General features: G+C 59.7%; 59 protein-coding genes and 1 tRNA gene (2 of these 60 cut by a window edge). 35 read left to right on the top strand and 25 right to left on the bottom strand.

The window, feature by feature from the left end; translation table 11 throughout:
- The 5 genes from AC061P_RS09875 to AC061P_RS09855 all read right to left on the bottom strand — a co-directional run.
- Window positions 1-686 carry the 5' end (the start) of a DUF5671 domain-containing protein gene (locus AC061P_RS09875; protein ID WP_480391095.1) on the bottom strand. 958 nt of this gene lie to the left of the window's left edge, so only the first 686 of its 1,644 coding nucleotides appear in the window; the start codon lies at window positions 684-686; the stop codon falls past the left edge of the window.
- Window positions 683-1,141, bottom strand: coding sequence for an LpqB family beta-propeller domain-containing protein (locus AC061P_RS09870; RefSeq protein ID WP_480391094.1), 459 nt, complete (start codon window positions 1,139-1,141; stop codon window positions 683-685). Before AC061P_RS09870 ends, AC061P_RS09875 begins: the two co-directional genes overlap by 4 nt.
- A gap of 398 nt (window positions 1,142-1,539) precedes the next feature.
- The gene (locus AC061P_RS09865) at window positions 1,540-3,222 is read right to left on the bottom strand and encodes an MDR family MFS transporter (RefSeq protein WP_449647143.1); all 1,683 of its coding nucleotides are present in this window, start codon (window positions 3,220-3,222) and stop codon (window positions 1,540-1,542) included.
- On the bottom strand, window positions 3,222-3,845 hold the full coding sequence (locus AC061P_RS09860; RefSeq protein ID WP_480391093.1) for a TetR/AcrR family transcriptional regulator: 624 nt from the start codon (window positions 3,843-3,845) through the stop codon (window positions 3,222-3,224). The genes AC061P_RS09865 and AC061P_RS09860 overlap by 1 nt, the downstream gene beginning before the upstream one ends.
- A gap of 122 nt (window positions 3,846-3,967) precedes the next feature.
- On the bottom strand, window positions 3,968-4,603 hold the full coding sequence (locus tag AC061P_RS09855) for an MBL fold metallo-hydrolase (RefSeq protein WP_480391092.1): 636 nt from the start codon (window positions 4,601-4,603) through the stop codon (window positions 3,968-3,970).
- Between the two features lie 66 nt (window positions 4,604-4,669).
- Between AC061P_RS09855 and AC061P_RS09850 the strand changes: the two genes are divergently transcribed.
- Window positions 4,670-5,602, top strand: coding sequence for a diacylglycerol kinase family protein (locus tag AC061P_RS09850; protein WP_480391091.1), 933 nt, complete (start codon window positions 4,670-4,672; stop codon window positions 5,600-5,602).
- Window positions 5,603-5,628: 26 nt separating this feature from the next.
- On the opposite strand, the gene AC061P_RS09845 is transcribed toward AC061P_RS09850, so the two are convergent.
- Window positions 5,629-6,093 carry a hypothetical protein gene (locus AC061P_RS09845; protein ID WP_480391090.1) on the bottom strand — a complete coding sequence of 155 codons (465 nt, stop codon included), beginning with the start codon at window positions 6,091-6,093 and terminating at the stop codon, window positions 5,629-5,631.
- Window positions 6,094-6,173: 80 nt separating this feature from the next.
- On the opposite strand from AC061P_RS09845, the gene AC061P_RS09840 reads away from it, so the two are divergent.
- Window positions 6,174-6,246 (top strand) — tRNA-Glu (locus tag AC061P_RS09840).
- A gap of 152 nt (window positions 6,247-6,398) precedes the next feature.
- Here AC061P_RS09840 and AC061P_RS09835 read toward each other — a convergent pair.
- Entirely contained in the window at window positions 6,399-7,076 is a 678-nt protein-coding gene (locus AC061P_RS09835) for a DsbA family protein (protein WP_480391089.1), read from the bottom strand.
- A gap of 349 nt (window positions 7,077-7,425) precedes the next feature.
- On the opposite strand from AC061P_RS09835, the gene AC061P_RS09830 reads away from it, so the two are divergent.
- On the top strand, window positions 7,426-8,670 hold the full coding sequence (locus AC061P_RS09830; RefSeq protein ID WP_480391088.1) for an acyl-CoA dehydrogenase family protein: 1,245 nt from the start codon (window positions 7,426-7,428) through the stop codon (window positions 8,668-8,670).
- Here the strand turns inward: AC061P_RS09830 and AC061P_RS09825 are convergent.
- Window positions 8,667-10,607 carry a heavy metal translocating P-type ATPase gene (locus AC061P_RS09825; RefSeq protein ID WP_449647136.1) on the bottom strand — a complete coding sequence of 647 codons (1,941 nt, stop codon included), beginning with the start codon at window positions 10,605-10,607 and terminating at the stop codon, window positions 8,667-8,669. The two genes, AC061P_RS09830 and AC061P_RS09825, sit on opposite strands and share 4 nt — an antisense overlap.
- Window positions 10,608-10,863: 256 nt before the next feature.
- Between AC061P_RS09825 and AC061P_RS09820 the strand changes: the two genes are divergently transcribed.
- Complete coding sequence (locus AC061P_RS09820) at window positions 10,864-11,868, top strand: TerC family protein (protein ID WP_480392174.1); 1,005 nt, start codon at window positions 10,864-10,866, stop codon at window positions 11,866-11,868.
- 57 nt (window positions 11,869-11,925) lie between these two features.
- On the opposite strand, the gene AC061P_RS09815 is transcribed toward AC061P_RS09820, so the two are convergent.
- Entirely contained in the window at window positions 11,926-13,014 is a 1,089-nt protein-coding gene (locus AC061P_RS09815) for a Glu/Leu/Phe/Val dehydrogenase family protein (RefSeq protein WP_449647135.1), read from the bottom strand.
- Window positions 13,015-13,182: 168 nt separating this feature from the next.
- Here AC061P_RS09815 and leuC point away from each other — a divergent pair, with 168 nt between their 5' ends.
- From leuC to AC061P_RS09785, 6 genes are read left to right on the top strand one after another with little or no spacing between them, the layout of a single operon-like run.
- A complete protein-coding gene (gene leuC / locus AC061P_RS09810) occupies window positions 13,183-14,643 on the top strand; it encodes a 3-isopropylmalate dehydratase large subunit (RefSeq protein WP_480391087.1) in 1,461 nt (486 codons plus the stop codon).
- Window positions 14,643-15,239, top strand: coding sequence for a 3-isopropylmalate dehydratase small subunit (gene leuD / locus AC061P_RS09805; protein ID WP_449647133.1), 597 nt, complete (start codon window positions 14,643-14,645; stop codon window positions 15,237-15,239). Before leuC ends, leuD begins: the two co-directional genes overlap by 1 nt.
- A gap of 8 nt (window positions 15,240-15,247) precedes the next feature.
- The gene (murA, locus tag AC061P_RS09800) at window positions 15,248-16,615 is read left to right on the top strand and encodes a UDP-N-acetylglucosamine 1-carboxyvinyltransferase (RefSeq protein WP_480391086.1); all 1,368 of its coding nucleotides are present in this window, start codon (window positions 15,248-15,250) and stop codon (window positions 16,613-16,615) included.
- Between the two features lie 36 nt (window positions 16,616-16,651).
- On the top strand, window positions 16,652-17,392 hold the full coding sequence (locus AC061P_RS09795; RefSeq protein WP_449647131.1) for a lysophospholipid acyltransferase family protein: 741 nt from the start codon (window positions 16,652-16,654) through the stop codon (window positions 17,390-17,392).
- Window positions 17,379-18,413 (top strand): NAD(P)H-dependent glycerol-3-phosphate dehydrogenase, encoded by a 1,035-nt coding sequence (locus AC061P_RS09790; protein WP_449647130.1) that lies wholly within the window; start codon window positions 17,379-17,381, stop codon window positions 18,411-18,413. The genes AC061P_RS09795 and AC061P_RS09790 overlap by 14 nt, the downstream gene beginning before the upstream one ends.
- Window positions 18,414-18,416: 3 nt before the next feature.
- Window positions 18,417-19,535 carry a D-alanine--D-alanine ligase family protein gene (locus AC061P_RS09785; protein WP_449647129.1) on the top strand — a complete coding sequence of 373 codons (1,119 nt, stop codon included), beginning with the start codon at window positions 18,417-18,419 and terminating at the stop codon, window positions 19,533-19,535.
- Here AC061P_RS09785 and AC061P_RS09780 read toward each other — a convergent pair.
- Window positions 19,532-20,044: a DUF3515 family protein gene (locus tag AC061P_RS09780; protein ID WP_449647128.1), complete on the bottom strand. Its 513-nt coding sequence runs from the start codon at window positions 20,042-20,044 to the stop codon at window positions 19,532-19,534. The genes AC061P_RS09785 and AC061P_RS09780 overlap by 4 nt on opposite strands.
- A 23-nt stretch (window positions 20,045-20,067) precedes the next feature.
- On the opposite strand from AC061P_RS09780, the gene thiL reads away from it, so the two are divergent.
- The gene (thiL, locus tag AC061P_RS09775; RefSeq protein WP_480391085.1) at window positions 20,068-21,060 is read left to right on the top strand and encodes a thiamine-phosphate kinase; all 993 of its coding nucleotides are present in this window, start codon (window positions 20,068-20,070) and stop codon (window positions 21,058-21,060) included.
- On the opposite strand, the gene rsmD is transcribed toward thiL, so the two are convergent.
- Window positions 21,030-21,614: a 16S rRNA (guanine(966)-N(2))-methyltransferase RsmD gene (gene rsmD / locus AC061P_RS09770; RefSeq protein WP_449647126.1), complete on the bottom strand. Its 585-nt coding sequence runs from the start codon at window positions 21,612-21,614 to the stop codon at window positions 21,030-21,032. The genes thiL and rsmD overlap by 31 nt on opposite strands.
- Window positions 21,615-21,763: 149 nt before the next feature.
- Here rsmD and AC061P_RS09765 point away from each other — a divergent pair, with 149 nt between their 5' ends.
- From AC061P_RS09765 to fgd, 3 genes are all read left to right on the top strand, one after another.
- Window positions 21,764-23,878, top strand: a complete 2,115-nt coding sequence (locus AC061P_RS09765; protein WP_449648188.1) for an ATP-dependent DNA helicase RecG — start codon at window positions 21,764-21,766, stop codon at window positions 23,876-23,878.
- Window positions 23,879-23,959: 81 nt separating this feature from the next.
- A complete protein-coding gene (coaD, locus tag AC061P_RS09760) occupies window positions 23,960-24,448 on the top strand; it encodes a pantetheine-phosphate adenylyltransferase (protein ID WP_449647125.1) in 489 nt (162 codons plus the stop codon).
- Window positions 24,449-24,466: 18 nt separating this feature from the next.
- Window positions 24,467-25,483: a glucose-6-phosphate dehydrogenase (coenzyme-F420) gene (gene fgd, locus AC061P_RS09755; protein WP_449647124.1), complete on the top strand. Its 1,017-nt coding sequence runs from the start codon at window positions 24,467-24,469 to the stop codon at window positions 25,481-25,483.
- Window positions 25,484-25,582: 99 nt separating this feature from the next.
- On the opposite strand, the gene AC061P_RS09750 is transcribed toward fgd, so the two are convergent.
- Together AC061P_RS09750 and AC061P_RS09745 are read right to left on the bottom strand one after the other, a co-directional pair.
- The gene (locus tag AC061P_RS09750) at window positions 25,583-26,023 is read right to left on the bottom strand and encodes an Hsp20/alpha crystallin family protein (protein ID WP_449647123.1); all 441 of its coding nucleotides are present in this window, start codon (window positions 26,021-26,023) and stop codon (window positions 25,583-25,585) included.
- Between the two features lie 152 nt (window positions 26,024-26,175).
- A complete protein-coding gene (locus tag AC061P_RS09745) occupies window positions 26,176-26,454 on the bottom strand; it encodes a hypothetical protein (protein ID WP_449647122.1) in 279 nt (92 codons plus the stop codon).
- Between the two features lie 13 nt (window positions 26,455-26,467).
- Here AC061P_RS09745 and AC061P_RS09740 point away from each other — a divergent pair, with 13 nt between their 5' ends.
- From AC061P_RS09740 to AC061P_RS09710, 7 genes are all read left to right on the top strand, one after another.
- On the top strand, window positions 26,468-26,761 hold the full coding sequence (locus AC061P_RS09740) for a hypothetical protein (RefSeq protein WP_480391084.1): 294 nt from the start codon (window positions 26,468-26,470) through the stop codon (window positions 26,759-26,761).
- A gap of 329 nt (window positions 26,762-27,090) precedes the next feature.
- Window positions 27,091-28,104 carry a TIGR03557 family F420-dependent LLM class oxidoreductase gene (locus tag AC061P_RS09735; protein WP_449647120.1) on the top strand — a complete coding sequence of 338 codons (1,014 nt, stop codon included), beginning with the start codon at window positions 27,091-27,093 and terminating at the stop codon, window positions 28,102-28,104.
- Window positions 28,105-28,142: 38 nt separating this feature from the next.
- Entirely contained in the window at window positions 28,143-28,979 is an 837-nt protein-coding gene (gene cofE / locus AC061P_RS09730) for a coenzyme F420-0:L-glutamate ligase (protein WP_480391083.1), read from the top strand.
- 38 nt (window positions 28,980-29,017) lie between these two features.
- Window positions 29,018-29,374, top strand: a complete 357-nt coding sequence (locus AC061P_RS09725; RefSeq protein WP_480391082.1) for a PLD nuclease N-terminal domain-containing protein — start codon at window positions 29,018-29,020, stop codon at window positions 29,372-29,374.
- 26 nt (window positions 29,375-29,400) lie between these two features.
- A complete protein-coding gene (locus AC061P_RS09720) occupies window positions 29,401-30,396 on the top strand; it encodes an AAA family ATPase (RefSeq protein ID WP_449647117.1) in 996 nt (331 codons plus the stop codon).
- Between the two features lie 10 nt (window positions 30,397-30,406).
- A complete protein-coding gene (locus tag AC061P_RS09715; RefSeq protein ID WP_480391081.1) occupies window positions 30,407-31,777 on the top strand; it encodes a DUF58 domain-containing protein in 1,371 nt (456 codons plus the stop codon).
- A complete protein-coding gene (locus tag AC061P_RS09710) occupies window positions 31,764-33,986 on the top strand; it encodes a transglutaminase TgpA family protein (RefSeq protein ID WP_480391080.1) in 2,223 nt (740 codons plus the stop codon). Before AC061P_RS09715 ends, AC061P_RS09710 begins: the two co-directional genes overlap by 14 nt.
- Here AC061P_RS09710 and AC061P_RS09705 read toward each other — a convergent pair.
- The 3 genes from AC061P_RS09705 to AC061P_RS09695 are packed head-to-tail and all read right to left on the bottom strand — an operon-like array spanning window position 33,983 to window position 36,742.
- Complete coding sequence (locus AC061P_RS09705; protein WP_480391079.1) at window positions 33,983-34,768, bottom strand: ABC transporter ATP-binding protein; 786 nt, start codon at window positions 34,766-34,768, stop codon at window positions 33,983-33,985. The two genes, AC061P_RS09710 and AC061P_RS09705, sit on opposite strands and share 4 nt — an antisense overlap.
- Window positions 34,765-35,775 (bottom strand): putative F420-0 ABC transporter permease subunit, encoded by a 1,011-nt coding sequence (locus AC061P_RS09700; RefSeq protein ID WP_449647113.1) that lies wholly within the window; start codon window positions 35,773-35,775, stop codon window positions 34,765-34,767. Before AC061P_RS09700 ends, AC061P_RS09705 begins: the two co-directional genes overlap by 4 nt.
- On the bottom strand, window positions 35,768-36,742 hold the full coding sequence (locus AC061P_RS09695; protein WP_480391078.1) for a putative F420-0 ABC transporter substrate-binding protein: 975 nt from the start codon (window positions 36,740-36,742) through the stop codon (window positions 35,768-35,770). The genes AC061P_RS09700 and AC061P_RS09695 overlap by 8 nt, the downstream gene beginning before the upstream one ends.
- A 244-nt stretch (window positions 36,743-36,986) precedes the next feature.
- Here AC061P_RS09695 and AC061P_RS09690 point away from each other — a divergent pair, with 244 nt between their 5' ends.
- From AC061P_RS09690 to AC061P_RS09630, 13 genes are all read left to right on the top strand, one after another.
- Complete coding sequence (locus tag AC061P_RS09690; protein WP_480391077.1) at window positions 36,987-37,574, top strand: YceD family protein; 588 nt, start codon at window positions 36,987-36,989, stop codon at window positions 37,572-37,574.
- Window positions 37,575-37,576: 2 nt separating this feature from the next.
- Window positions 37,577-37,780: a 50S ribosomal protein L32 gene (gene rpmF / locus AC061P_RS09685; protein ID WP_009772721.1), complete on the top strand. Its 204-nt coding sequence runs from the start codon at window positions 37,577-37,579 to the stop codon at window positions 37,778-37,780.
- A gap of 26 nt (window positions 37,781-37,806) precedes the next feature.
- Window positions 37,807-38,508 (top strand): ribonuclease III, encoded by a 702-nt coding sequence (gene rnc, locus AC061P_RS09680; RefSeq protein WP_449647110.1) that lies wholly within the window; start codon window positions 37,807-37,809, stop codon window positions 38,506-38,508.
- A 5-nt stretch (window positions 38,509-38,513) separates the two neighbouring features.
- A complete protein-coding gene (mutM, locus tag AC061P_RS09675) occupies window positions 38,514-39,395 on the top strand; it encodes a bifunctional DNA-formamidopyrimidine glycosylase/DNA-(apurinic or apyrimidinic site) lyase (protein WP_480391076.1) in 882 nt (293 codons plus the stop codon).
- A 127-nt stretch (window positions 39,396-39,522) separates the two neighbouring features.
- On the top strand, window positions 39,523-40,662 hold the full coding sequence (locus AC061P_RS09670; RefSeq protein ID WP_480391075.1) for an RHS repeat-associated core domain-containing protein: 1,140 nt from the start codon (window positions 39,523-39,525) through the stop codon (window positions 40,660-40,662).
- Window positions 40,663-41,024: 362 nt separating this feature from the next.
- A complete protein-coding gene (locus AC061P_RS09665) occupies window positions 41,025-41,231 on the top strand; it encodes a hypothetical protein (protein WP_449647107.1) in 207 nt (68 codons plus the stop codon).
- Between the two features lie 214 nt (window positions 41,232-41,445).
- Window positions 41,446-41,829, top strand: coding sequence for an AHH domain-containing protein (locus tag AC061P_RS09660; protein WP_449647106.1), 384 nt, complete (start codon window positions 41,446-41,448; stop codon window positions 41,827-41,829).
- A gap of 91 nt (window positions 41,830-41,920) precedes the next feature.
- Entirely contained in the window at window positions 41,921-42,490 is a 570-nt protein-coding gene (locus AC061P_RS09655; RefSeq protein ID WP_449647105.1) for a hypothetical protein, read from the top strand.
- A gap of 67 nt (window positions 42,491-42,557) precedes the next feature.
- Window positions 42,558-42,983: a hypothetical protein gene (locus AC061P_RS09650; RefSeq protein ID WP_449647104.1), complete on the top strand. Its 426-nt coding sequence runs from the start codon at window positions 42,558-42,560 to the stop codon at window positions 42,981-42,983.
- Between the two features lie 219 nt (window positions 42,984-43,202).
- Window positions 43,203-43,754: a hypothetical protein gene (locus AC061P_RS09645; RefSeq protein ID WP_449647103.1), complete on the top strand. Its 552-nt coding sequence runs from the start codon at window positions 43,203-43,205 to the stop codon at window positions 43,752-43,754.
- A 56-nt stretch (window positions 43,755-43,810) separates the two neighbouring features.
- Entirely contained in the window at window positions 43,811-44,200 is a 390-nt protein-coding gene (locus AC061P_RS09640) for an RHS repeat-associated core domain-containing protein (RefSeq protein ID WP_449647102.1), read from the top strand.
- Window positions 44,139-44,279, top strand: a complete 141-nt coding sequence (locus tag AC061P_RS09635) for a hypothetical protein (RefSeq protein WP_449648221.1) — start codon at window positions 44,139-44,141, stop codon at window positions 44,277-44,279. The genes AC061P_RS09640 and AC061P_RS09635 overlap by 62 nt, the downstream gene beginning before the upstream one ends.
- Before the next feature lie 62 nt (window positions 44,280-44,341).
- Window positions 44,342-44,791, top strand: a complete 450-nt coding sequence (locus tag AC061P_RS09630) for an immunoglobulin domain-containing protein (protein ID WP_449647101.1) — start codon at window positions 44,342-44,344, stop codon at window positions 44,789-44,791.
- Between the two features lie 185 nt (window positions 44,792-44,976).
- On the opposite strand, the gene AC061P_RS09625 is transcribed toward AC061P_RS09630, so the two are convergent.
- From AC061P_RS09625 to AC061P_RS09595, 7 genes are all read right to left on the bottom strand, one after another.
- On the bottom strand, window positions 44,977-46,551 hold the full coding sequence (locus AC061P_RS09625) for a zinc-binding metallopeptidase family protein (RefSeq protein ID WP_449647100.1): 1,575 nt from the start codon (window positions 46,549-46,551) through the stop codon (window positions 44,977-44,979).
- Between the two features lie 71 nt (window positions 46,552-46,622).
- Entirely contained in the window at window positions 46,623-48,305 is a 1,683-nt protein-coding gene (locus tag AC061P_RS09620) for a thiamine pyrophosphate-binding protein (RefSeq protein WP_480391074.1), read from the bottom strand.
- An 8-nt stretch (window positions 48,306-48,313) separates the two neighbouring features.
- Window positions 48,314-49,996, bottom strand: a complete 1,683-nt coding sequence (locus tag AC061P_RS09615; RefSeq protein ID WP_449647098.1) for an amidohydrolase — start codon at window positions 49,994-49,996, stop codon at window positions 48,314-48,316.
- A gap of 19 nt (window positions 49,997-50,015) precedes the next feature.
- Window positions 50,016-51,032, bottom strand: a complete 1,017-nt coding sequence (locus AC061P_RS09610) for a C-terminal binding protein (RefSeq protein WP_480391073.1) — start codon at window positions 51,030-51,032, stop codon at window positions 50,016-50,018.
- Entirely contained in the window at window positions 51,022-51,804 is a 783-nt protein-coding gene (locus AC061P_RS09605; protein ID WP_449647096.1) for an amino acid ABC transporter ATP-binding protein, read from the bottom strand. The genes AC061P_RS09610 and AC061P_RS09605 overlap by 11 nt, the downstream gene beginning before the upstream one ends.
- 2 nt (window positions 51,805-51,806) lie before the next feature.
- Complete coding sequence (locus tag AC061P_RS09600) at window positions 51,807-52,556, bottom strand: amino acid ABC transporter permease (RefSeq protein ID WP_010203270.1); 750 nt, start codon at window positions 52,554-52,556, stop codon at window positions 51,807-51,809.
- A gap of 60 nt (window positions 52,557-52,616) precedes the next feature.
- The gene (locus AC061P_RS09595; protein ID WP_449647095.1) at window positions 52,617-53,471 is read right to left on the bottom strand and encodes a transporter substrate-binding domain-containing protein; all 855 of its coding nucleotides are present in this window, start codon (window positions 53,469-53,471) and stop codon (window positions 52,617-52,619) included.
- A gap of 234 nt (window positions 53,472-53,705) precedes the next feature.
- Between AC061P_RS09595 and AC061P_RS09590 the strand changes: the two genes are divergently transcribed.
- Window positions 53,706-54,650 (top strand): Lrp/AsnC family transcriptional regulator, encoded by a 945-nt coding sequence (locus AC061P_RS09590; RefSeq protein WP_480391072.1) that lies wholly within the window; start codon window positions 53,706-53,708, stop codon window positions 54,648-54,650.
- Here AC061P_RS09590 and AC061P_RS09585 read toward each other — a convergent pair.
- Complete coding sequence (locus AC061P_RS09585) at window positions 54,647-55,726, bottom strand: N-acetyltransferase family protein (RefSeq protein WP_480391071.1); 1,080 nt, start codon at window positions 55,724-55,726, stop codon at window positions 54,647-54,649. The genes AC061P_RS09590 and AC061P_RS09585 overlap by 4 nt on opposite strands.
- Before the next feature lie 71 nt (window positions 55,727-55,797).
- Window positions 55,798-56,042, bottom strand: the end of a protein-coding gene (locus AC061P_RS09580) for a PLP-dependent cysteine synthase family protein (protein ID WP_480391070.1). 709 nt of this gene lie beyond the right edge of the window; the window shows 245 of its 954 coding nt (coding positions 710-954); its start codon lies off the right edge, out of view; its stop codon occupies window positions 55,798-55,800.

Raw genomic sequence — 56,042 nt, 5'->3', positions numbered from 1 at the left:
TGCCACCACCACAACAGCGCACCACCAACAGCCCACACCAGCCCCTGCAAGACCAGCTGCCACACCGGATCGCTAATCACTACCGAGCCGAGTACCGCATCCACCGCAGAATCAATGAGTTGACCGAGAGCCCACACCACACCACCGGCAGCGTACGTGAGGCCAATAAGAGAAGCGATTGCGGGTGCCGCGCCTGGCAACCGGGTCGGAGCCTTGCTGGGGTGGCGCCACATCCAGTAATGCCACAGCCACACCAGCGCCCACACAATGCCCGCCGCGAGCCCATACGGTTGCCAACCATTGACAATGGCTTCTGCAGCCCACGTAAAGAGTGAAATTGTCGACACCAGCAAAGCCACCGTCGACATCAGCATGAGGTAAACAGGCCAGACAACGGATGCTCGGTCGCGGGCCATTGCCGCATCCCGCCACGTCAACCACCACAACAGAGCAGCTAGGGGCCCAGCGATCAGAGCAGAAGCCAACGATGTCGCCAGACCGTAATTATCGAAACTGACCTCGACACGGCTCGCCGAGAACAAGCGATCGAGGAGCCCGCTGACACCACTCGCGGCAATAATCACCGTCGTCGCGAGCAACAGGTACGTGATAACGCGGCGCACCGTTTGCACGCCCCCGACCGCCGGAGTCGGAATGCGCGGAGAAGCTGAACTGGTCGAGGTCATTCGCCTATTCCTTGGTTGTAGCAGAGGGTCAGATCCCACGGAGTTGTCTCAATCCGCCATGATCTGTCCTCGAGAACGAGGGTGAACACTTCTTCTGACACATAGCCTGATCCGCCGAAATCGCCACTGCCGCGCTCCATCGAGACCCGCACCACGGCAGTGTCATCGTTGATGATTGACGAAATGACGGTCATCCGCAGCCCCTGAATCGTGTTCAGGTCAGCTTTGTCGCAATTCTCACGCAGCTCGGTCGACAAAAAATCGCGCGCCGCCGCATAGTCGCTATCAACAACTGCCAGCGAATACGACTGCACAACCCCCTCCGGCGTTGTGGGGTCAACCTCCACGGCCCCGCCCCGGGTGAACACCACCACGAGAGCAATCACCACAATGGCGGCAATGATGGAAAGGATCGCGATGAGCGTCCTATCTGGTCGAACGGATTGCTGCGTCATGAGGACATCATCTACCCTCAGCGCCACTTAAACCACTGTCTTCGTGCCCCGTTCGGATCGTGTCCTGAAGCGTCGACGTGCCGCGCATCCCCGCCTACACCACCGTGGTGCCCTCACTCCAACCAAGAGGTTCGCGCAAAAATAATCGATATCGGCCAGCGAGCGAGTCACCAGTGACGTGACCCGATTAACGTAGCGAGCCGACTTGGTGGGGGTGAGGCCACTGGGGTGTTCTGGGGCATCTAGAATCTCCTGCGGGGTCGTCAGACGCTTCTGAATCACTTCCATTCGGGGCTTCATTATCGAGAAGCTGGGGGAGCTCGAAAAGAGAACTCGTGTTGGGTCCAGACGGGCCCCTCAACCGGTGGCGGTGACCTTGTGGTCACCGCCACCAACAGTTAAGGCTGGCTGCGAATTATGGAAATCGCGCCGGACTGATCACTCACTGTCGTCAGTTCGTGAGATTCGGCATCCGAGTCCACATCCGATTCGGCGTGGGATTCTGCATCACTTTCGCCGGCCACAATGAGGGTGTCGGTTGGTTCGTCACGCTTGATGGTGGTCGCCAGCGGAACCTCTTTCACGAAGGCCAGCAGCACAGCCGAGAGAAGCACGAGCGGCACCATGTAGAGGAACACCGGGGTCAGCGAGTCGTTGTACGAACCCACGATGATCTCGCGCACCGCATCCGGCAGGTCGCGCACTGCGGCAGGGGTTAACGAGTTGGTGTCGCCAGTGGCCCCAGCGGCAGCGGCCGGAAGGCGAGTGCCCAAAAGTTCCGTGAGGCGAGCAACGAAGAGACTGCCCACAACTGCGGTACCAATAGAGGCACCAATCTGACGGAAGTAGTTGTTCGATGCCGTCGCGGTACCCACTTGGGAGTTCGGGAAAGTGTTCTGCACAATGAGCACCAGAATTTGCATGCTCATACCTAGCCCCAGCCCCATCACCGCAAGGTAAGAGCAGAGAATCCAAATAGGCAGATCAGGGGTCATCGTCGAGAGCAGTGCCAAACCGATCGCCACAATTATTGACCCCGTCAACGGCAACCACTTGTAGCGACCCGTCCGGCTCACCAGTTGACCAGCCGTCACCGAACTCACGAGCAGAGCACCCATCATCGGGATCATCAACAATCCGGCCTGGGTAGCATTCACGCCCGTCACCATCTGCAGGTAGGTGGGCATGTAGGCGAGGGCACCAAACATGGCGATACCCGTGATGAGGCCGGATGCCGTGGTCAGAACAAAGTTGCGTTCCTTGAACATGTGCAACGGCATGATCGGCTCAGCCGCAGCGCGCTCCACCATGACGAAGGAGAATCCGGCAACGACGGCGAGAGCAATCAGGCCGATGATGATGAGCGAATCCCAGTCATACTGCGTTCCGCCCCACGTGGTGACGAGAACGATCGCGGTAGAGGTGAGAGCGAGCAGGATCATGCCGGCAACATCGATCGTCGGCTTGCGCTTCGAGGTCTTCGGAAGCTTCAACAGGGTCACAGCAGCGAAAATTGCGAGTGCACCAAGCGGGATATTCATCCAGAATGCCCAACGCCATCCGATGGACTCAGTGAACCAACCGCCCAATAGGGGGCCCGCGACGCTAGCGAGCGCAAAAACGCCACCGATCGCACCCATGTAGCGGCCGCGCTCTCGAGCGGGAACCACATCGGCGATGATCGCCTGCGAAAGAATCATGAGGCCACCGCCACCGAGCCCCTGAACGGCGCGACCGATAATCAGCCACGTCATATCGGGAGCAAGGCCACCAACGACGGAACCAATCATGAAGATCGAGATTGCCCCGATAAAGAGGCCCTTGCGACCAACGAGGTCGCCGAGCTTTCCGTAGACCGGCATCATGATTGTGGATGCCAAAATGTAAGCGGTCGTGACCCACAGCATGTGGTTGACGCCGTCGAGTTCGCCGACGATGGTGGGCAGAGCGGTGCTGAAAATGGTCTGGTCGAGTGCCGAAAGCAGCATCGTGACCATGAGGCCCGCAAACAAGAGCAAGATGCTGCGCTTTGTTGCCGGATCACTCGTGGTCATGACTTCGGGTTCATTGGTAGTTGTCATTAAAATGTGTTCAGTGTTTCTCGTGTAAGTCCGACCGCGCGAAGGTACATGGAGTCGATGTCGGCGGTAGCGCCATCAGCGATCCATTCCTTTACTGCGATTCGAACGGATGCGACGCAAGTGGCTACGGCAATTTCAGCGACCTGTTCGGGGTCGCGGGGAAGCGTTGCTTCTCGCTTGGTGAGGAATTCGACAACGGCGACAGCCATTGTGCTGTTCAGTTGCGTGAATTGGTGAATCTGTCGGCTCAACAAACGCGGGTGTTCTTGAACAAGAGCCATCCGCTGAGTTTTGAGCTGAGTTCGGGCGGCCATAGGGCCAAAGATGTGGAACATGGTGGAGACGATGGCAGCAACCAAGTCGTCGGTTTCTGCGCCGGCTACTCCGGCGTCGATCGCGCGCTGAACTTCGCCCATGTCTTGGATGCCGAGGATGGCATCCTCTTTACTCTCGAAATAGTTGAAGAAGGTGCGCGGCGAGATGTCGGCGCGGTCGCTGATCATGTCGACCGTGGCGCCATCAAGCCCTTCAGTCGTGACGATCTCGACCGCAGCGGTCTCAATTCGCAGTCGCGTTTCGAGTCGCTTGCGGTCGCGAAGACCGAGGGGAGGAGTATCAGGCACTCAGCAATAATTGCAGGGACTGCAAAAATGCACAACTGCAAAAAGCTGGGAGGATGCTCAGAAGATTTGCGGAATCGTCTCTGGGGCGAGTTGAACGGTCACCCACGAGCCGCGAAAGTTACCTAGAGCGCAAGCGATTCGCCGGGCTGCAGCACAGTGAAATCGCCGCCGTAGCCTGCCATGACATCCGTTATTCGGGCGGCCGACAGCGAGAGTCCTTTGTCAGACAGCACGGCGTCGTGCGTCTGAAATGCGCGCTTCGGTGCCAACTCAGCCACGTAATCCATGACCTCACTGATTTTCAACCACGGTGCACCAGCGGGGATTGCGGCGCTCACAACAGGCTTGGGTGGCACGGTAAATGAATCTCCGCCATACCAAAATTCACCATTGACGAGCACACCCAGGTTGTCGATCACCGGGATTGATTCGTGGATGACAGCGTGTTCGCCGCCGAAAAATTCGAGTGTCCAGACACCAATCCTTTCGGTCGCGCCGTCGACAACTGTCGTTACATTCCAGTCGCTGGCAGCGGCCGCGACACCGGCAGGGCCGAAGATGCGCACGTCGGGATTGTTTTCCCGAATGCGCGCAAGTTGCTCACTCGTCCAGTGGTCGGGGTGCTGGTGGGTGATCATGATCGCGGTCACGTTGTCGAGTTCCGGTAGTGGTTCCGTGAACCCACCGGGGTCGATGACGAGTCGTTGGTTTTCGTGCTCAAGAACGAGGCACGCGTGCTCATACTTGGTGACATTCATGTCCTGAGCCTAGACCGGTGATGTCAGTGGTGCATCCGATGTGAATCAGTGCGACATACTGATCAGGTGGAGTCGATCAAACCCCTGCGTCTTATTGTCGCGATCAACCCGACAGCGTCTTTTGGTAAAGGCAGACATGTTGGCCCCCAGGCTGTTGAGGCACTGCGTGCCCTCGGTCATGAGGTCACCGCTCTTGAGGAGCCGAACTTTGCGTTGCTACTGAAGCGCGGCCGCAAAGCTGTCGCTAAGAAGCCGGATGCTCTTCTGGTCGTTGGCGGCGATGGCATGGTCAATCTCGGCACCAATTTGGTGGCGAAGACGAAGGTTCCGTTGGGAATCATCCCGTCGGGAACCGGCAACGATATGGCCAGAGGTTTGGGCATCCCCTTTACGAACACGGATGCCGCTATCGCGAGCATCGTGCGCGGCCTCGGCCGGCCGTCGCGTGCGATCGATGCTGGCAGCGTTGCCTATGTTGATGAAGCTACGGGCACCCCGGCAACACGCTGGTTCGCGTGTGTGCTGTCTGCCGGGTTTGACGCCATTGTCAACGAACGCGCCAACCTAATGTCGTGGCCGAAGGGTGCGAGCCGTTATACGGTCGCTCTCATCATCGAGTTGTTGCGGTTGCGCGCCATCACCTACAAACTCACGATCGATGACATGGTGATCGAGACCACCGGTGCGCTCATTAGCGTCGGCAATAACGTGTCGCTGGGTGGTGGCATGAAAGTGACGCCGAATGCCCTCGTGGATGACGGTCTCGCTGACGTTCTTGTCGTCGAGGCTCTTTCGCGGTTGGCTTTCTTGCGCGTGTTCCCGCGCGTGTTTTCGGGCACGCATCTCAGTGATCCTCGGGTGACGGTCTATCGCGGAAAACGCATTCGCATTGAGTCTGAGGATGTCACGGCCTATGCCGATGGTGAGCGGTTTGCTGCGCTACCGATCGACATCACTATGGTTCCTGGCGTGCTTCGCATCCTCGACCAGCGGGAATAATCCGCCGAGGTTTCGGCCGCTGATAGTTACGCTGCAGGCACGGCTGCATCGGTCGCGATGCAGGCGTAGTCGGTCATCAGTACGTCGTCTTCTGTCGTACGTTCTGAGACGATGAACTCTTGATCGGGGCGAACGCCGTCAGCGACGGTCTCTTTGAATTCGCTAAATGTCTCGGCACAGGATGACGACACAGCGTTCTGCAGGCCACCAGCTTCACTGATTTCTGCTTTCGCTAGCTCGCCCTTGCCGATCACGATGTGGGTGTGAGCGGTGGCGCATGGAGCAACTTCAGCTTCGCTGAGATTGCTGCCGTCAACGAAGCTGAAGCAGTCTCCGACGAGCAAATCGGTGGAGCCGATAATAGAGGGCTCAAGAACCTGACCGTTATCGTCGCGCGCAAGTTCGGGATAAAGCAGCGAGCACCCCGCGAGGGCGGCGAGCACTGCGGTCGCAACGATGGTGGCAGTGGTGGCGCGCGTGATAGCAGTCAAGAATGGTCCTGTGGTTCGGAATTGGCAGTGGTGGAAAATATTGCCCCAAATTTGTGGCATACTTTTCTAGTTGTTGTGACGGCCCCATCGTACAGAGGCCTAGTACGCCGCCCTCTCACGGCGGTAACGCGGGTTCGAATCCCGCTGGGGTCACAGTAGCAAAGTTCCGGTCATGTTCGTTTGAACAGGGCCGGGACTTTCGTCGTTAAGCGGTCGAGCTTCGCGAACCCGCGCTGGCGGTCGTCGGTGGCAACTCTGTGCGCCAACGGCCGCCTGCACGGCCTTCTGCCCACCCTTAGCGCGCCCTACTGCGCTGTCTTGAGCGCCTCGTTGATCGCCTCGGGCAGATCCTCAACGCGTTGGGTATTGACGAGCTCATCGTTCACGAAAAACGAGGGGGTGCTGTTGACGCCAAGCGCCTGTCCGCCCTCGAAGTCTGCTTCTACGCGAGCTTGAGTCGCTGGATCGTCAATAGCTGCGTCGTAAGCATCGAGGTCAAGCCCTAGCTCGGCGGCATAGTCACGAAATACGCTCGCTTGCGAACCATCGGCAAAGCCCCACTCCGCCTGGGTTTCGAAAAGCTGCTGATACATCGCTTCGAATTCACCCTGCTGTGCCGCAGCCTCGGCGGCAATGGCCGCTTCCATCGAGTGCGGATGATTCGGCAGGGGAAAATAGCGCACAACATAGTTGATCTTGCCGTCGTAGTACTCGCGCATTGCCTCGACGTAGGGATAAAACTGGCCACAGGCGCTGCACTCGAAATCGAGAAATTCAACTACGGTCACCGCATCCGAATCCGCTGTGTCCAGATAGTGGGAGTCGCTTGCTACCGCCGAGCTTGGTGATTGCGCAGTGCCGCCGCTCGCGTCATTGGTGGGGCTGGTGTCTGCCGCGTTCACGGAAACGTAGATAAACACGCCTACGGCGAGAGCGACGAGCACACCAAGCGCAACCAGGGTAGGGACAAGGGCCTTTTTCATGGAGTCTCCGACTGAGATTTGACAGTGAGTTCCGCTCAAGGGTAGCCGGGAAGTCGCTCCGCAGCCTGTCCTTTGCCTGCAAGTCGCGCGACGCCGAACGGCACGCGGCAGCCCGAGCTCGATCGCGAGCGCGAGCGTTCTGGAGTAGGGCCCGACGTCGGGTGCGGTCGCTGTGGCAGCGGGTTCGCGCCAAAAAAAGCGATCGAGATTAGTCACGAAAGCACACGATGCGTAACAAGCGGTAGCGCAACGACATGAAGTCGACACAAACTCGACGGTCACTGAAATCAGGCACAGGATGTAGCCAACACCACCCAGAAAAGGGGGTCTACAACTGAGGAGAGCGACCATGTCAGACAGCACCATCACCAGCCACGCGATCGGCAATCGTTGGGCATCCATACCCCGACCGACCACGCCAGAGAGCTGGCTGCAACGCGCAGTTGAGGTGTCTGACATCCTCGCCGCCGACGCTAGTGATCGCGACGCCGCTAACCAGCCACCGCACGCAGAAGTGAAACTACTCAAGGACTCGGGACTTGTGACCGTGCTCGGGCCGATCGCGCATGGCGGCGGAGGGCAGTCATGGGAGACGACCTACAAGATCATCCGCACGATAGCTCGGGGCGATGGTTCAATAGGCCAGCTTCTTGGTTACCACTACCTGTGGGCGTGGGCAGCACGTCTTGTCGCCACGGATGAGCAGATCGCTGACATCGAGCAGCTGTACACCGAAAAGAACTTCCTCTTTGGTGGTGCCGTCAATCCCCGCGACTCCGATTTGACGGTCACGGAGGCCGGAGACGACATCGTCTTCACCGGTAATAAGTCATTCTCCACCGGCGGTGTCGTTTCGGATCTCACGGTGCTTGAGGGCATCCTCGAAGGCACCAACACCCACGTGTTCGCGATCGTTCCGACCGATCAGTCAGCTATCGTGTTCAATGGTGATTGGGACAATCTCGGCCAGCGCCTTACCGAGTCAGGTTCAGTGCAGATCAACGGCGTGCGCACGAGTTGGGCTTCGGCTTTGGGTTTCGTTAACAAAGAGTTCCAGCCGCTCACTTACGGCACCCTCAACGTTCCCGCCATCCAACTGGTCTTCGCAAATTTCTATCTCGGTATCGCCCAGGGGGCAATCGAGAACGCTTCGGCGTATACACGTACGAAGAGTCGCGCCTGGCCTTATGGCGGAGACAACAAAGCGCACGCATCAGAGGAGTGGTACATCCTTGAGGGCTACGGCCAATTGCAATCAAAGCTGTGGGCGGATGAGGCGCTGCTTGACGCGGTCGGGAGCGAAATCAGCGCGGTTTTGCATGCGCCTCGCGCGGATCTCACCGCACGACGTCGCGGAGAAATCGCTGTACGCATCGCTGCGGGAAAACTCCGCATCAGCGAAGACGGGCTTGAGACGGCGACGAAGGTATTTGAGCTGACGGGCGCGCGAGCATCCGCTAATTCGGTCGGCTTGGATATTTATTGGCGCAACTTGCGAACCCACAGCTTGCACGACCCAGCGCCCTATAAGAAGCGCGAGGTCGGTCAGTACGTGCTACTCAACGAGGTGCCGGAGCCTAGCTGGTATACCTAAGACCGGATGTCGATGCGTGCGCGTGGTTTGTCGACACTGAGCGGAACCTCCGCAAAGCTTGGCGAGAGTCGCGCCGCGCGGATTCCGTTGACGATAACGATGAGCTCGGCAAGCTCGTGCACCAGAACGACTCCTGCGAGACCAAGCGTTCCGGTGAGGGCGAGCGGAAACAGCACAACAATGATCGCTAGTGAAAGTGCGATGTTGCTGGTCATGATTCGTCGTCCGCGGCGGGCATGAGCCAAAGCAACGGGGATGAGGCGCAGGTCGTTGCCGGTGAAGGCCACATCGGCAGATTCAATGGCAGCCGCTGAGCCTGCCACTCCCATCGCAATGCCGACATCGGCGGTGGCGAGTGCTGGCGCATCATTGATACCGTCGCCAATCATCGCGGTTGGTGATTCTGTGGCGAGCGCTGCGATGGCGTTCGACTTTTCTGCCGGCAGCAACTCGGCGCGAATATCGGTGATTCCTGCCTGGCGAGCGAGTGTCTCGGCGGTGCGAGCGTTATCTCCCGTGAGCATGAGGGTGCGGATGCCCGCCTGCGCAAGTTGCTCGACTGCTTCGGCAGCCTCTGGCCGAAGTTCGTCGCGCACACCCATGAGCCCAATTGCTTGACCGTCTCGTTCCACGGCTATCACAGTCATGCCTTCATTCGCGAGGCGCTGCGCGACGGGGGAGAGTCCTGCGACATCGAGGAAGCGCACGCTTCCGGCTCGCACGGGCACGCCGTTGAGTGTTCCCGAGATCCCTCGCCCGGCGTCTTCGCGCACCTCGGTCGCCTCGGAATACTCGGGTCGTTCTGCGAGCACTGCATTCGCGAGTGGGTGTGTGCTGTGACTCTCTAGTGCAGCCGCGATGCTGAGCACTTCGGTGCTTGTCACTCCGTCAATGGTTTCCACGACGACAACGGTTGGACGGTTTTGCGTTAACGTTCCGGTCTTGTCGAAAGCAACGGTGCGGATGCTGCCCATCCGTTCGAAGGCTGCACCAGACTTGACGATTATCCCGAGCTTGCTTGCTGCGCCAATTGCTGAGATCACGGTGACGGGTACAGCGATTGCGAGAGCACACGGAGAAGCGGCTACGAGCACCACGAGGGCACGTTCCGTCCATAGTGCGGGTTCGCCAACGAGGAAACCGTAGCCGACGATCGCGGCGGCGACTCCCAAAACTAGGGGCACAAGCGGCCGGGCAATTCTGTCGGCGAGGCGAGCGCGCTCACCCTTGCGGTTATTTGCTTCTTCGACAAGTCGCACGATCGTGGTGAGGGAGTTGTCGGTGCCTTCAGCGGTTGCCCGGATGCGCAGAGTGCCGATTCCATTGATGGACCCCGCGAGCACGACGCTGTGAGCATCGACAGCGATGGGCATCGATTCTCCGGTTATTGCCGAGGTGTCGACACTGCTGCGCCCGCTTGTGACAATTCCGTCGGTGGCTACCCGCTCGCCAGCACGCACGATGAGGATGTCGTCGATGAGAATGTCGGCTACTGCAATCTGCGAAATACTCCCCTCGCGTTCCACGATTGCAGTCTCTGGCACAAGAGACAGGAGCGCTCGCAGTCCGTGGCGAGCACGGTCCATTGCACGATCTTCGAGGGCCTCGGCGATCGAGAAGAGGAAGGCGAGTGCGGCTGCTTCGGCAACGTGGTCGAGCGCGACGGCTCCCACGGCCGCAATCGTCATGAGCAAGCCAACACCAAGGGACCCGCGCACCAAGCGGCGGAGAGCGCCCGGCACGAAAGTGATTGCACCGGCAATCAAGCCGAGACTATAAAGGAGCGTCGTTGGCCAGCCGGTTACTCCCCACAGCTGCACGGTAAATGCCGCCACGAGCAAAAGCCCAGAGGCGGCAGGCAGTGCAAGAGCACGATCCGTCCACCACGGTGGCAGTGCATCTGCGCGCGACGGCGGCGGAGAGGCAATCGTCAGCATGGGAAGACTGTACAGCAGGCGTCCACCGCGATTGTTTCGGCTCGACGCGAAAGTCCTCTGCGCAACCTGTGAATTCGCAGGCAGCGCAGAAGTGTCGGTCAGCTATCATTGTGAACGCGAAGGGGAGTATCCCACCTCGTTGTACTCGTCAATACGAACCACTCAGTAGTGGCTCCGGGGCAACGGCATCCACCATTCAGCTGGATGCGGGAGAGACTTTCGAGACTTGCGGCACCTCGAAACCCCCGAATGGAAAATCTTGACCACTCTGCCTATCTGGTTCGAAGCAACTTCCCTGACGGTGCTGCTGATTATCCTCGCAGCCGACCTCGTCATGGCCTACAAGCGCCCGCACATTCCGAGCACGCGCGAATCTGCGCTCTGGGTTGGCTTCTATGTGAGCCTCGCGCTTATCTTCGCCCTCATGATGTTCCTCCTCGGCGATGTCGAGCAGGCCGGGCAATTCATTGCCGGTTGGGTCACCGAATACAGTCTCTCGATCGACAACCTGTTCGTGTTTGTGATCATCATGGGGCGCTTCTCGGTGCCGCGAAAGTACCAACAAGAGGTACTGATGGTCGGCATCCTGATCGCCCTCGTCTTGCGTGGCATCTTCATCCTGCTGGGCGCGCAACTGATCGAAAACTTCAGCTTCATCTTCTACGTCTTCGGTGCGTTCCTGCTTTACACGGCCATTCGCCAAGTGTTCGAAGATCACGAGGACATGGAACAAACTGAGAGCGGAATCATCCGTTTCTTGCGGAAGCACATCAACATTTCACCGGTATTCGATGGCGGAAAAGTGCGCACCGTGATCGACGGCAAGAAGGTCTTCACCCCGATCCTCGTCGTGTTTGTCGCCCTCGGTATCACCGACCTCGTGTTCGCGATCGACTCGATTCCCGCGATCTTCGGAATCACGACAGATCCCTTCATCGTGTTCACCGCCAACATCTTCGCGCTCATGGGGCTACGTCAGCTGTACTTCTTGCTCGGCGACCTCATCGACAAACTCGTATACCTGCACTACGGCATTGCCTTCGTGCTCGGCTTCATCGGCGTGAAACTGTTCCTCCACGCACTGCACGTGAACGAACTCCCGTTCATCAACGGGGGAGAGCCAGCACTGTGGGCGCCAGAAATTGGCACATGGACTTCGCTCATCGTCATCCTGGTCGCGATGGCGATTGCGGTCATCGCGAGCCTGGTAAAGATGAACCATGACAAGAAGCGGGAACTCGTCAGCGTCGACAACGACTAACGAGCGGCAAACTCGTTGTGGTGCGCGCCCGGCTCCAGCCAGACGCGCACTCTCTGCCTAGACGGTAGTGGCTAGTCGTGACTGCGCGAGTCGTTCTGCGGCGTCCAAGGTTGTGATTCCCTGGTCGGCTGCATCGCGGAAGATCGTGGCAACGGTCTCACCGATAGCCTCGACGCGCTTGGCGATTTCGTCAGCATCGGCATCCGGTTCTGATGCCATATCGAGGTAAATCACACCACCGCCGTTAACGACGAAGTCTGGTGCCCAGAGAATGCCGCGCTCGGCAAGTGCCTCAGCGCCATCATGCTGGGCGAGTTGGTTGTTGGCGGCTCCGACGACACCGCTGACGTTGAGTTCGCGGATAACGCGGGGGCTCAGAGCGCCACCCATTCCACAGGGAACGTAAATGTCTGCGACAACACTGTGGGCTTCATCCGCATCGACCCAGTTGGCGTCGAGTTCGGCAGCGAGTAGCTTGCGGTCGAGGTTGACGTCGGTGACCGTCAGCACAGCACCGGCAGCGGTCAGTGAGCGAGCGAGACGTCCGCCTACCTGGCCGAGACCCGAAATTACGAGGTGACGTCCGGCAAGGTCGCGAGTGCCGAAGAGGGCCTCGCAGGTGGCAAGAATGCTGGCGTGAACGCCGGCTGCAGTGGCATCTGCCGGTTCCCCTGCTCCACCCTGATCGGCGGGAAGGCCGCACACGTGTTCGGTGCGTTCGGCGACGATGGACATGAGCTCGGCGCTCGTACCAACATCTTCCGCCGTCATGTAAGCACCATTGAGGCTTTCGATGGCATCGCCGAGGTCAAGCATTGCGTCACGCTTCTGCGCGGGAGTAAGAACAATGCCCATCGGAACGTGGATGACCGACTTGCCGCCTCCGCGGTTGAGCCCGGCGGCAGAGTTCTTGAGAGTCATCGCGGCCGAGAGGCGCAGGGAGTCGGCTACGGCATCCGTCCAGTGCGGGTAGTTCCACATTCGTGCTCCACCCAGGGCTTGCCCGAGGACGGTGGAGTGGACGGCGACGCTAATAACGAGGCCGGAACGTTTGCCCGTAGAGACGAGGACATTCTCGTGTGAGAACTCCGCATTTTCGATAGCGGATACGGGGGCTTCTAACGTCGTTGACGCTTGCGTAATCATGAACTTCTCCTGCGAGTGGGCCTTGTGGGCAAAACAACAAAATGGCAAGTGGTGGTAGCGCGAGGGTGGTGCGCTGTGGCCAGCATACTGCCGACGCAGACAGAAGTAGACTAGAGAGATTGAGCCGCGCATTTTGCGGCACGATCGTCGATTCGAAAGAGGTGCGCTATGGGCAAGACCCTGGCAGAAAAAGTGTGGGATGACCATCTGGTCGTCAAGGGTGCCGATGGCACTCCCGACCTCATTTACATCGACCTTCACCTTGTGCACGAAGTCACGAGCCCTCAAGCATTCGATGGACTTCGGATGGCCGGGCGCCCCGTTCGTCGACCCGACCTGACCATTGCCACCGAAGACCACAACACTCCGACTCTCGCGATCCACAAGCCGATCGCTGACCTCACCAGTCGTACCCAGATTGAAACCCTGCGCAAGAACGCGAAGGAGTTCGGTGTGCGGCTGCATTCACTCGGCGACATCGAGCAGGGAATCGTTCACGTCGTTGGCCCGCAGCTTGGCCTCACGATGCCCGGCATCACCGTGGTCTGTGGCGACTCGCACACCAGCACGCACGGCGCCTTCGGTGCCATGGCCTTCGGCATCGGTACGAGTGAAGTCGAGCACGTGCTCGCCACCCAGACCCTTCCTCTTAAAGCATTCAAGACAATGGCCATCACCGTTGAAGGCGAACTGCGCCCCGGCGTCACCGCAAAAGACATCATCCTTGCTGTCATCGCGCAGATCGGAACCGGCGGAGGCCAAGGTTACGTTCTCGAATTCCGCGGAAGCGCCATCCGTGCCCTCTCTATGGAGGGGCGCATGACAATCTGCAACATGTCGATCGAAGCTGGCGCCCGCGCCGGAATGATTGCCCCAGACCAGATCACCTACGACTATCTTCAGGGTCGCCCGCACGCACCAGAGGGTGCCGACTGGGATGCCGCTGTTGAGTACTGGAACACGCTCGCCACCGAGGATGACGCCGTCTTCGACGCCGAAGTCTTCCTCGATGCCAACACGCTAGAGCCGTTCGTCACTTGGGGAACCAACCCCGGCCAGGGCGTCTCGCTCAGCGACAACGTTCCCGTGCCCGCCGAAATTGCCGACGTCAACGAACGCGCTTCCGCAGAACGCGCGATCGAATACATGGCGCTTGAGGCAGGCATGCCAATGAAAGACATCCGCGTGGATGCTGTCTTCATGGGCTCGTGCACCAATAGTCGTATCGAAGATTTGCGCGCATTCGCGTCCATCATTCAGGGGCGCAAGAAAGCGGATCACATTCGCGTCATGGTCGTGCCAGGCTCCGCGCGCGTGCGCATCGAAGCCGAAGCCGAAGGCATCGACAAGATCGTCGAAGAGTTCGGCGCAGAGTGGCGCTTCGCAGGCTGCTCGATGTGTCTCGGAATGAACCCAGACCAGCTGGCGCCTGGCGAGCGGTGCGCCTCAACAAGCAACCGCAACTTCGAAGGCCGCCAAGGCAAAGGAGGGCGCACCCACCTGGTGTCTCCACTCGTTGCCGCAGCCACCGCCATCCGCGGAACCCTCTCTAGCCCCTGGGATCTCGACAACAGCCCCCTGCCAGAGCAGATGGCGCTCGCCGCAACGACCGCTGAGGAGTCACGCTAATGGACAAGGTCACCACCGTCAGCGGAATCGCCGTTCCGCTCAAGCGCAGCAATGTCGACACCGACCAGATCATCCCTGCCGAGTTTCTCAAGCGAGTAACCAAGACCGGATTCGATGATGCGCTCTTCTTTGCATGGCGCCAAGACCCCGACTTCATTCTCAATCGTGAGCCATACAATCAGGGCAAAATCTTGGTTACCGGTTCCGACTTCGGCACGGGCTCTAGCCGCGAGCACGCTGTGTGGGCGCTTCGCGATTACGGTTTTCAGGCAGTTCTCAGTTCCCGTTTTGGCGATATTTTTCGTGGCAACTCTGGAAAGCAGGGTCTGCTCGCAGCCCAGCTAACAGAAGACGAAATCGAGACAATCTGGGCTCTCATCGAAGCAGATCCCGGGCTCGAGGTGACAGTCGATCTCGAAGCTCGCACGGTAACTGCAGGTGCTGCGCAGTTCACTTTCGAGATAGATGATTACACTAGGTGGCGTTTGCTCGAAGGGCTCGATGACATCGGCCTGACTTTGAGAAACGAAACAGACATCACGGAGTTCGAAAGCCGCCGAGAATCATGGCGACCTAAAACTTTGCCAGCGAAGTAGGGGTAACGATGAATCCATTGGCTCAAGATGCCACAGCGGCAGCCAAGCGAACCGGCTTGCTTTCCAACCAGATCATTATCAACGGCGGAAAGCCCCTTCGGGGACGCATCAACGTGCGTGGTGCTAAGAACCTCGCTACCAAAGCAATGGTCGCGGCTCTTCTCGCCGACACCCCCAGTGTGCTTAGGGATGTTCCCGCCATCAGCGACGTTCGCGTCGTCACCGGAATGCTCGAAGCGTATGGCGTTACCGTTACAGAAACGGGCGATGGCGAGCTGACCCTCGACCCTAAAAACGTGCTCAAGGCCCACTTTGCCAAGATTGACGCGCTCGCAGGTTCGAGCCGCATCCCGATCCTGTTCTGCGGTCCACTCCTGCACCGCCTCGGCGAAGCTCTCATTCCCGACCTCGGTGGTTGCCGCATCGGTGACCGCCCCATCGACTTCCACTTGGATGCTCTGCGAGCGTTCGGCGCGATCGTCGACAAGAGCTACGAAGGCATTCGCCTGACAGCTCCTGAAGGTCTTCACGGTGCGGACATCGAACTGCCGTACCCCAGCGTCGGAGCGACCGAGCAAGTGCTGCTCACGGCTGTACTGGCTAAGGGAGTCACCGAGCTCAAGGGCGCGGCGATCGAGCCCGAGATCATGGATCTCATCGCTATCCTGCAAAAAATGGGCGCCATCATCAACGTTGAGCCCAACCGCGTCATCTTCATTGAGGGCGTCGAGAAGCTCAGCGGCTACAACCACCGCGCACTGTTCGACCGCAACGAAGCCGCAAGCTGGGCATCCGCTGCTCTTGCAACCGGTGGTGACATTTTCGTTGAGGGCGCTAAGCAGCAAGAGCTCATGAACTTCTTGAACATCTTCCGCAAAGTGGGCGGAGCGTTCGATATTGCCGAAGACGGCATCCGGTTCTGGCACCCAGGTGGGCCACTCAAGCCGGTCGTTGTCGAAACCGATGTGCACCCCGGCTTCATGACCGACTGGCAGCAGCCGCTGATCGTTGCTCTCACGCAGGCGGAAGGTCGCTCTGTCGTGCACGAGACCGTCTACGAGAACCGTCTCGGATTCACCTCAGCGCTGATCGAGATGGGCGCCAACATTGTGGTGCACGAAGAGGGACTGGAATCAATCAGCCGTCGTGTTCCCCGTCGCCCACTCGAACAGGCCGCCGTCATCATCGGACCAACGCCTTTGCACGGTGCCGATGTTGAGATTCCTGACCTTCGCGGCGGCTTCAGCCACCTCATTGCCGCACTGACCGCCGAGGGGCAGTCAACTGTCAGCAACATTGGCATCATTGCTCGTGGCTACGAGCACTTCGTTGACAAGCTTGAATCTTTGGGTGCCGACTTCATCTACGAGGGATAACCAGCAGTGTCGTCAAGCCCAAAGGCGGGAGCACGCGTGAAATCTGAGAAGACAGCTGCATTTCGTCTGCTCGCATTCCTGCTGCTCCCCGCCATGACCTTCTTGGCGAAGTACACACTGCATGACGTGCACAACGTTCCCGCTCACGGCGCGTTCGTGATGTCGCCCAATCACTACAGCAATATCGATCCCATCGTGATTGGTGTTGCCATGTGGAAGATTGGTCGGATGCCGCGCTACATGGCCAAGGCGTCGCTGTTCACGGTTCCCGTTCTCGGGTGGTTGATGAAGAAATCGGGACAAGTTCCTGTCGAGCGCGCCTCGCGCAGTCGCGAAGGTGGCGACCCGCTCAAAGCCGCCCGCCACATCGCCGACCAGGGACTCGCCGTAGTGGTGTACCCGGAGGGCTCGCTCACACGCGAACCCAATATGTGGCCGATGCGTGGAAAAGCGGGAGCGGTGCGAACGGCGCTCGAAGCGGGTATTCCTCTGATCCCCGCTGCAAGCTGGGGCGCGCAAGAAATTTTGCCGCGATACTCCAAACGGATCAGCGTTTTTCCCCGTAAGACTGTTCACATTCGTTTCGGCGAGCCAGTAGACCTGTCAGAGTTTAAAGGCAAGCATTTAGATGCGCGCACGCTTGCTGAAGCAACGGAGAAACTCATGACCGCAATTACGGCCCTTCTCGAAGACCTTCGGGGCGAAACCGCCCCGAAGATGCGCTACAACCCGGCCGACCATGGCCAGAGTGAGGTTGGTCGTTTTGAGCAACGTTAACGCGGGACCCGATCATGCCCCCGCCCGCCGTGTAGCAGTTCTTGGCGCTGGTTCTTGGGGCACGACGTTCTCTAAAATTCTTGCCGATGGCGGCAACGACGTAGCGCTGTGGGCTCGTCGCCCTGAGCTTGCCCGCGAAATCTCGCAATCTAAGCGCAACAGTGACTACCTGCCGGGCATCAATTTGCCGCGGTCACTCTGGGCGAGCGACAAGCTGCACGAAGTTCTCGAAGGCGCAGAGCAGGTTTACCTGTCTGTGCCTAGCCAGTCTTTGCGCGAGAATCTGCGGATCGTTCGCGAGCTGATTCCCGAGGATGCCCTCATCGTCTCGCTCATGAAGGGTGTCGAAAAGGGCACTGGCGCGCGCATGAGTGAAGTGATTTTGCAAGAACTGGGTGTCGACCCCAACCGGGTTGCCGTGGCATCCGGCCCCAACCTTGCTCTAGAGATCGCCAAAGAGCAGCCAACAGCGGCAGTGATGAGCAGTGCGAGTCTTGAGACCGCGACCACCGTTGCGGTAACCGCACGCAATCGCTATTTCCGGTCGTTTGTCAACACGGATGTCATCGGCACCGAATTTGGCGGAGTCCTCAAGAACCTGATCGCCGTTGCGATCGGAATCGTCGATGGAGTCGGCTACGGCGAAAACACAAAGGCGTCGATCATCACCCGCGGACTTGCCGAGATGACTGATTTCTCGGTCGCTTTCGGTGCTCGGGCAGAAACCCTTGCGGGCCTTGCCGGCCTCGGAGACCTCATCGCCACGTGTGAATCGTCGCTCTCACGCAACAACACGGCAGGGCGCTTGCTCGGTCAGGGCTACAGCTTCTCTGAAGTCATCAAGCAGATGAATCAGACCGCTGAAGGTCTCTCGTCTGTTGCCCCCATTCTTGAACTGGCACTGTCGAAGGGCGTCGACATGCCGATCGTGAGTCAGGTTGCTGAGGTTTTGGCCGGTACGCTCGCTCCGCGGGATATTGCTCCGCATTTGACGACTGACGACCTTCCGCAGGGGGAGTAAACGATGACGGACGCGCCCACAACAACGGCCAAGTCCACGGTGACTGTAGTTCTCCTCTTTGGCGGTCGTTCTTCGGAACACAGCATCAGCTGCGCCACCGCAGGGGGCGTACTTTCGGCGATTGATCGTGCGAAGTACACGGTGATTCCGGTGGGGATCACGCGTGACGGCGCTTTCACATTGCAGCCTGACGACGCTGAGGGGTTTGCGCTGAACCCCGAGGCGATGCCCGAAGTTGCCGACAATGGCACTCGCGTGCACTGGCCGGATTCGTCGCTCTCGAGCGAGCTGACGATTACGGAAGCCGATGGCTCTACCCGCAGTCTCGGCGACGTTGATGTAGTGTTCCCGATTCTGCACGGCCCTTTTGGTGAAGACGGCACAATTCAGGGCCTCATCGAGTTGACAGGCCTGCCCTACGTCGGCAATGGTGTCCTCGCCTCGGCGATGGGGATGAACAAACACTTCACGAAACTCGCGCTCGAAGCTGCCGGTGTTGCCGTTGCTCCGTGGGTGACGGTATCTGCGGTGCAGTGGCAACGCGATCCTTCTGCCTGGCGTGAGCGTGCCTCGACTCTCGGTTTCCCTGTCTTCGTCAAGCCCGCTCGCGCAGGATCATCGGTCGGCGTCACCAAAGTTAACGCTCGGGCCGAGCTCGATGCAGCCTTTGCGACCGCTTTTGCCGAAGATTCGACTGCTCTCGTCGAGCAAGCGATGACCGGCCGTGAGATTGAGTGTGGTGTGCTCTCGGGGCGCGACGGCACGGATACCCGTGTGAGCGTTGCCGGGGAAATTGTTGTCACCGGGCGCGACTTTTATGACTTTGAGGCCAAATATCTCGACGTTTCCGCGGCCGAACTTATTTGCCCTGCACCGCTCCATGATGGAGAACTGTGGCAGATGCAACGCACCGCTGCTCGCGCTTTCGAAGCGATCGGGGGAGCAGGGCTCGCTCGCGTCGACTTCTTCTTTGACGGCACCGAGTTCGTGGTTAACGAAATCAATACCCTGCCGGGCTTCACGCCGATCTCGATGTTCCCCAAGTGTTGGGCTGCCAGCGGGATGAGCTATCCGGAACTCATCGATGAACTCATCGAGTTGGGGCTCGAAACCGTGCGCTAACCTGTCGTCTCTGACAGCGCAACGCAAAAACGATCGGGAACGATCTGGCTTACCGCGCCAGCAAGCTCAACGAGTGCATCGAACCCAGACACCTCGTCGCCCTCGACATCAGGGTCACCATCGCTATCAATGATCACTTGCACGGCAGGATCGCGGCCATACGTCGTGAAGACATAGTTCGGTGCATCGCTATCGTCACGCAGCCAGTCGACGCCATTGTCGGGAGCAGTGACGCAGGCCAACGATGCCGTCGGATCGGGCACGGCTACTCCGCAACGCAAGAGAACATTGGCTGGTTCCCCCCAAGCTCCAGTTCCCTGCGCGTTAGTCTCACGAATATCCAGACCCGCAACAGTGTCAGGCAAGCGCACAATAACTTCGGCGCAGGTAGGGTTCGCCGCATCATCCGCTGGCTCGAGAGCAACAATCGACGCGCATCCGGTTAGCAGAGCAACAAGCGGGACCACAGCGAGCATGGCCAAAACGGGGGTGCGGGTCGTCGATCTCATCGCCTTCAGGCTACCGTGAGAATATGACGAAAGACCGCGAGGGCGACCACCGTGACACACTCGGCCAGGTCGGGGAACTGGATGCCCTTAAGCGCATCTTTCCGCGGCTACCCTCCGCTGCCGCCGAACTAATCGGGCCCGGCGACGACTCCGCAGTGCTGGCAACGCCAGACAGGCGTGTGGTGATCACGACAGACATGATGATTCACGGCCCCGATTTTCGACTCGCGTGGTCGACTCCCTACGACCTTGGCTGGAAAGCTGCTGCCACGAACCTCTCAGACATCGCAGCGATGGGCGCAGTGCCCACTGGCCTCGTGGTTGCGATCGCCGCCCCCAACGACACCCCTGTCGCCTCGCTCGAAGCGATCGCCGACGGGCTCCGTGAGGGTTGCGAAGCGCTAGCGCCCGGCAGCGGAGTGATCGGCGGCGACCTCTCGGTCTCACCGGTGCTCACCATTGTCATTACGGCTTTCGGCGACCTAGAGGAGCGTGCGCCCGTGCTGCGGTCCGGTGCACAACTCGGTGACGTCATCGCGGTTTCTGGAACGCTCGGCCTCGCCGCCGAAGGGCTTCGTCTGCTCTTCACCGAAGGAGTAGTTGAGGGCGAACCGGATGCTTCAGCCGCCGCCTCGCTCGCGACGCAGTATCCCGAGGCCATCGCCGCCCAACTCCGGCCATCGCCTCCCATAGCGGACGGCAAAGCAGCATCGCTCGGGGGAGCCACAGCCATGCTCGACCTGAGCGATGGGCTCGCGATTGATGCCCGCCGTATTGCTACCGCGAGCGGTGTTGCTCTCGATCTGTCATCCGAGTCGGTGGGTGGCCGGGCGCAGCTTGACGGTGGCGAAGATCACTCGCTGCTCGCGACATTTCCGCAGGCGGTCGAATTGCCAGCGGGGTTCCGTGCGATCGGCCACGTTGTCGAGGGGGAGGGCCTTCTCGTCGATGGGGTCGCGTACACCGAGCGTGGTGGCTGGGATCCTTATGCTGGCTGGGATGGCGCTTCGGGCTGAACCCAGTAGAGCGTTGTGTCGCCGTAGTCTTTGCGGCGGTCGAGCTCGAGACCGGCGGGCCATTCGGGCTCAGGGTCGCGCGAACTGCGTTCCACAACGACGAGGGCATCGGGGCTGAGTTGGCTTGACAGCAGCTCTAGAGCCACGAGAAGTTCGGCGTTGCCGAGCTCGTACGGTGGGTCAATGAACACCAGATCCCATTGATCGCCGGATGTCTCTAAGAAGGTGTGCACGGCGCGGGCGGCGGTCAGAATGATCGGCTTTGAGCCGCGGGGAGCTTGTGCGGCGATGAGGGTCGCGTTCTTGCGGCAGGCATCGGCGGCACGAGGATTTTTCTCCACGAGCGTGACATGGGGTGCGCCGCGTGATGCCGATTCGAGGCCGAGGGCGCCGGTGCCGGCATAGAGGTCGAGAACTCGGGCGCCATCGATGGCGTCGCGGGCTTCGAGGGCCGAGAAGATTGCTTCGCGAAGGCGATCACTTGTGGGGCGCGTGCCCGCGCTGGGGACGGCAATGGTGAGGGAGCCAGCGTAGCCGGCGATAATGCGTGTCATAGCGTGTCGAGCCTAGCCGAGAGCCCTCGCGCACGTAGTTCAGTGCCCGGTGACAAGGGAACGCCGGTGGCCACCGGTACTCTGTGAGAGTGACCTCGCCCCTCGATCAGAAGCTCAGTGCCGTGCTGGGCGGGCGCACCGCAACCTCGATGCAGCGCGGGCTCGGTTTGGTGACTGTCGGCGATCTCATGACGCACTACCCGCGGCGTTATGCGCGGCGCGGTGAGCTCACTGCTCTGGCCCAGTTGCCGCTCGATGAGGCCGTCACGATCGTGGCTGAGGTTCGCGAGGTGCGTAATCGCCCGATGCGCAACAAGCGCGGGTCGATCCTTGAAGTGTCGATCAGCGACGGCACGGGCATCCTGACTCTCACGTTTTTCAATCAGGCCTGGCGAGCGAATGAACTGTCACCGGGCGTCCGCGGAATTTTTGCTGGCAAAGTCGGCCAATATCGGGGCACGCGCCAGCTCGCTCACCCTGATTACGAACTTTTTGATCGGGATGCGCTTGAGCTGAAGAAACCTGAGCAGGCGAAGGCGTGGGCTGAGCAACCCATTCCGATTTACCCGGCAACGTCAACCGTGGCGAGTTGGCAGATTCAGAAAGCGGTCGAGGTCGTGCTCGACACTCTTGGACCTCTCGACGATCCTGTTCCGGATGCCGTACGTCGCGAGCGTGAGCTGCTTCCATTTGCGAAGGCGCTTGAGCAAGTGCATCGCCCGAAGGTTGACTCGGATTGGCGAGCAGCTCGGGACACTCTGCGTTTTCAGGAGGCGTTCGTTTTGCAGTCTGCACTGTTGCAGCAACGACAGAGGCAGCGTGAATCTGAGGCGATTGCGCGCACGGCTGGGTCGCTCGTGGACGGTTTTGATGCGGCGCTTCCGTTCGTGCTGACTGGTGATCAGCAGACGGTGGGGGAGCAGATCTTTCACGATCTGGCCGAGCCGGTTCCGATGAATCGTCTGGTGCAGGGCGAAGTGGGCTCTGGCAAGACTCTCGTGGCATTGCGAGCGATGCTGGCGGTGGCCCAGTCGGGTGGGCAGTCGGCCCTGCTTGCGCCAACCGAGGTGTTGGCGCATCAGCATTTCCGATCCATCGTGCGCACTCTTGGCCCCGATCTTGCGGCAGAATTGCGCCCGACTCTCATCACAGGCCAGCTCTCCACGGCCGAGCGCAAGAAGGCGCTTCTCGCGAGCGTGTCTGGCGCCTCACGCATTGTGATCGGCACCCACGCACTCTTGGGCGATGCGGTGAGCTTCGTTGACCTCGGCCTAGTTGTCGTAGACGAGCAGCACAGATTTGGTGTTGATCAGCGTGAAGCACTGCGACTGAAGGGGGCCAAGCCACCACACGTTCTCGTTCTTACGGCGACACCCATCCCTCGCACGGTCGCGATGACAGTCTTTGGTGACCTCGATATTTCGTCGATCGCCGAATTGCCCGCTGGTCGCCAACCCATCAGCAGTCATGTGGTTCCGCTGGCCGAAAAACCCGGTTGGGTGTCTCGTGTGTGGCAGCGTTTAGCCGAGGAACTCGCTATTGGCAGGCAAGGTTTCGTCGTGTGCCCCGCTATCGATGCCAAGACGCAAGAGCCCGGCAGTGACCCTGCACCGGCAGCGGCTGATGATCCGGATGCCGGACCGCCGCGACCTATCGCCAACGTTACTGAGGTGTTGGCTTCGCTACGCAGCAACGAGGTGCTCGCAGGTAAGCGCATCGAGGCACTCCATGGCAAGTTGTCGAGCGACGAAAAAGATGACCTTATGCGGGCGTTCGCTGCCGGTGATGTCGATGTTCTTGTCGCAACGACAGTGATCGAGGTTGGCGTTGACGTGCCAAACGCTTCTGTGATGGTCGTGCTTGACGCTGATCGCTTCGGGGTATCCCAGTTGCACCAGTTGCGCGGCCGTGTTGGCCGAGGTGGCGTGCCGGGCCTGTGCCTGTTTGTGACTGCAGCGGAGGTGGAGTCGCTTGCCCGCGAACGTGTTGAGGCTGTGGCATCCACTCTTGATGGTTTCGAGTTGGCGAACAAAGACCTTGAGCTTCGTCGTGAAGGTGATGTGCTCGGCGGTGTGCAATCGGGTGGGCGTTCGAGTTTGAAGCTGTTGCGAGTGGCCAATGACGGGCAACTCATTACGGAAGCGCGGGAGGCTGCGCAGGCGGTCTTGGCTGACGATCCGACTCTGGCCGAGCATCCGGCGCTCGCCGAAGCACTCAAGCGTCGCCTCGATGAGAGTGCAGAAGCCTTCCTCGGCAAGAACTAACTCCCTGTGACCTTGCTGGCGAGTTTCCTCGTACAGCGAACTCCCACGCGGTGAGCAGCACTCAGCCACTATCGTTGAGGCATGAGTCGGATCGCTGTCGTTCCTGGGTCCTTTGACCCTGTCACCCTGGGCCACCTGGATGTGATTGAGCGGGCAGCAAGAACCTTTGACGAGGTGCACGTTGTTGTCGTGCACAACCCGGGCAAGACGGCGCTTCTGCCGATCGCACAGCGGGTTTCGCTCATTGAGCAGGCGGTGGCGGATGCACGGCTTGCCGGCAACATTCGGGTCACGAGTTGGAGCATGGGTTTGCTCGTCGACTACTGCACCGAGGTTGGGGCGAGTGTCATTGTTAAGGGCATCCGTTCTCAAGTGGATGTCGCGTACGAAACCCCGATGGCGATCGTGAACCGCGATCTTGCTGCTGTCGAAACAATTTTCATGCTGCCAAACCCTGAACACGCTTATGTTTCGAGCTCGCTTGTGCGGCAGGTTGCCGCTCTGGGCGGCGATGTTGCGCCGTACGTTCCGCGGTCAGTTTCTGATTTTTTGCAGGCGCCTCGCGAGTAGTACGGGCACAATGGGTCTATGACTCTTACTCTCGGATACAAAGCCTCAGCTGAACAGTTTGCCCCACGTGAGCTCGTAGAGATTGCGGTCGCGGCCGAAGCCCATGGCATGGAGAGTGTTGCGGTAAGCGATCATTTCCAGCCCTGGCGTCATGAGGGTGGTCATGCACCGTTCTCACTGAGCTGGATGGCTGCTGTTGGAGAGCGCACGAGCACGATTCGGATTGGCACGAGCGTGATGACCCCCACTTTCCGTTACAACCCTGCCGTTCTGGCGCAGGCTTTTGCCACGATGGGTTGCCTTTATCCTGGGCGCATCATGTTGGGGGTTGGCACGGGTGAAGCGCTCAACGAGGTCGCTACCGGATTCCGTGGTGCTGGCGCGCAGGACTGGCCCGAGTTCAAGGAGCGGTTTGCGCGCTTGCGCGAATCAGTGCGCCTCATGCGTGCACTCTGGACCGAGGATCGGGTGTCGTTCGAGGGAGAGTACTACTCCACTCACGAAGCCAGCATTTATGACCGCCCCGACCAGCCCATCCCGATTTACATTGCTGCGGGCGGCCCGATGGTTGCCCGCTACGCCGGTCGTGCCGGTGATGGTTTCATTTGCACCTCTGGCAAGGGCATGGAGCTCTACAACGACGCGCTCATTCCTGGCGTCAAGGAGGGTGCGGCTAAGGCTGACCGCAAGTTCGAGGACATCGACCGGATGATCGAAATCAAGCTCTCCTACGACACCGACGCCGAGCTCGCCCTCGAAAATACACGTTTCTGGGCCCCGCTTGCGCTCTCGAAGGAGCAGAAGCACGACATCACTGATCCGATCGAGATGGAGAAGGCTGCTGACGCGCTGCCGATCGAACAAATCGCTTCGCGGTGGATCGTGGGCAACGACCCAGACAAGATTGTTGAAGAGATTCGCCAGTATGTGGATGCCGGACTCAATCACCTCGTGTTCCACGCGCCCGGGGGCGACCAGCGTCGTTTCCTCGAGCTCTTCGAGCGCGACATCGCACCGCGATTGCGGGCGCTGTAGCGACTAGAGCGCGAAGTACTTAACGAACGATGGGCGGATGCGTGAAGCATCCGCCCATCGTTGGTGTGTGGCGTTGGCGCGTCGACAGCGGCGTGCTGACTAGCTTGTAACGGCGACTGTCTCGGACGATCGAGCCTGGTTCGCGGAGTTGGTGCTGACCTCAATCTTGCGAGGTTTTGCCTTCTCCGACACCGGGATGATGACGCTGAGTACGCCGTTGTCGTAGCTGGCGCTGATGTTTTCGCGGTCAATGCCGGCGCCAATGCTGAACTGGCGCAGGTAGGACCCGTAGCGACGCTCCTGCGATAGCCACTTGGCTCCTTCGCGCTCGCCGGCGGTGCGTTCGGCACGAATGGTAAGCAGCTGGCCATCGACGTCAACGTCGACGGAGCCGGGGTCTACGCCCGGAAGGTCGGCGGTGAGAACGTACTCGTCGGCCTGACGGTAAAGATCCACGGGCATGGGCTGGGTGCCGACGCGGGACTGGGCTGCAGCGGTGAGCCGGTCGAGTTCGGCAAAAGGATCAAATGACAGTGTCATGGGAAACCCCTTTCTCAAAGTTGAGTCACGGTGACTCAATAATCAGAAATTAGCACTCTCACCCCGAGAGTGCCAAGTCATTTCGCTCACAGTTCGCTGATAACGAAGCGACCGTCGCCGGAGCGATCCGGCGACGGTCGGGTGCGGCGCAATCATCGGATGATGAACCGCGGATAGTTCTGCTCAGCGCGAGTCCGGGCTAAAGCCAGGCGCTCGCGACGGAGTTGGTGTTCGGCCCGGAATTCAGCGGTTGCGATCAGTCGAGCCCGGTGAGGACGGCGGCTCCACGTGATGAGCGCAACGCCGAGATGCAGAGCAATTCGGTCGATGAGTCCCACGCGGTGCGCCGAAGTTGGGCGCGACTGGGCGTTGTTGCTGGGTTCGGGCGGATGGTTAGGGCGGTCCTTAGGGGCCGCCAGAGTTGTGTTCATGAGGTGATCTTTCGTGACAGAAGCTGATGCGGAAGGCGCGCAAAAGCGCGCCGGTTCGGGTGGCGACCCAACGTCATCCCTCGGCGATCGCGAGTTGCAGAAGAAGGAGAGATCATCGCGATGCGCTGGCGCTCCAGATGAGGTGGGCGCAGACTCGTCAGTCGAACGCAGTCTCGTGATGATCGAGTTGAGTCGTGTGCTCCGTGAGCGCCGCCACCGTCAGAACCGGTTGGCGGAGATCGCTAGCCGGTTAGGCGGAGAGGGTGCCGACGGAGCCGGCGATAGTCGGAATCATTCCGATAGTTGAAATAAACACGCGAGGCTCCTTTCGATTGTTGGCGTTTGCTCAGTGTAGAACTATCGCCAACTGAGAATCAAGACCCAATTTGGCGACGATCTATTGCCGGTGCTGCCAGTGCTGCCGGTGCTGGTCCATCAGGACGGGGTTGCCGTCTGGATCTTCGAGAACAATGCTGGCTGGGCCTTCGGCGGAATTATCCACACCGTTGATAATTGCCGCCGTTCTTCAGCATGAGCCAGCCCGGTGAACGGCCAAGTATCCGGTCAGCGGTTCGGGAATTCGCTGGTTCATCCGTTGTGACACGGCAGAGGCGCAGTCCGCGCGACAATAGACAGATGCCCGCCTCCGTTTCTGCGCCCCACATTGGCTATGCCGCAATGCTTGAGCGGTTTCATCCGCGCGACGTGTTGGCGTTTGCCCAGCACGCCGAATCACGCGGCTTTCGTGGGGTGATGGCCGCAGACCACTATCAGCCGTGGACGCCGCAACAGGGCCAAGCTTCCTTCGTGTGGAACGTGCTGAGCGCGCTTGGCCAAACCACGATAGGTGACTTAGGCACCGGAGTCACAGCGCCCACATTTCGTTGGCATCCCGCGATGGTCGCTCAGGCATCGGCCACTCTTGCCGCAATGAATCCGGGCCGGCACTGGCTGGGCCTTGGCAGTGGTGAGGCCATTAACGAACATGTGGTCGGCCAGTACTGGCCTGAAGCGCCCGAACGCATCAACCGCATGTTTGAAGCCGTCGAAATCATCAAGAAACTGTTCGCCTCGGGGCTGGCAGGCAAAGATGTGCGCCACGATGGTCAGTTCTACCGGCTGGAGTCGACTCGGCTCTGGACAATGCCCGAGACCGCACCCGAGATCTTGGTCGCCACCGCCGGTCCCGTCGCAGCCAAACGCGCAGGGAAAACGGTTGATGGGCTCATCACCGAGGCCGCGCCGCTCGAAAAGATTGACATGCTGCTCAAACGATTCGCTGAGGGTGCACGTGAAGCCGGCCGTGACACTGCACAGCAGAGCCGCGTCTTGAGACTGCATCTCAGTTGGGCGGACACTGACGAGCAGGCGATGAAGAACGCCATCACCGAGTGGCCTAATGGTGGTCTGCGATTCGCAAAGAACGACATCCGGTCACCATTCGAGCTTGAACAACTCGCCCGAATGGTTCGTCCTGAAGACTTTGAAGGCCGGATGCCCGTCAGCGCGGATCCTGACGTGCACCGTGCCTACATCCAGAGCTACCTAGACCTCGGTTTCGACCGCATTTACCTCCACAACGTTGGTCGAAATCAGCGGGAATTTCTTGATGTTTTCGGTCGTGATGTGCTTCCCTCATTGCGCAAATAGTGTCGCGGTCGCCAATGCCGCAGACTAGACACGTGAGAATGAGCGCCTGGGCCGTGCCCGGCATCCCCGAAATTATGTCCGGTGACGACCTCGTGCAGGTGATATCGGCGGCATTGATTGCCGACTCGAACGATTCGCCGGACGGTGGGCTTGAGGATGGCGACATTCTCACGGTCACCTCCAAGATTGTGAGCAAGGCCGAGGGTCGCGCAGTGAAGGCGGCTGATCGTGAGCAGGCAATCACCGACGAAACCGTTCGTGTAGTGGCGTCACGGGAGCACCCCAACGGTGTGACCCGCATCGTCGAGAATCGCCTCGGGCTGGTGATGGCTGCGGCCGGTGTCGATTCGAGCAATACGCCCGACGGCATCGTGTTATTGCTTCCGCTCGATCCCGATGCGACTGCTCGCCAATTGTGCTCGGCGCTTCGCGAACGCTTCGGTGTGCGGATTGGCATCATCATTACGGACACCGTTGGCCGACCGTGGCGGCGAGGTCAAGCCGATATTGCGATTGGTGCTGCGGGCATCCGCGTTCTCGATGACCTTCGCGGCACCGTTGATGCGTCGGGGCGCCCACTTGCCGTCAGCGTTACTGCCGTTGCCGATGAGATCGCTGCAGCGACAGATCTCGTGAAGGGCAAGGCCGGGGGATTGCCTGTTGCTGTGGTGCGCGGCCTTGCGCAGCACGTAGTTGAGATCGAAGTGCCGGGAGCACGTTCGCTGGTGCGCGTTGGCGCGGACGATATGTTTCGGATGGGCACCAAGGAAGCGTGGTTGGCAGGCTTCGACGAAGCTCACACCGATGCCGACGTCGACGGCGATACTGGCTTCACTCGCGGTCAGCACAACCGGACCGACCATAAAGAAGATTAATACTCGACTGTGAGTCTGTTTGCCCCTATCCTGATCCGATGGGGAGTCTGATTTCGCTTGCGTTCTTCGCGTTGCTCATCGCGGTTCTGATCGACATCATTCTGATCGACGAATGGCGCATCAAGCACCTAGGCAAAATTACGTGGATCTTCTTGGTGATCTTCCTGCCCCTGATCGGCAGCATCCTCTGGTTCGTGCTTGGTCGCGAATATGCTCCGGCCACTCAATCCAGCAGTTTCGGCGCTCCCCAACGTCGCGAATCCTTACCCCCGCTAGACACAATCAACACCGAAGCTGAGCTTGCCAAGCTCGATGCGGAGATCGCATTTTTTGAAAATCAAAAGAAAATTCGCGATCTTGAAGAGAAGCTCCGCGAGCGTAAGCAATTGCCGTAGTGCTCTAGCGCTGGCAGACTCAACGAATGGATGATGTGACTTCCACACCGATGCCCGATGACGTGTTCCATGATCACTGTGCTGCCATTGTGCGCAGTGTTTCGACGGTGATCGACGGCAAAGCTGATGCCGTGCGCTTGGCGCTTACGGTACTTCTGGCGGAGGGCCATCTCCTCATTGAGGATGTTCCCGGAGTTGGCAAAACCATGCTGGCCCGGGCCCTGGCCCGCACTGTCGACTGCTCGGTTTCGCGAGTTCAGTTCACGCCAGATTTGCTACCCGCCGATATCACCGGTGTTTCGGTCTACAACCAGAACACGCGTGAGTTCGAATTCAAAAAGGGGCCGGTATTTGCGAATATCGTGATCGGCGACGAGATCAACCGGGCCAGCCCGAAGACGCAGTCTGCGCTCCTCGAATGTATGGCGGAGTCGAGTGTGACCGTTGATGGCCACACTTACGAACTGACGAGCCCATTCATAGTCGTTGCCACGCAGAATCCGATCGAGATGGAAGGAACGTATCCGCTGCCCGAAGCGCAGCGAGACCGTTTCATGGCGCGGATTTCGATGGGGTATCCGGATGCGGAGTCCGAGTTGGCCATGCTGAGGTCGCGCGAGCTCTCGAGCCCACTTGATTCGCTAACGCCCGTTGTGAGCGTCGAGCAGTTGCGCGACTTGATTGCCACGGTGCGGCGAGTATTTGTCAGCACCGCGGTGGAAGAATACGCCGTTGCTATTGCTCAGGCGACGCGTCGTGATCGTGAGGTTCGGGTGGGGGCGAGCCCTCGGGCAACGCTTCACCTTGTGCGGGCGGCGAAGGCCAGGGCGGCTATCGACGGTCGCGATTTTGTTCTTCCGGATGACATTGATGAACTCGCCGTGACTGTGCTCGCACACCGAATGATTCCGGCTCGCCATGCTGGTGACACTGCTGCGGTGCTCTCGGGTCACTCGATCGCCGATGTGATTGAGCGCATTGTGGCTGAGACTGCCGTTCCTGTTATCGCTGCCGCTTCCTAGATCACTCATCATGCCCCGCGCAGACTTTCGGCGATCTATCCGCATCATTCTTGGCGGTGCCCGTCTGACGCGCCGAGGAATTGTCTTCGTGGTGTGGGGGATAGTGACGGTTCTTCTGGGTTTCGGCGTTGGTATGCCAATTTTGTTATATGTCGGATGCTTCGCGGTTGGGTTGCCCCTTGTAGCGCTGTTGTTTGTGCGAACTCGGGAGTCGGCGCTGAGCGTTTCTCGTCGTTTTTCGTTCCCCGTTGTTGAGGCGGGAAACACCACTGCGGTAACCCTGCGCGTTGATAATCATTCACAGCGAGCGACTTCGCCTGTGCGGTGGCGAGATGCGTTGCCGTGGCGGCCCTGGGTGACAGACAGCGGTTGGCTTCCGCGGTTGTCGGTCAAGACTCGCTTGGCGAGTGACCGCAGCGCGGCGCAATTGAGTTATTCATTGACGCCAGCCAGCAGGGGAATTTTTGAGATCGGTCCTCTCGTCGTTGAGGCAACTGATCCATTCGAGCTTGCGTGGGGCGCCTGGAACGTTGGCTCCGAGTCCTCGCTCATCGTGACTCCGCGGGTCGCACAACTCGCAACGAGTGCTCTTGTTGCTCAGTCGGGTGACGGTGAGGCACGCGTTGTCCAGCGCCGGTCGGCCGGCGATGATGACGACGCAATGACGCGCGAGTACCGGCGCGGCGATGCGATGCGCCGGGTGCATTGGAAAGCATCCGCCAGACACGGCAGCTTGATGGTTCGCCAAGAGGAGCAGCACAGTTATCCCGAGGCCCGAATCATTGTCGATACCCGATTGGAGGGTTATCCCGATGCGAGTCGGGCAACAGCACTGCGGGCTGTTGGCGGCGACCGGGTATCGCCGGCGCACAGTGCCCGCTTTGAATGGGTTGTTGGCATGCTGGCATCCGCGGCGGTGCAGTTGCGTCGAGAAGGATTCCTTGTTCAGATCATTGAAACGGGGCAATCGCAGTTGACGGATGCCGCAACGCTGCACCGCAGATCGTCTGCTGAGCAAGAATTGCTGACTCGACTCGCGGCTCTGGCTCCGATTGAAACGCCGGCCGACTGGTGGGGTGACCCTGCATCTCGTTCGTTCGCGCGTGGTCCGGTCATCGCGTTGGTTGCACGGCCTGAACCGGCGACGATTGATTACCTCGTGAGTCAATCGACCAGCACTGTGCTCGCGGTGGTATTCATTGTGGAATCGACCTCTAGTTTTGGCGATCGGGAGCGGACGAACGCACCGCAGCGTCCGCCTCTCGCGGTGGAGCTTCGTGCCGCAGGCTGGAGAGTCATCTCGGTGCAGTCGTTTGACGATGTCGCTGACGCCTGGAATCTGTTCGTCGCGGAATCGATGGTGGCGCGTGAACGTCACTGATAGCGCACGTTTGGCTAGCATCGAGCGCCACACCTACCGGCTTCAACTGTGGTCGATGGCCGGTGTCATGGCGTTGGCTGTTGGCATCGCAGCCGGCAGCCTTGGGGCCGTGCTGACGGAGGGGGCATGGTGGTTCCCGTTCATGGCAATGGTGATGGTGATGTTAGCCACCGCCGCTGCGGTTCGCGGTGTGACCAAGCGTCGTCTTGTCGGCACGATCGCGGCCTTCTTCTCTGGAGGAGTCATTCTCATCCTGATGTTTGCGGCCGACACGGCGATTGCCGGGATCATCCCGACGGGCGAGACTTTTGCCCGCTTTGCGCAACTCGTCAGCGACGGCGATGAGTCGATCGCGAATCAACGTTTTCCTGCGGACGCCGAAATTGGCATCGTCTTTCTGATCTGTTTGGGTGCGCTAGCGGTGACGCTCGCCATGGATGTTGCAGCCTTCGTGCTGCGCAAACCGGCGTTAACCGGCATCCCGTTGTTGATTCTGTTGCTGGTGCCAAGTCTGGTTCGCAGCGAGTTGCATGATGCTTTTGTCTTCGCGACGACGGCGCTGGCGTATGTCGCGATCTTGTTGGTTGCTTCTCAACGGGCCAGCGTGCGCACAGCGTGGCCTTTAGTGGCGGTAGCTCTCGTGATTTCGCTCATCGTTCCCGTGTTGCTGCCGAGCGTTGAGCCTGCGGTTGACGCGGGAAGTCGTCCTGGCCTGATCTCGACTGGCGTGAATCCCATCATCAACCTGAGTAGTGATCTGCGGCGTAACGCACCCCTGCTTGCGCTGCAGTACACCGCTGAGGGCACGGGCGAGTACCTCCGGGTTGCCGCCCTCGACACGTTCGACGATGACACGTGGCGGCCATCGGAGAACGACGATGCACGTAGTGATGCGATTGACACGTTCCCCGAGCCTGCGGGGCTTACGCCAGAGGTGCCGCGCAGCGAAAACATGATGCAGATCGAAATTGAGCGCATCCGAGGTAAATATTTGCCTGTTCCCTATGCGACGTCTGGCATTTCGGGGCTGGATGGCGAGTGGAGTTGGGAACCAGAGGGCCTCACCGTTTCCACTGTGGATGCCAACTCAAAAGATCAAGCGTATGAAGTGTCGTTCGTCACACCAGCGCCATCGATCGAGCAATTGAAGGCGGCTCCGACAGTGCTGCCAGACGGTTTTGACAAATATCTGGCGCTACCCGAGACGCTACCGGCCGTTGTTGGCGAGACGGCGCTTGACGTGGCTGGTGACCTGCCTACGCGTTTTGATCAAGCGCTCGCTCTTCAGTCGTTCTTCAAAGACACCGATTTTGAGTATTCCGAGAGTGCGCCGCTCACCGATGACTACGACGGTTCTGGGGCCGAGGTCCTCGCCGAGTTCTTGAGCGCGCGCAGCGGCTACTGCGTGCATTTTGCCTCCGCTATGGCGGCGATGGCCCGCACTCTCGACATCCCTGCCCGCGTCGTTGTCGGGTTCACGCCCGGTCAAAAGAAAGCAGATGAGGAAACCGACGAGATTCGGTTCGTCGTGACGACAGACAATTTGCACGCGTGGCCGGAGTTGTACTTTCCGACCGTCGGGTGGATCCGGTTCGAACCAACGGTCTCTGTGGGCACTGAGCCCCGGTTCGCGCAAAGCATCGTTGACGATCCCAATACGCCAGACGTAGATGAGTCCGAACCAGAGCCTGCCGCAACGCCAGCGCCCACGCCGACAGCGACCTCCGGAGCCCGCCCCGATCTCCCTCTTGATGAGCAACCGAGTAGTTCACCGACTGGCCCCGTTGCGGTATCCCCGTTCTGGTGGTTGCTTCTCGCGCTACCGGTTCTCCTGCTGATACCAGCGCTAGTGAGGGCGATTCGTCGTGGGCTGCGCTTGACCGCCGTCTCTCGAGGAGGCGTCGTTCCGGCCTGGCGCGAAGTACGTGACACCGCCCGAGATCTGGGGCTAGCCATTAGTGCAACCGCCACCCCGCGCCAGCAATATGAACAGATGGCAGCTCAGCTGGGTTCGTCGAGTGCGAGCGCACTGGCAAGCCTTCTGACCAGTGTCGAAGCTGCTGCCTTTGGTCCGCGCGCGACTGCGTTGCGGCCAGCGGCTGTGAGATCGGCGCTGACGTCGTTGAGGTCCGCTGCGAATTGGCGAGCGCGGCTGCGGGCACGCTGGGCACCGCGCACAGCGTTTGGGCCGGTCCAACGGTCCCGCTAGGCGGGACTAAAACCAATGACCGGTTTGCCAGTAACCGGGTTGTGAAGAATTGAGGCTCGCACGCCGTAGACGTCAGCGATAAGCGCTTCAGTGAGTACCGTTTCGGTAGGGCCAGCAGCCACAACGCGACCGTGCGAGAGCACGACGATGTGATCGCAGTAGCTCGCGGCGAGTGACAGATCGTGCAACGCCGCCAGCACGGTAACCCCGGTGGTGCGGAGCTCTGCGAGCAGCTCGAGGACCGCAAGTTGCGCGGCAATGTCGAGGTGGTTCGTTGGCTCGTCGAGCGTGAGCAATTGTGGTTGCTGAGCGAGCGCCCGAGCGAGCATTACACGCTGCTTTTCGCCGCCAGAAAGACTCTGGAATTCTCGGCCCCGAAAGTCGGTCATACCCACGGTGGCGAGGCTTTCGGTGACGACAGCTGCTGACTCGGCGGAATCCGCTTCCCACAGTGACTGGTGGGGGAGTCGGCCAAGCTGCACAACCATGTCGACGGTGAGCGATGAGTCTGTGGTTGCATCCTGCTCCACGAACGCCGCCAAACGTGCGCGTTGTCTTCGCGGCATCCCGAGGAGGTTTTCTCCATCGAAGTGAACGGAGCCGGATGCCGGAACCTGCACGGCGGTAAGCGCACGCAACAGGGTGGACTTTCCGGCACCGTTTGGCCCGACGAGCGCGCTCAGCGAGCCGCGGGCGACGGTGCAGTCGACATTGTCGATGAGGAGGGTGCCGTCGATCGTGACGCTGATGCGTTCGCCAACGAGGCCATTCTGCTCGCTCATGTTGAACTCTTTCGACGAGTGAGCAGGAAGGCAAAGATGGGAGCGCCGATCATCGCGGTCACGATCCCCACCGGGATCTCTCGTGGATCAAAAAGCGTGCGGGCGAGCGTGTCTGCCCAGACGAGGAACACTGCCCCCAATAGTGCGCTGAGGGGCAACAGCGCTCGATGGCCGGGCCCGACGAGCAGTCTCACGGCGTGAGGCAAGATGAGTCCGACGAATCCGATGGAGCCGCTGACTGAGACCATGGCTCCGGTGACGAGCGCAGTCGCCGCGAGAAGCCCCCACCGCGTCGCGCTGACGTTGACGCCGAGCGACGCGGCTTGCACATCGCCAAACGCAAAAGAATCGAGCAAGCGCCCCGTGAGCATCACCGGGATGCCGACAACAATGATCGCTGTCATTGTGATGGCGACAGCGGGCCAGCGTGCACCGCTCAGCGAACCAAGCAGCCACGAAAGAACTTCGCGGTAGGAGTCACCGGTGACCGTCCAGAAGATCACAAAGCTCGTGATTGCGGAGGCGAGGGCCGAAACAGCAATCCCCGCAAGCACAGTGCGTGAGGGAGTGATCGAGCCAAGCGACCCGGCGAGCAGCAGCGTCAACGTCAGCGCAAGAAGTGCACCCACGAACGCCGCCAACGGCAAAAGGATGGCCGCGCCGAGCAGCAAAACCGAGACCGCACCAAGCGCAGCACCAGAAGACAGCCCGAGCAAATACGGGTCGGCAAGCGGATTGCGAGTGATTGCCTGCATAACGGCACCGCTTAGCGCCAACCCGGCTCCAACCGCAGCCGCAGTGAGCACCCGCGGCAACCGCAATTGCCACACAATTCCATCGCGCAGCTCCGTTAACGGGCTCACCCCGATGCCGAGATGGCTGCCGATTGACCGCCACACCTCATCAAATCTGATGTCGGCAGGCCCGATCGTCACCGCAATCGTGATCGACACCAGAAGTGCGACCCCGAGAGCGGCGCCGAGCGCGAAGGGAGAAACTTTAGCCATCGAGCTCCGCAATTTGAGCAGTCAAACTTTCTGCTGCCTCTACGCTGCGCACGCCAGCTTCACTTGCCGCGAAGGGCACCACGAGGTAACGGCCAGCCTTCACCGCGCTGAGGTTTGCGGTTGCGGGGTTCGCCTCGAGAACGCCGATCTTCTTCTCGGCACTGTTCCAGGCGGCATCCACCAGCACGATGAAATCGGGGTCAGCGTCGACTACGGCTTCCCAGTTGTATGGTGCCCAGGTGGCATCCACATCGGCGGCAATGTTGGTGAGGCCGACGGTGTCGAGCAACAACTGCGGGGCACCGATTCCGGCGCCAACGTAGGGGGTGTCAGACCCGGACGAGAACCAGAGTGCTGTGCGCGAATCACCGTTGGCATCGATTGCTGCGAGTCGATCACGCTGGTCGGTGATCAGGTCGCTCGAATCGACGCGGAAAATTGAGGCAACAGTTTCGATGTCGTTAAACACGTTGTCGAATGTCAATTGTGCGGGCTGTTCAGCGCTCTGGCAGGCGGAGGGTGCCACAAAGGTGTTGATGCCGAGCGCGCTGAGGTCGGCACGTTCACCGGCACCATCAGCGCTGAATGTTGATTCCCAGCCGGCGAAGACTAGGTCGGGTTCACGGTCAAGCACGGCCTCTTCGCTGGGTACGCGCTCCGCGATCGAGGTGAGTCCTGAAGCTTCGGATGCCCATTCCTCGGGCACCGGACCATCCTGGAATGCGGTTCCAATGATGCGATCGCCGAGCCCGAGCGCCAGCAGCAGCTCAGTAGTGGACGACTTGATGGTGATCACGCGTTCTGGTGCGGAATCGAAACTCACATCGAAACCGCAATTGCTCAGCTCGACGGTGTCGGTTGAGGAGTCGCTCGACGGAGCTGTTGACGGGGTGGCGGTAGCCGCGCATCCGCTGAGAGCAAAGAGTGAGACACCGGCGACAAGCGCGGTGCGGGAAAGTACAGACAAAGGGGGCCTCCGAAAAACCGTGAATTTCGGCGCTGGGCGCGCGGAACAGGGTGAATAGTGTTTCGAGAAGACCGGCAGCCCAATCCTGGGCAAACCAACCACGCCATACCAAGCGCACGGGTCTGTAGAAACCATCCTATTAGGGCGGAGATGCCGTGGTCGCCCCTCATACGAGCACCGAGTGGCTGTACGATCGCTGACCGGGGGCGACAGCGAGGCTGTTGCGAGGGTAGAATTGACGATCGTGTCTAGAATCAACGAGAGTCCGTATGCCGTGTTGGTGCGCGATCTCATGCACCGCCCAGGTGAGATGAGAGAGCACTCGCTCGACATCGTCGTACCCGAAACCTTTGGAACCACCGTAATTGAGGTTCCCCAGGGCGCGGAATTGTCCATCGATGGCCGTTGTGAATCACTTCATGACGGTATTTTGGTGGATGCCGTTGTCGCGGGAAAAGCTAAGGCAGAGTGTGTTCGCTGCCTCATTGATGTCACGCTGCCGGTTCGAGTCGAGTTTCAAGAACTTTTCGCGTATTCTGAGGACGAAGCTTTCGACTACACGGTTATCGACGAATACATCGATCTAGAACCTGTAGTGCGGGATGCGGTGGTTTTATCATTACCGTTCCAGCCGGTCTGTCAGAAGGATTGTCTTGGCCTGTGCCCTGAGTGTGGGGTTCGGTTGCTCGATAATCCAGGACACGAACACGAAGCGCCGATTGATGCCCGCTGGGCAGCGTTGGCTGGCCTCCAAGATTTCACGCAAGACTCGCACGATCACGATTTGAACGACGCGAACGATTCACCTGAGACCCAAGAAGAAAAGAGTTAGTCATGGCAGTACCAAAGCGCAAGATGTCGCGGGCCAGCACCCGCATGCGCCGCGCCCAGTGGAAGGCAACCCCTCCCACACTCGTCAAGACCGTTGAAAACGGCAAGACCGTTTACAGCCTCCCGCACCGCGCCAAGGTAGTCGAAGACTCCGCTGGCACGCCTCTGTACATGGAGTACAAGGGCCGCAAGGTAGCTGACGTTTAACTAGTTTCCTTTTCTCGGGTCACATCATGGCGGTCACGGGCTCTAGCGCACCGGCTGAGCTCTCCGCCGTGCTCGGGGTCAGTATTGACCCCGATTTGCTTGTGCTTGCGCTAACGCATCGCTCTTTCGCGTACGAAAACGGCGGCATTGCCAACAATGAGCGGCTCGAGTTTCTTGGTGATTCAATTCTTGGCCAGGCGGTTACGGTCAAGCTGTATCGCGATAACCCGGATCTTGATGAGGGCGACCTTGCCAAGCGCCGGGCTAGTCTCGTTTCTTCTGTTGCGCTTGCCGAAATCGCGCGCCAAATTGGGTTGGGCGCCTTCATCCGTCTTGGCAAAGGCGAAGAGCAGACTGGTGGCCGCGAAAAGCCGTCGATTCTGGCAGACACCGTCGAGGCGGTCATCGGTGCCGCCTACCTTGATCTGGGCGGTGACGAAGCAACTGCGCTCGTCTTGAGACTTGTGGCACCGCTGTTGGCTGATCCTGAACGTTTTGGCGCCGCCATGGACCCGAAGACGAGTCTTCAAGAGCTCGCAGCAAAAATGGGTCGTGGTGTGCCCGACTATCGCATCGAAGATAGCGGCCCCGACCATTCCAAACGTTTCCACGCCAGTGTTGTCCTCTCCGATAAGGTCATTTCGACTGGCGTCGGCTCCAGCAAGAAGCAGGCCGAGATGGCCGCGGCGCTCGAAGCCTGGACCCTCCTCCAAACCGCAGTGAAGTAGCTGGCGTGCCCGAACTTCCCGAGGTTGAAGTTGTGCGCGCAGGGCTCGAACCGGCCGTCACTGGCGCGATGGCGGCATCCGTCACCGTCTTTGACGAGCGCTCTCTGCGTCGCCATGAGGGGCCAAGCGAAGACTTTGTCGACCGTCTGACCGGCCGCACCTTTCTGACGCCTCAGCGCCGGGGCAAGTTCATGTGGCTGCCTCTCGCCGATAGCGATGAAGCGCAAGATGAAGCGCTCGTCACGCATCTCGGCATGAGCGGGCAGGTGCTTTTGCGCGATCGGAGTACGGATGACCGGCTCACGCGCATCCGCATCGAACTTGATCATCCTGACCACGGCGCACTGCGCCTCAACTTTGTCGACCAACGTATTTTCGGCTCGATGGCGATCGACAGCATGCTGCCCACCGTTGATCAGCCCGCTTTCGCGGTGCCGAGCCAAGTCGCTCACATCGCGCGTGATCCACTCGACCCCTTCTTCGATGATGCGAAGTTTTTGCGGTCGCTGAAAGCTAAGCGCACGACGGTGAAGCGGGCGCTGCTCGATCAGACCCTCATCAGCGGGGTCGGCAATATCTACGCCGACGAAGCGCTCTGGGCCGCGCGTGTGCACTACAACCAGCCCACCGAGAGCCTCAGTCGGGCGAAAGCCGTGCTGTTGCTCGCCGAAGTGCGAGCAGTATTTGCCAAGGCTCTAGCCGAGGGCGGCACGAGTTTCGACACGCAGTACCTCAACGTGAACGGCGAATCTGGCTACTTCGCGCACTCACTCAACGTCTACGGCCAGCAAGGTCGGGCGTGCCCCCGCTGCGGTCGTCCGGTCGTGCGCGAGCAGTTCATGAACCGTGGTTCGCACTTCTGCGGGTTCTGCCAGCGCGTTCGCTGAGGATTGTTCGCGGCCCAGTGCTGGTTGAACCAGTTATCACGTGGGTGTGCGCCTTGTCCCTCGAATCGGCAGTACTCCTGCTCGGAGAAGGAGCTACGCGTACAACGCAGGCGAGGCGCTCGCTTCTGTGACGTTGCCGGGCTCGGCAACGGCGGTCACTTACACGGCTGATGGGGACAATCTCCGACAGTCGCGTACGAAGGGTGCGGCGACTACACGATACCTGTGGGATGTCAGTGGCAGTCTGCCGCTCTTGGTCGAAGCAGGCTCGACTAGCTATCTGTACGGGCCATCACACACTCCGCTCGCGCAGATTGATAGTGCTGGCAATATTGACTATTTGCATGCGGACCTTATCGGTTCGACCCGGATGACAACTAGTGGCTCGGACGTGGTCACCTCGACTAATGCTTATGACCCGTTCGGTAAACGAACGCATACTGGAACTAAGGACTCTGCATTCGGGTTTTCCGGTAATTTGACCGATGTCGACACTGGTCTGATCTACATGCGCGCGAGGGACTACGACCCGAGGACGGGCCAGTTCCTTACAGTCGACCCTGCTCTGTACTTCACAGGTGACCCGTACGCGTATGTCTCGAATAATCCGCTGTTGAGAATTGATCCCACCGGTCTGTGGGACCTTGTGTCTGATGTCATTGACCCTTTCGCGGTGAGCATGATGCGAGGCAGTCTGGCAGGCGCCACGAGCGCAATAGTGGGATTCGGGGATGGTGCAAGCCTTGGGTTCACCGACCTGTTCAGGGAATCCATTGGGCTGAATTGCGTGGTCGATAAAGGCAGTTGGTACTTCGGAGGTGGTGTTGTAGGAGTCGCCGGCATCACAGCCCTCAGCGGGCTCGTCAGTGGAGGGGCAAGCGCGGCGGGCGCGGCGAATACGACGGTGGCCATCTCGCGACCCTCTTCCCGGGTGCTGGGAGCGAACCTCGAAGCTGCCGGGACAATTCGCCCTGCAGGCTCTGCTGCCCATCACATTGTGGCCGGAAATGCCAAAAGCGCGGCGCAATCTAGGGCTACTCTCCAGAGGCTTGGCATTGACATTAATGACGCCAGCAACGGGGTATTCTTGCCTGGGCGTTTGACGTCCCCTAACCCGACAGGCGCAGCGGTCCACAGTACGATTCATACGAATGCCTATTATCAGGAGGTAAACAGACTCGTGGTGAAGTCAACCTCTCCCGCTGGTGCGACCGATGTCCTCAACCTGATCAGGTCGCAACTTCTCTCTGGCGGGTTTCCGCGATGAGTTCACCAGTGCGTGTCTACCGCCCAATAGGTTCTGATGGGTTTGAGTGGGCGCTGCCGGTGGACGATACCGATTTCGAAACACTCAACACATTGGGGCCTAGTTCACAGCTGTCTGTTCTTGGCGCGATTGAGATGGAACTGATTAAACTGGACGATCGGAGTCGACGTGAGCGACGTCGCGCAATGATGCCTTGGCTCGGATCTAGTCTCCTGGTGCTTCGTGATGAAGCTATCGACATCGTTGGTCCTTTGCTGGGCGCGTATGGCACGGTTTTTCCTGTCCGGTGTAGAGAAGCTCGATTGGCGGTGTTTGGCGCCCCCTTATTGGAGGGTGCCTTGGACGAGGTAGCGTCTGAGCCCGTGAGATTCAGCGACGGCGGAATCATGTATATGCCTCAGCCGATCTTTCACTCAGATGTGGTTTCGGGCGCTGGCGCGTTTAAACTCGCGGAAATGCCGCGGGGTGATCTGCACCTGACGGGCGAACTTGTTGACGCGATTCTTGCGACGGGACAGACCTCGGGTACCGACTTCACCCTTCTCTTTGAAGAGGGCGCCGAGAAGTAAAAGAACCTCCCGCACGACCGGCTCCCAAGGTTAAGTGGCTGCATCCTCGCGTTTTGGCGACCCGCTTGTTTTTGTTTCACCGTTGTGGGCCGGCAGTTTTGGCTTAGTCACCGATTAGCGCTGCAGCTAGCTCAACTCCTGCTTCCTCACCCCCTCGTAGCCAATCGGAACGAACCCTACGGCTTCGTTCAGGGAATCCATTGGGCTGAATTGCGTGGTCGATAGAGGCAGCCGGTACTTCGGCGGCGGTGCCGTTGGAGTTGCCGGCATCACAGTCCTCAGCGGGCTTGTCAGTGGAGGGGCAAGCGTGGCGGGCGCGGCGAATACAGCGGTGGCCATCTCGCGACCCTCATCACGGGTACTTGGAGCCAACCTCGAAGCCGCTGGAACAACTCGCCCTGCAGGCACTGCTGCCCATCACATTATGGCCGGACTCTCAAGTAATGCGGCGGACGCCAGAGCGGCGCTTCAGGGGTTTGGGATTGACATCAATGATGCGAGAAATGGAGTGTTCTTGCCTGGGCGTTTGATGTCCCCAACCCGACAGGCGCCGCGGTCCACAGCACTATCCACACAAAGCTTTATTATCAAGAGGTGAATGAGTTGTTATTGAGTTCAACCTCTCCCGCGCGCGCGACGGATGCGCTTGGCTTTATAAGGTCGCAACTTCGCTCGGGCGGTTTCCCGCAATGAGTTCACGCGTGCGCGTCTATCGAGTAAGGAGTCCTGAGGGGTTTGAGTGGGCGCTTCCGATTGACGAGGCCTATTTTGAGACTTTGCATACGTTGGAGGCGGGATCACAGCCGTCAATGATCAGTGAAGTTGAACTGAAATTATCAAAAACCGATGATCGGGGCCGCCGCGAGAAGCGAGCACTGATGCCGTGGCTCGGGTCAAACCTCTTGTTGCTTCGTGACGAGGCTATCGACACCGTTGGTCCATTGCTCAGCGGGTACGGCAGCGTGTTTCCTGTTAAGTGCAGGGAAGCCCGATTAGCAGTCTTCGGTGCCCCTTTATTGGAAGGTGCCTTAGACGAGGTAGCGTCTGAGCCCGCGAGATTTAGCGACGGCGGAATCATGTATATGCCGCGGCCGATGTTTCACCCTCATGTCGTTGAAAAGGCCGGAGCGTTCAGGGTTGCTGAAATGGAGCGCGGCCCCGTGTACTTTACCGGCGAACTTGTCGACGCAATTCTGGCGACGGGACAGACCTCGGGTACCGACTTTGTCTTGCTCGATGACCACGGTGATCAGCCCTAACTCTGTGCCAGCTGTTAGTTCGAGGTATTTCCGAGCGCCGGTCGGGCAGCTTTGCAAACGGTTCTCCATGAATGATGACCAATCAACACCGGCGTTCTCGCTCGGGGTAATCGTGGGCGGCACGAGCGCCGACTCCCGAGCATGGGGTGATGCCGTAATGGAACTGGCACGCACAGTCATCGAGGAAAGAGCCCAAGTCGAGTCCGCCCTGCGCGTGAACTTGGTCTTTCAGGTGCCGGGCGAGGTCCTTCCGGTGGATTTTTCAGGCGTCAGGACCGGGCGATACTCGCGGAACGAGCGCTTGCTCTTAATACAAGCGGCTGTTCCCCAGTCGCCGGTGCCGCTCGATCCGAAAGAAGTTCTTTTGCCACTGATTGCTGATTCGATTGAGCTTGCGGAGAAGTTCGCGCAGCGAAAAGGGATTATCAATGGACGGCTTGAGTCACTTCGTTCCCTGGCTATGCGTTTGAGCGCGGATAGTGGTTTTTCGTAGCCGGGAATGTCAGCCAGAGTCAGGCGATCGCGTGCTTGGGTTGTCGCCTGAGTTCGACCTCTACGTCAAGACTGGTGCTGAATTGACAAAATCTCTACTCACCGCGATTGCCAAAGGTGACATTGAGTTAAAGTTTATTCCATGACGCGCGAAAAGAGACGACCGCGCGGGACGACGGCCGGGGGATTCATGGCTGAATTGTCCACAGACACTGAGTTCATGGCTGCCTCAGCTGCTCGTGAATCAGCGCGCGAAGCGCATGCCGCCGAGTGGCGAAATGCTGAACGCCCTATAGTCAAGGCACTTCACTCTGCTGGTGTTGAGGTGGATTCGGTTTGGGATCTTATTAATACGAGCACGCCGTATCCACGCGCCCTGCCGGTCCTCATCGAACACTTAGAGCGGGGCAAATACCCTGATCGAGTGAATGAGGGCTTGGCGCGTGCGCTCGCAGTGAAGCCATCTGTTCAATATTGGGAACGTCTCGTAACGCTCTACAAGATGGCGAATGAGAGTGACGAGCGCGACGGGTTAGCAGCTGCACTCGCCGCATGCGCGACTAAAGAGCAAATTGATTCGCTCATTGAGCTGATCACAAGCCCATCAAGCGGCAAGAACCGAGTGTTATTTGTGAAGCCCATCTTGGCTCTCGCCGGAGCCAGGGGCGAAGTCCTCATTGATTCTCTGAAGAGTGATCCCGTAGTGGGCCAAGAAGCCACCGCACGTCGCGCAGAAACCATGAGGCGCAGGCGAACACGAAACAAGTTGTAGCCTCGGCGGCGACCGAAAATAATTGCTCAACCGATCAACATACTGGGTTAGCAGGTGTGGTCACCTCGACTAATGCTTATGACCCGTTCGGTAAACGAACGCATACTGGAACTAAGGACTCTGCATTCGGGTTTTCCGGTAATTTGACCGATGTCGACACTGGTCTGATCTACATGCGCGCGAGGGACTACGACCCGAGGACGGGCCAGTTCCTTACAGTCGACCCTGCTCTGTACTTCACAGGTGACCCGTACGCGTATGTCTCGAATAATCCGCTGTTGAGAATTGATCCCACCGGTCTGTGGAACTTTGTGTCTGATGATGACTTACGAAATCCCTCGGGGCACCCCGGAGCTCCATCCGAACGTAACTGGCGTTCGGATTATGGATCCTACGACGACCGGCAAGTATCCGTATCCGCAGGGCTACGCTGCTTACATGAATAAGAGCGGTGACACGGTTAATCCACTTAGTGGGGCGGGAATCGACCGTAACCACCCCTTTGCCCGCCTGCCGCTGCCATGATGAAGCTCCATGAACTCCTTGAATTTGATCCGGCACTTCGGAAGTGGCAAGCGAAGCCGGAAATGAATCCGTTGACGGAGGAACATGCCCTCCAAGAAGCGCAACTTCTCGAGGTGCGATTCGACGCTCTGAGACTGAAAGTTGGAATCCTTTTCGATCTTCGTATGGCGCTCCAACTTCGGGAAGCAACCACCGGACTACTTGTGGCTTCTGGTGTTCGGGACTTTTCTTGGTCAGGGCCGAGTCGCGATACCGCCATGACGTGTTGGACCATAGACGGCTCCGAGCTAGGTGGATCTTCTGATTCGTTCGAGCTGGTACTGGGCTTGTGGCCGCCCGCAGGAGAGTTGGTATTGCGCGCGGATTCCGCCGCCTTCTTTGCGGGAGATGTCACTAGTCTCCGCGGCTGGACTGAGGACTATATCGATCTCGATCGATCGGAGGTAGATGCTTACCTACCGCACTGGAACTCATCATTTTCGTTGGTAAGCGCAGTCTTTCGGGATGCGTAAGCAACGCAGGTAGACAGACGAGGAAATGCCGAAGATTTTCTGGCGCGCGGAGGATCGGCTAGCACATCACCATTCCAAGCCAAGTCGCTTTTCGAGGGTCTTCAGTGCGGCAGGAAACAAGCACGACACCATACTCGTGGTGCAGCTCGCTAGATCGCCAATGCCGGCAATCTAGCGAGCGCGTTTTAGCCCCAGGTGCGTGCGTCACCGCTGGTGCGGTAGTCGGGCCAGGGGAGATCGATCGGTGGCTGGAAGTCCACCGGCAGCAGGGCGGGCATCGGTTCGTCAGCGACTCGCTTGTCGAACTCGTTCTTCGCCTCGGCGAGGAGTGCGGGGTCAACCAGCAAGTCGATGAAAGTTCCTGCAACGGTCTTGCCGGCGGTCTCGATGGTGGGGTCGATCGTCTCGGGGATGCCGCCGAGAGCATTCATGACCCACCCCGGGTAGGCGCCTTTGCCTGGCGCAGGCTTGAGCGCGGGGCGTGAGACATAAAAGCGAACGGTCGGCGCGTAGTGCGTCATTTCGACGTAGTCGTCGCTTGTCCAGTTCTGCTGCCACGGGGCGAGGTGTTCGCGCAGTGCCTTCTCGGCATCCTGCGGGGTGATGAGCTGCTCGCATTCGTCGAGGAAAGGCTTCTCCATGGCGTCGAGCCCGAGATTGCGCTGAATCTCTTGAGCAACAGCGATCGCGTCAGCGCCGTAGCTGGGAGCGCCAACCGTCTCGAGGTTGTTGTAGAGAACGGTCGACATCGCGTGGTTGGTGCGACCGGGACGGCTGCGTGCCACCCAGGTCGTCTCAACATCGCAGTGCGCCATGGCACCGGCGTGCTCAGCGTTGCGGTCGAGCACAGCGAGCACGTGCTCCGCCATCTCGATGTTCGGCGTGCGCCACGAATACTGGATGCGGGCAACGCGCGCCGGCAGATTGTCGGCGGTTGCTTGACCGTCGAGCAAGATGGCGTCGCTGAGACTCCACCCTCCAAAGCTCGGGAGCATGGCATCCTGCATGATGCGCGACGAGGTGTACATCGACATCAGGGCAACGTTGGCGCCGGGAGCGCGTGCCGCAGAGTGCGAAGCAGGGATGGGGGAGTTGGGGTTGGCATTGAGCTGCCACGACTCCGGCTCATCGCAAATGAAGGTGTACACCTTGCTGTAGTAGGCACCGCACTGGGTGTCCCAGCGGGCGGTGTTGCAGAGCGGCAGCATGTAGAAGGGGTGGAAGCTCACGATGGCATCCACGTTGTCGTAGTAGCCGCGCAGTCCATGAACGACCTTGGAGCCGTGCATCTTTTCGGCGGGCTCGCCCGTGTACTTGAGGGTGCCGGGGATGTTGTGCTTCTCCATGGCGTGCTTGGTGGCGAGCAGCCCGGCAAGAGTAGAAATGCCGAGCGCTGAGTGCGGGTCGGTGTGGCCGGGCGCGAAGCGGCTCATCCCCTCGCGGCTGTCTTCGGTGACGGATGCCGACTGGTTGTTGCCGGGCACCGCGTCGTATTCGGCGTAGCTCAACATCGTGGGCCCGCCAGTGCCGTTGGTCCATTCCGCGCTGAAAGCGGTCGGCATCCCGGCCGAACCTTCTTCAACCGTGAAGCCCTCGGTGCGCAGTAGCTCGACGTACCACTGGGCTGAACGGAACTCGCGCCAGGCCGGCTCGGCGAGCTGCCAAATGTGGCTGTGCCACTCGGAGAGGCGAGGCATGTTGTCATCCACCCACGTGCGGGCGGTGACTTTAGCGCCGGCGGCGAGAGCGAGTTCTGTCATGTCGTGATCCTTGAGGTGAAAAGAAGTGGTGAGAATTGGAGAGTTGTCGGTGGCGCGAACCGCCGAGAGGGCTAGCCGTGTGCGGCTTCGAAGATGGCGAGCGGAACGTGCACAAGGGCGAGCCCCGGAGTCGCAATGGCCTGAGCTACGGTCTCCGTGAGTTGCTCGGGCTGGGTCACCGAAAAGCCATGACCACCGAAAGCCGCAGAGAGCACCGACCAATTGGGCTGCGCGAGTACCACTCCGACAGGAGTGATGCCTCGGTCGCGTTCGTTCTGGTTGATTTCGGCATAGCCGCCGTTGTCGACACACACGATCGTGACATCGAGGCCCTGCTCGACGGCGGTCGCGAATTCCTGCACAGCAAACATCAGTGCGCCATCGCCAAGAACACACACGACGGGACGGTCGGGTGAGGCCACCTTGGCTCCGAGAGTCGCGGGGAGGCCGTAGCCGAGCGTCGCGTAGGCGGGTGTGTAAAGGAACGAGTGCGAGGTCTCCTGGCGAACGACGCTTGCCATCCCGAAATACGTGATCTGTGAGGAATCACCCGCGATGATCGCGTTCTCGGGGATCGCATCGTTAATCAGGGCCGCCACTCGGTGCAGCGTCGGTGACACTTCTTGAGCTTCACGAACCGCGGTTTCGCGCACGGCGTCGAGTTCCGCAGCCGTTGTCGCGTTGCCCGTGATGGGCTGTGCCGCCAGAGCGTCGCGCAACTGACCAACGATCACCGCGCTGTCTCCCACCAGCCCGAGATCGCTGGCGACGTTCTTGTTGAGTTGCGACTCCAAGACGTCGATGCGGATGACCGTGCCAGCCGGCGCGATAACGCCGCCCCACAGCTCCGCTTCGCCCAGCTTTGAGCCAATGATGAGTACGGCATCCGAGGCATTGATGAGCTCGTGGATGACGGGCAAACGGATCTCGGAGGCCAGCGAAAGCGGGTGAGTCTCCGGAATCGACGCCTTGCCATTGAGTGTTGTCACGACGGGCGCGCCCAGCGATTCGGCGAGAGCGGTGAGCTCGCTGCCGATACGGCTCGCACCGCCACCAGCGATGATGACGGGATGCGCGGCAGCGGCCAAGATCTCGGCGGCGCGTTCGACGGCACCGGCATCAGCGGCGGCGCGGGCACGCTCAGGGCGGGCCTGCAGCAATTCTTCCGGGCAATCGCTCGCTGACTCGAGCACATTGAGAGGAATCTCGATGTGCACGGGGCGCGGGCGACCATAGCGGAACAGCTCGAAGGCGTCGTGAACGGCGGTGACGGCATCCGTTGCGCTCGTCACTCGACGGCTCCACTCCACGATGGCGCCAGCGGCGCCCGTGGAATCTTTCGTCTCGTGCAGGGCGCCATTGTCGGCGAACTCGCTGCCTTCGGCGACGCCGGGGGAGATGAGGATCATCGGGCGGGATTCGCAATATGCGGTGCCCGCGCCCGACAGAGCGTTGAGCAGGCCGGGGCCGGAGGTGGTGATCACGACACCGGGCAGTCCGGTCTGCTGCGACCAGCCATCGGACCCATAGCTCGCGCCCTGCTCATGGCGAGTCGTCACCGGGTGGATGCCGAGTGCGCTCAGAGGGCGGTACAACTCGAGGTTGTGGGTTCCGGGAATCCCAAACACGGTGTCGATTCCGTAGTTGCGCAGCACCGTCATGATGGCAAGGCCTGCGTTGTTGACATCGACGCCCACGGCAGAGGCCGTTGCCGCAGCCTCAGCGGTGTAGTTGTCGTTCGTGGTCGTAGTCATCGCCGTGCTCACTTCGCTTCGGCGCTGTACTGGCGAACGCCATCAACCCAGGTTTCAGCGACAGCGATCTCGCCAATTTGGGCACATTCGGTTTCGAAAATATCGGCGGTGAGCACGGCAAAGTCGGCACGTTTGCCGACCTCGAGGCTGCCGAGGTCATCTTCGCGACCCAGAGAATAGGCGGCGTTGATGGTGTGAGCGCGCAACGCCTGTTCCCGAGAAATCGCGAGGCTGTCTGGGCCTAGCTGGGTGCCACGACGAGTGATGCGCGTGGTCGCCGCCTGAATGGCTTCGAGCGGGCGCGGGTCGGCGACTGGCGCATCCGAACTGATCGTGATCGGAACGCCAGCAGCAGCAAACTCGCCAAGAGGGTTGAAGCGCTCGCCGGGAGTGCCGATGGCCTGTTCAACACCCTCACCCCAGTTGAAGTGGTGCTGCGGCTGGTTGACGGGCCGGATGCCGGCCGTCGCCATCCGTGAAATGTGGTCGGCGGTGGGCAGGCCGCAGTGTTCGATGCGGTGCCGGGCGTCACTGTCTGGGTGCTCGGCTTGGGCCGCTTCGATCGCGTCAACAACCATCTCGATTGCGGTCGGCGATTGCGCGTGGGTTGCCGTCTGGAGGCCAACGGCGTGAGCGCGGCTGATGAGCGCCTTGTAGTCGGCGGGCTCGTGGTACAGCTGACCGGTGCGGCAGGGGTCTCCGACGTAGCCGTCGGGGAAGTACGCGGTCCAGCCGCCGAGCGTACCGTCCGCGTAGAACTTGATGCCCGAGAAACTCAAGTGGGCGTTACCGAAGGCGCCGTGCATCCCGGTCTCGATCGCTTCCTCGAGCAAGTGAGACAGCAGATACATCGAAATGCGCGTCTTGAGCTGGTTCTCCTCGGCTAGGCGCAAGTAGGTGTCGAATTCGCGACGCGACACCTGGGCGTCACCGATTGTCGTGACGCCACCCTGAAGGAAGGCATCCTGTGCCACAGCAAGTTGGCGCACGTGCTCAGCCGGGGTGTCGGCGAGGTGAAAGTTGGGGCCATGATGGCCGACCTTCACTCCGCCGAGACCAGTCAGAATGTTGCAGGCGGCATCCGAAAGTTCGCCCGTGAGATCGCCATCGACATCGCGGAAAAATTCGCCACCATCGGGGTTCTTGGTGTCACGATTGATGCCAAAAAGTTCGAAGGTGTAGCTGTTGACGACACCACCGTGGCCAGAAGCATTCATGAGGTACACCTCGCGGTCGAGAGCGACCTCGTCAAGCTCGGTGCGATGAGGGTGACGCTGTTCGGCAAGATTGCGCTGTTCATAGCCGTAACCGCGAATCGGCTGGCCCTCAGGTACAGTGTCAGCCGCAGCCTTCAGAAGCGCGACAATCTCAGGAATGTTCGACGCTTTGTTTGGACCACAATCCACCCAGCTCATCAGCTGACCGAGCATCAACGGGTGAGCGTGCGCATCAATGAAGCCAGGAACAATGACCTGAGCTCCGAGGTCGACACGCGACGGCGACGCTGGTGACAGCTGTGCGGCCGCGTCGAGACATTCGTCGACGGTTCCGACCGCGGCGATTGTGCCAGCAAACATGAGCATGGCATCCACGACAGTGTTGGCGGCATCCAGAGTGTGGATGGCTCGCGCGGTCACTACCGTGGGGGTGAATTCTGAAAGTGGCACATCAAAGGCCGAAAGCTTGCGCATGAGTACTCCGGTGGGGTTCTTAGTGAGTGGAGAGTGAGGGTGCCGCTAAGGGCACGAGAGGCGTGTCTGGTGTGCCGCGTTGGGCCCATGAGACAACGTTCTGGGCTTGCAGCCGCACGTATTCTGCTTCACTGCGACCAGAGAAGTACGCGATGTGCGGTGTGATGAGAGCACGAGGATGACCGAGGAGCGGATGCTCGGAGCTCGGCGGTTCGGCATCCAAGACATCGAGGCCAGCGCCAGCAAGGTGCCCGCTGTCGAGCGCTTCGCACAGTGCTGAACTATCGACGAGTCCGCCGCGGCTCACGTTGATGAGATAGGACAGCGGTTTCATCGAGCCAAGGAATGCGGCGTCGACCATGGCGGCGGTGTCGGCAGTGAGCGGCAGGTGCAGCGAGAGGAAATGTGAACTCGAACGAACCGTCGCGGCATCGACCCGGCGAACGCCAGCCGCTGCGAAGCGCGCACGAGTCTCGTCAGTGTCCGGAATGAACGGGTCGTAGCCGATAATCTCGCCGAATAGCGGGCGTGCAAGTTCGGCGAACTTCATACCGATCCTGCCCAACCCCATAAGGCCGAGAGTGCACTCGCTGAGGCGCGGTTGCACGAGAGCATCGCGGTCGTTCCACCGGCCGAAAACGACGGCCTGCTGTGAGAACGTGATGCCGCGTGCCAAGTGAAGCGCCATTGCCAGCGCGTGAGTCGCGACCTCTTCGGTGGCTGCGCCGACGATTGTCGTTACCCAGATTCCGTGCTCGGTTGCCGCATCCACATCCACGTTGTCAAAGCCCATCGACATCAGCGCGATGATCTTCACGGAGGGCATCCGCTCGATCATGGACCGCGTGATTTCGGCATAACCGACAAGCAACGCACTGGCGCCAGCGGCCCCGGCGACGATCGTTTCAGCATCCAGCGAATCGAGGTAGCTGACGTCGAACCCGGCGGAGCTGAGAAGCTCCCGCCCGGCACTGAAGTCGGTGCCATCGAGGTCGGTGTAGACGGCGCGAAGCACGCCGCCGGTGTTAGTGGACATGGCTCAAGAACTGCTTCGTGCGCTCATGCTGCGGGTTATCGAAGAACTCGCCAGGTTCGGCCTGTTCGACAATCACTCCGCTGTCGAAGAGGGTGACCTCATCGGCCGCGCGACGCGCAAATTTTACTTCGTGGGTGACCACAATCATTGTCATGCCGCCGGCAGCGAGGTTTTCCATGACCTCGAGCACTTCACCGACCAGCTCAGGGTCGAGTGCGGATGTTGGCTCGTCGAAGAGCATGACGTGCGGGTTCAGGACGAGTGCCCGCGCGATTGCAACCCGCTGCTGCTGACCTCCGGAAAGTTCGGAGGGAAAGTGCCGGTCGCGATCGCCGAGGCCCACTTTGTTGAGCATCAGGAAGGCGCGCTCGCGAGCTTCGGCTTTGCCGACTTTCTGCACTTCGGTGAGTGCGAGCACCACATTTTCGAGCGCGTTGAGATGCGGAAATAGGTTGAATTTCTGAAACACCATGCCGATATCGCGACGTTGCACTGCGAGTCTGCGCTCGGAGTGGTGCGCGATGCGGCCGTTGTTGTCTGAGGCGCCGATTCGATTGCCATCGAGGCTGATTTCTCCCCGGTCGGCAGGCTCGAGTAGTGCCATCAGGCGCAACATCGTCGATTTACCGGAACCGGATGGACCGAGAACTGCCTTGACTTGACCTTTGTTGATCTGGAATTCGACGCCCTTGAGAACTTCGGTTCCGTTGTACGCCTTGTGGAGGTTCGAAACTTGAAGGGTAGGAACGGTGTTCACGGTTTCTGTGCTCATGCTTACTTCTCCTTCGAGACCGTTGCGAGTGCCCGTGTGCTCAGGCTGATCGGGTCGGTGTTCTTCTTGACGCCACGAGACGTCCAAAGGAAACGTTTCTCGATCCGACTCTGCACGAGAGTGATAATCGTCACGATGACGAGGTAGTACATGATCGCGACGGTGTAGTACTCGGCGTAGCGGAAGGTGATGTTTACCCCGACTTGGGCGGTGGTGAGCAACTCTTTGAGCGAAATCACGGATGCCAGGGAGGAGTACTTGATGAGTCCAATGAATTCGTTGCCAGTCGGCGGCAGCGCGGTACGGATCGCCTGCGGCAAGACCACCCTGCGCATTACGGAGCCAGGTTTCATTCCCAGAGCGCGAGCGGCAAGTTCTTGACCGTCATCCACGCTGCTCAACGCTGAGCGAATGATTTCTGCCATGAAGGCTGCTTCGACCAAACCGAGACCGACGGATGCTGCCACGAACGGTGTGTACCAGTCAGAGCGAAGGGCGGGAAACATCTGGGGGAGTGCGTTCCACATGATGAGCAGAACGAGTAGCGCAGGCAGTGCCCGGAAGAACCAGACGTAGAGGTGTGCTGGAGCGCGAAGGTAGCGCTGCTTGGAGGTTCGCCCGATGGCGAGGAAGAAGCCGAGCACTGTGGCGATGACGAGCGAGCACGCTGCGACTCCGACGGAGATGAGTGCACCCCAGAGGTAGGCGGGGTTGACGAGTTGGGTGAAGAAGATTTCTGGATCAAAGATCATGTGGTGTGACTCCCTGGTTGTGGGTGGTCACGCGAGGTGACCACCCACAGTCGAGTGTTCTTAGTAGACGTCGACGATCGAGGCGTCGAGGTTGTAATCGGCGGCGATCTTCTCGAGAGTGCCGTTGTCGTAGAGGGCGCGGAGGGCCTCAGCAACTGCAGCCGTGAGTACGCCGTCCTTGGGGGTGAAGACTCCGAAGGTGGTGTCTGGGTCGAAGACGCCGTTGGCTACGGCGAGTAGTCCGTCATTCTGGGTGGCCATGTAGGCGGCTGCGACGTTGGTTTCGACAAGCACGTCGGACTTGCCGTTGATCACGGCGAGTACGGTTTCTGCAGTCTTGGGGTACTCGGTATTGGTGATGCCTTCTTTGCCATCTGCGATGCACTGGTCGCTGAGCTTCTGAACGCTCACCGTGTTGCTGGATGCTGCCTGCGTTGCAACGCGCAGTCCGCACAGGTCGGCGCCTTCTTTGAGCTTCGCTGCGAGGTCGGGTGCTGCCAGCGCTGCGGGACCCGCATTCATGACGGCGGAGGCGTCGGCGATCTGTAGGCGCTCTTCGCTCATGTAGAGGCCGCCGAAGATGACGTCGCAGCGGCCGGTCTGGAGTCCAGGCATGAGTCCGTCAAACGAGGTGATTTCGAATTTGGTTTCGACGCCCCAGTAGTCAGCAACGGCGCGGATGCCGTCAGCGTCGAAGCCGATGATGTCGCCGCCAGTCGAGTCTGCGTAGTACTCAAGGGGTGCGTATTCCGGGTCGATGCACGCGGTGAAGGCGTTGGCGTTAACGAGACCTTCAGGGGCGTTGGATGAGGTGGAGTCTGTGGTGTCTGTCGTGGCTTCAGTGCCAGCGGCACATCCGGTCAGCACTACCGCGAGCGATACTGCTGCGGCGATGCCCATGATCGATTTCTTCATTGTTTCTCCTGTGGCTGCAGAACGATTCATCCCCGGATGTGCTGGGGAGGGTGATTTGGTTCTGACCATTGTGTTCACACTCGGCACGAAAGTCAATGCATATTTGCAGTCCTGTAACCAAAAAGACGCAAATATGAAACGAAAGAGAGGTTTATGGAGGGAAAAACGTGGAATTTCACTCAATAAAGTGACAAAACGCTACGTTTTAGTAGTGGGTTGAGATAGTCTGGCCCCGTGGACCAGCTAACCGAGCAATCTTTCGCAATTCTGCGCCAGGACGGCCGAACGTCGTTCAGCGATATTGCGCGCCGACTTGACACCAACCGGGCAAGTGTCGCTAAGCGGTTGAACCCGCTACTCGTTTCTGGCGACATCCGAATCATCGCGGCCGTTCACCCACGGCTTCTCGGGCTGCACGTTCTCGCTCACTTGTCGATTCAGACAGAAGGCGATGCGGGAGAGCTCGCGGAACGAATTTGCGAGCTAAATTCGCCCGTGTTCGTCTCGGAGCGCACGGGCAAGTACCAACTGATTACCGAAGTACACACTGCGACGATGGCGGAACTGCACGAAGAGATTCGCGCGATTCGCGCCTGCGACGGCGTAGTCGACGTGCAGGTGATGATCTATGAACGAACGCTCAAAAGCTTCTTCCTTGGAGAAGAACCTGCCCTGGCAGATTTGCCGCTCGATGCGACTGATCTTAAGTTGATGGAACTGCTCCAAATTGACGGACGCATGGGCTACGCCGAACTCGCTGAAGCCGTTGACCTATCGATCAGTGGATGTCGCACCCGCATTAGCCGCCTCACCGAAACCGGGGCGATGCGCATTGGCCTCTTGCGTGAACGCACCGATATGACCTCGCATCTAACGTTCGGTTTTGGATTCATCACCATGGGAAATGCCGACCCGCTCGTGCGACTTATTGATGAGCAACCGGGGGTGGAGTTCATGGCACGCACGATAGGTCGGTTCGATTTCGTGACAACCATCTCGTTTCCTACTCTCAGTGATTTTAATGACTTTGTGGCGGAACTTCGCGCGCTGACCAGCGTGAAGTCATTGGAGACGTGGCTGCACGCCCGGATTCACAAGGAGCGCTATCAGCACAGCTTGCATCGCATCCGTGAGGGTGCCGTGGCTCTCGCAGCTCATACGGATTCTGCTGCAATTTAGTCGCCCGCAGTGAGAACCCGCTTCCACACTCCTTGGTATCCGATAGGGACAAAGCCGACGGCCTCATTGGTGGAGAGCATATGACGGTTCTCTTCTGCGTTGTAAGTGATCACAGAGGGGTGTCCCGGCGAGACTCGTTCGAGGTGAGCCAGGTTGACAACCTTAAGCAACATCCCCAGGCGGTGTCCTCGATGCTCGTCGAGCACAATGGTGCCTCCCTGGTTGACGGCGCGGTTGGTTTCTTGCGGCACGGCCAGCGCGGTGTACCCGACAAGAGCGCCGGTCTCGACGTGCTCAACTGCAGCGTAAACCATGGTGAGTGAGCTGGCGGCGAGACGACTTTGGTACTCCAGAAGTCGCTCCACCGACCAAATGTCTTCTGGGGGCTCGAGGCCGGCGGAAGGTTCATCGGTGCTCATGCGGGTATAGAGAAGCGCAAGATCCGTTTGCCACCGCTCGGGGCAGATGTCGACCCACTCGTGCACGGCGTAGTCGCGATTGAGATGGTCAATTGCATCGTCGACTAGTGATCGCACACCCGTCACGGGCAGTGCAAGTCGACTCACTCGTTCGACCTGTTCAAAGCTGAAGCCGTGAGCAAACAAGAACTGAGTTTCGGAGTTGTCTTTCGGCACCGCGCCAAACCCAGTAGGTGCTGCAATGACAGGGCCATCGCTCAACGCGGCCGGAGCGTACATGTGCACCTGACGTTTGTTGTCAGCCCGGGCGATACTCTCTAGCTCGGCGAGTAGTGCGCTCCCTAGCCCGCGCCGTGTGTAGTCAGGATGCACGTGAGCGATCACCCATGCAGTATCCGCGTCGTCGCCAACCGTTGTCTCGTAGGTGCCGGAGCCGACAACGCGGCCATCGATCGTCGCCACGATCATCCGAAACTTCTCAAATTCACTTGGCTGCCACAGTCCGAACTCTTCTGTGAGATCAAAGGCCGTATCGGTCGTGCCAAACGCAAGTTCGTAACTGAGGTTGCCCAGCGCGATGGCCTGGCAAAATTTGTCGCTGCGGGTGGGATCAAGTTCCCGCGGAATCTCAACGGTAGCAATATCGAACTCTGACATGAGCGCACCAATCTGGCTGGTTGGGTGCTACTGAGGTAGCCGACCAGAATACTCTCGTGGACGCCAGAGGATCAAGCGATTGCTTGGCGGGTGAACAGATCGTCGTCGAGGTACTTCAGGCCCGTGTCGCACGCGACGGTCACGACTACTTTGCCTGGCCCGAGCTCCCTGGCAAGCTCGAGTGCGGCAGCAACGTTCAGCCCAGAAGAGGTGCCGACTAGGAGCCCCTCCTGCTCGGCTAACTGCCGACATGTTTTTCGTGCCACGGCCTCGTCGATTGCCCGAGCGTCGTCATACAGCTCGCTGTCGAGAAGGG

Source organism: Rhodoglobus sp. G.S.4 (assembly GCF_056619605.1).
The sequence above is the reverse complement of the archived record's forward strand: the minus strand, read 5'-3'. Positions and strand labels throughout refer to the sequence as shown.

Bases quoted from the DNA above. Each gene is read 5' to 3' on its own strand.
- AC061P_RS09870 (WP_480391094.1), bottom strand. From the start codon at position 1,141: ATGACGCAGCAATCCGTTCGACCAGATAGGACGCTCATCGCGATCCTT.
- AC061P_RS09865 (WP_449647143.1), bottom strand. From the start codon at position 3,222: ATGACAACTACCAATGAACCCGAAGTCATGACCACGAGTGATCCGGCA.
- AC061P_RS09855 (WP_480391092.1), bottom strand. From the start codon at position 4,603: ATGAATGTCACCAAGTATGAGCACGCGTGCCTCGTTCTTGAGCACGAA.
- AC061P_RS09835 (WP_480391089.1), bottom strand. From the start codon at position 7,076: ATGAAAAAGGCCCTTGTCCCTACCCTGGTTGCGCTTGGTGTGCTCGTC.
- AC061P_RS09830 (WP_480391088.1), top strand. From the start codon at position 7,426: ATGTCAGACAGCACCATCACCAGCCACGCGATCGGCAATCGTTGGGCA.
- AC061P_RS09825 (WP_449647136.1), bottom strand. From the start codon at position 10,607: ATGCTGACGATTGCCTCTCCGCCGCCGTCGCGCGCAGATGCACTGCCA.
- AC061P_RS09815 (WP_449647135.1), bottom strand. From the start codon at position 13,014: ATGATTACGCAAGCGTCAACGACGTTAGAAGCCCCCGTATCCGCTATC.
- leuC (WP_480391087.1), top strand. From the start codon at position 13,183: ATGGGCAAGACCCTGGCAGAAAAAGTGTGGGATGACCATCTGGTCGTC.
- leuD (WP_449647133.1), top strand. From the start codon at position 14,643: ATGGACAAGGTCACCACCGTCAGCGGAATCGCCGTTCCGCTCAAGCGC.
- murA (WP_480391086.1), top strand. From the start codon at position 15,248: ATGAATCCATTGGCTCAAGATGCCACAGCGGCAGCCAAGCGAACCGGC.
- AC061P_RS09785 (WP_449647129.1), top strand. From the start codon at position 18,417: ATGACGGACGCGCCCACAACAACGGCCAAGTCCACGGTGACTGTAGTT.
- AC061P_RS09780 (WP_449647128.1), bottom strand. From the start codon at position 20,044: ATGAGATCGACGACCCGCACCCCCGTTTTGGCCATGCTCGCTGTGGTC.
- thiL (WP_480391085.1), top strand. From the start codon at position 20,068: ATGACGAAAGACCGCGAGGGCGACCACCGTGACACACTCGGCCAGGTC.
- rsmD (WP_449647126.1), bottom strand. From the start codon at position 21,614: ATGACACGCATTATCGCCGGCTACGCTGGCTCCCTCACCATTGCCGTC.
- AC061P_RS09765 (WP_449648188.1), top strand. From the start codon at position 21,764: ATGCAGCGCGGGCTCGGTTTGGTGACTGTCGGCGATCTCATGACGCAC.
- coaD (WP_449647125.1), top strand. From the start codon at position 23,960: ATGAGTCGGATCGCTGTCGTTCCTGGGTCCTTTGACCCTGTCACCCTG.
- fgd (WP_449647124.1), top strand. From the start codon at position 24,467: ATGACTCTTACTCTCGGATACAAAGCCTCAGCTGAACAGTTTGCCCCA.
- AC061P_RS09750 (WP_449647123.1), bottom strand. From the start codon at position 26,023: ATGACACTGTCATTTGATCCTTTTGCCGAACTCGACCGGCTCACCGCT.
- AC061P_RS09745 (WP_449647122.1), bottom strand. From the start codon at position 26,454: ATGAACACAACTCTGGCGGCCCCTAAGGACCGCCCTAACCATCCGCCC.
- AC061P_RS09735 (WP_449647120.1), top strand. From the start codon at position 27,091: ATGCCCGCCTCCGTTTCTGCGCCCCACATTGGCTATGCCGCAATGCTT.
- cofE (WP_480391083.1), top strand. From the start codon at position 28,143: ATGAGCGCCTGGGCCGTGCCCGGCATCCCCGAAATTATGTCCGGTGAC.
- AC061P_RS09725 (WP_480391082.1), top strand. From the start codon at position 29,018: ATGGGGAGTCTGATTTCGCTTGCGTTCTTCGCGTTGCTCATCGCGGTT.
- AC061P_RS09720 (WP_449647117.1), top strand. From the start codon at position 29,401: ATGGATGATGTGACTTCCACACCGATGCCCGATGACGTGTTCCATGAT.
- AC061P_RS09715 (WP_480391081.1), top strand. From the start codon at position 30,407: ATGCCCCGCGCAGACTTTCGGCGATCTATCCGCATCATTCTTGGCGGT.
- AC061P_RS09705 (WP_480391079.1), bottom strand. From the start codon at position 34,768: ATGAGCGAGCAGAATGGCCTCGTTGGCGAACGCATCAGCGTCACGATC.
- AC061P_RS09700 (WP_449647113.1), bottom strand. From the start codon at position 35,775: ATGGCTAAAGTTTCTCCCTTCGCGCTCGGCGCCGCTCTCGGGGTCGCA.
- rpmF (WP_009772721.1), top strand. From the start codon at position 37,577: ATGGCAGTACCAAAGCGCAAGATGTCGCGGGCCAGCACCCGCATGCGC.
- rnc (WP_449647110.1), top strand. From the start codon at position 37,807: ATGGCGGTCACGGGCTCTAGCGCACCGGCTGAGCTCTCCGCCGTGCTC.
- AC061P_RS09655 (WP_449647105.1), top strand. From the start codon at position 41,921: ATGAGTTCACGCGTGCGCGTCTATCGAGTAAGGAGTCCTGAGGGGTTT.
- AC061P_RS09650 (WP_449647104.1), top strand. From the start codon at position 42,558: ATGAATGATGACCAATCAACACCGGCGTTCTCGCTCGGGGTAATCGTG.
- AC061P_RS09645 (WP_449647103.1), top strand. From the start codon at position 43,203: ATGGCTGCCTCAGCTGCTCGTGAATCAGCGCGCGAAGCGCATGCCGCC.
- AC061P_RS09635 (WP_449648221.1), top strand. From the start codon at position 44,139: ATGGATCCTACGACGACCGGCAAGTATCCGTATCCGCAGGGCTACGCT.
- AC061P_RS09630 (WP_449647101.1), top strand. From the start codon at position 44,342: ATGAATCCGTTGACGGAGGAACATGCCCTCCAAGAAGCGCAACTTCTC.
- AC061P_RS09625 (WP_449647100.1), bottom strand. From the start codon at position 46,551: ATGACAGAACTCGCTCTCGCCGCCGGCGCTAAAGTCACCGCCCGCACG.
- AC061P_RS09620 (WP_480391074.1), bottom strand. From the start codon at position 48,305: ATGACTACGACCACGAACGACAACTACACCGCTGAGGCTGCGGCAACG.
- AC061P_RS09615 (WP_449647098.1), bottom strand. From the start codon at position 49,996: ATGCGCAAGCTTTCGGCCTTTGATGTGCCACTTTCAGAATTCACCCCC.
- AC061P_RS09610 (WP_480391073.1), bottom strand. From the start codon at position 51,032: ATGTCCACTAACACCGGCGGCGTGCTTCGCGCCGTCTACACCGACCTC.
- AC061P_RS09605 (WP_449647096.1), bottom strand. From the start codon at position 51,804: ATGAGCACAGAAACCGTGAACACCGTTCCTACCCTTCAAGTTTCGAAC.
- AC061P_RS09600 (WP_010203270.1), bottom strand. From the start codon at position 52,556: ATGATCTTTGATCCAGAAATCTTCTTCACCCAACTCGTCAACCCCGCC.
- AC061P_RS09595 (WP_449647095.1), bottom strand. From the start codon at position 53,471: ATGAAGAAATCGATCATGGGCATCGCCGCAGCAGTATCGCTCGCGGTA.
- AC061P_RS09585 (WP_480391071.1), bottom strand. From the start codon at position 55,726: ATGTCAGAGTTCGATATTGCTACCGTTGAGATTCCGCGGGAACTTGAT.